Consider the following 56049-nt stretch of genomic DNA (forward strand, 5'->3'; position numbering starts at 1 on the left):
TCCCGTCGCCGCCCCCGTGGCGGAGCGCCCCGCCGCCGTCGCGCCGCCGGTCGCGATGCCGCATGCCGGCGCGGATCCGCAGGCCGAGAGGGCGGCGGAGCCGAAGCCGGCCGAGCGGGCCGCGGAGCCCAAGCCGGCAGCCGCGCCGCCGGCCCTCGACGAGGTCCCCGGCGCCGGGTGGGCGACGGTCGCGCCGGGATCCGCGGCGCCCGCGGCCTCGCCGGTGCCGCCGGCTGCGGAGCCCGGACAGCAGGCCGCGGACGCGCCGGCCCCGCAGGCCGACGCCGCGGCGCCAGGCGGGAACCAGCCGCCCGCGCCCCCGGCTCCTCCCGCGTCCGAGCCCGCGACCGAGGCGGTACCCGAGGCGCCGGGCGCCGCGGAGGCTCCCTCCGGTGGGGCGCCCGCGCCGCTCACGCTCGAGGCCATCCGCGCGGCCTGGCCGCAGGTCATGGAGCGCCTGCGCGACGCGGCGCCCGAGAGCGCCCGCCTCGTGGCCGTCTCGACCGTGGCCGAGGTGCAGCCGGGCGACGTGCTCATGATGTCGTTCCCGAGCCATGGCGCGATGAACGGCTTCCGCGGGGCGGCGAGCGACGACCTGCGCACCGCGATCCTCGGCGTGCTCGGCGTGCGCGTGAAGTACCGCGCCAGGGTCGACGCGCCGTCGGACGACGTGCCGCCGCCGCCCGACGACGACCCCGATCCGGGCCCGGACGACGAGCCCGCCGGCCCCGCCGCGCCGCCGCGGCAGTCCGCCTACGCGGCCCCGCCCGCCGCGGGGTGGGCCGTGGCGCCGATCCCGGGATCGATCGCCCCGATGGCCCCGCCGTCGCTGGCCGTCGACGACGACCCGGAGGAGGTCGCCGCGGGCGCGCGCGTCGCCACGCTCGAGCGCGATGGCGCCGTGATGCCGGACGAGCCGCCGGTCGATGCCGACGACGAGCCGCTGCCGGAGCGTCCCACGGTGCAGCGCCGCCAGGTGCTCGTGCCCGAGGGCGTCGAGCGCCGCGGCGAGGCCGTGGTGCGCCAGATCCTGGGCGCCCGGTTCCTGCACGAAGAGCCCTACGAGCCGCCCACGCGGTTCGCCTGATCCGGACGGACCCCCGCATGTACGACGGCATCGTCCAAGAGCTGATCGACGAACTCGGCCGCCTTCCCGGCATCGGGCCCAAGTCGGCCCAACGCATCGCCTTCCACATCCTGCAGACGCCCTCCTTCGACGTGTCGCGCCTGTCCGAGCTGCTGCGCGAGGTGCGCGAGCGCGTGCGGTTCTGCGAGATCTGCGGCAACGTGTCCGAGCAGGACCGCTGCGCCATCTGCCGCGACCCGCGCCGCAATCCCGAGCTGATCTGCGTGGTCGAGGACGCGAAGGACGTCTCGGCGATCGAGCGCACGCGCGAGTTCCGCGGCCTGTACCACGTGCTCGGCGGCGCGATCAGCCCGATCGCGGGCGTGGGTCCCGACGACCTGCGGATCGCGCAGCTGATGCAGCGCCTCGCCGACGGCACGGTCCAGGAGGTCATCATCGCGACCAACCCGAACCTCGAGGGCGAGGCGACGGCCGCGTACCTCAGCCGCCTGCTCGCGTCGATGCAGATCCCCGCCTCGCGCCTCGCGTCGGGCCTGCCCGTCGGCGGCGACCTCGAGTACGCCGACGAGGTCACGCTGGGCCGCGCCTTCGAGGGCCGCCGCCGCCTCTGAGCGCGCCCCGGCCGGATCGCCGGGCCGGCACCACCGAATCGCACCCCTAGGATGGACGATCAGGCGCACCCGTCCGCGCCGGATCACCGGGAGTTACACGTGGCCCTGATCGTGCAGAAGTTCGGCGGCTCGTCCGTCGCCGACGCCGAGAGCATCAAGCGCGTCGCCAAGCGCATCGTCGACACGCGCCGCGCCGGCCACGACGTGGTCGTCGCCGTCAGCGCGATGGGCGACACGACCGACGAACTGCTGGACCTCGCGAACCAGGTGGCGCCGGTGCCGGCGCCGCGCGAGCTCGACATGCTGCTCTCCAGCGGCGAGCGCATCTCCATGGCGCTGCTCGCGATGGCGATCCACTCGATGGGCTACGAGGCCCGCTCGTTCACGGGCAGCCAGGCGGGCATGATCACGACGGCCGATCACGGATCCGCCCGGATCGTCGACGTCACCCCGGTGCGCCTGCGCGAGGCGCTCGACGACGGCGCGATCGTCATCGTCGCCGGGTTCCAGGGCTTCAACCGCGACACGCGCGACATCACCACGCTGGGACGCGGCGGCTCGGACACCACCGCGGTCGCCCTCGCGGCGGCCCTGGGCGCCGACGTCTGCGAGATCTACAGCGACGTCGACGGCATCTTCACCGCCGACCCGCGCGTCGTCCCGCTCGCGCGCAAGCTCGACCGGGTCTCGGCCGAGGAGATGCTCGAGCTCGCCGCGAACGGCGCGAAGGTGCTCTACATCCGCGCCGTCGAGTACGCGCGGCGTCACGGCGTGCTCATCCACGCCCGATCCACGTTCACCTCGAACGACGGCACGTACGTGCTGGGCGAGGGGATGACCGATCCTCGCCTCACCGAAGGAGCAGACATGTCCGACGCCATCGGAATGGAAGAGCCCGTCGTCACGGGTGTGGCCACCGACCGCAGCCAGGCGAAGGTCGCCGTCGTGGGCGTGCCCGACGTGCCCGGCTCGGCCGCCGCGATCTTCACCCTCGTGGCCAAGACGGGCGCGAACATCGACATGATCGTGCAGAACGCGCAGTCCGCCCAGCCGGGCCGCACCGACATCTCCTTCACCCTGCCCAAGCAGCAGGCGGTCGACGTCGTCAAGGCGCTCGCGGCCGAGCGCGACGCGATCGGCTACGAGAACCTCGTGCACGATGACCAGGTGGGCAAGCTCTCGGTCGTCGGGGCCGGCATGCGCACCCACTCGGGCGTCTCGGTGACGCTGTTCGAGGCGCTCAGCAGGCACGGGATCAACATCGACATGATCTCGACGAGCGAGATCCGCATCTCGGTGATCCTGGGCGAGAACGAGCTGGACGAGGCGGCGCGCGCCGTGCACACCGCGTACGGGCTGGACGGCGACATCGAGGCCACCGTCTACGCGGGTACCGGCCGGTAGGGGCGGGTCCGGGGCGCGGGGCGTCCGGGTAGAATCGACCAACCCCGCGCTCGATCAGAGGAACCGCCATGACCCGCATCTCCGATTCTGGACTCTCCGTCGCCGTCGTCGGCGCCACCGGACAGGTGGGCGGGGTCATGCGCGAGATCCTGGCCGAGCGCGCGTTCCCCATCCGCGAGCTGCGCTTCTTCGCGTCGCCGCGCTCGGCGGGCACCGCGATCGAGTGGAACGGCCACACCGTCGTCGTCGAGGACATCGCCACCGACGACCTCGGCGGCATCGACATCGCCCTGTTCTCGGCGGGCGGCGCGGCGTCGAAGGAGCACGCGCCCCGCTTCGCCGCCGCCGGCGCCGTCGTGATCGACAACTCCAGCGCGTGGCGCATGGATCCCGAGGTCCCGCTCGTCGTGGCCGAGGTGAACCCGCACGCCGCGGCCGACGCGCCCAAGGGGATCATCGCCAACCCCAACTGCACGACGATGGCGGCCATGCCCGTGCTGAAGCCCCTCGACGCCGAGGCGGGGCTGGAGCGGCTGATCGTCTCCACGTACCAGGCCGTGTCCGGATCCGGCCTGGCCGGCGCCGAGGAGCTGCTCGACCAGGTGGAGGGCGTGCTCGCGCAGGGCGACACGCTGCGGCTCGTGCGCGACGGCTCGGCCGTGGACTTCCCGGCGCCGCAGAAGTACGTCGCGCCGATCGCGTTCGACGTCCTGCCCCTCGCCGGCAACCTCGTCGACGACGGGCTGAACGAGACGGACGAGGAGAAGAAGCTCCGGAACGAGAGCCGCAAGATCCTCGAGCTGCCGGGCCTCCGCGTGGCCGGCACGTGCGTGCGCGTGCCCGTGTTCACCGGCCACTCGCTGAGCATCAACGCCGAGTTCGCGCGCGAGCTCACGCCCGAGCGCGCACGCGAGATCCTCGCCGACGCCCCCGGCGTGGCGCTCGAGGAGGTGCCCACGCCGCTGCAGGCGGCCGGCAAGGACCCGAGCTTCGTCGGCCGCATCCGCGCCGACCAGTCCGCGCCCGAGGGCCGCGGCCTCGTGCTGTTCGTCTCCAACGACAACCTGCGCAAGGGCGCCGCCCTCAACGCCGTGCAGATCGCGGAGCTCGTCGCCGCGCGGATCGGCGTCGCCGCGGCCTGACGCCGATCGGCGCCGCCTCCGCGAAGGAACGGCCGTTCTTTCGCCGCGGGCGTGGTCCGGGGCCTCCTGGCGCCGCCGTAGGATTGTCTGGTGAGTGAAACTGTCGATGTCGTGCTCATCGGCGGCGGCGTCATGTCCGCCACGCTGGGCACTCTCCTGAAGGAACTGCAGCCCGACTGGAAGATCGTGGCGTTCGAGCGCCTCGGCGAGGTCGCGCAGGAGAGCTCCAACCCCTGGAACAACGCGGGCACGGGCCACGCCGCCCTGTGCGAGCTGAACTACATGCCCGACGCGGACGATCCCGCCAAGGCGATCGGCATCAACGAGCAGTTCCAGCTCAGCCGCCAGCTGTGGGCATCGCTCGTCGAGCGCGGCATCCTCGACGCGCCGTCGACCTTCATCAACGCCACGCCGCACATGACGTTCGTGCAGGGCGAGAAGGACGTCGCCTACCTGAAGCGCCGCTACGAGACGCTCAAGGAGCAGCCCCTCTTCGCCGGCATCGAGTACAGCGAGGACTCGCGGGTCATCAACCAGTGGGCGCCGCTGCTCATGCAGAAGCGCCGCAAGGGCGAGCCGTTCGCGGCCACGCGCGTGCCGTCGGGCACCGACGTGGACTTCGGCGCCGTCACGCGGCAGCTCTTCGCGCACCTCGTCGAGGGCGGGCTGGATCTGCGCCTCGACACCGAGGTGAAGAAGCTCAAGCGCGCCGAGGACGGCACATGGGAGGTGCGCTACCGCAACCGCGTGGGTCGCACCCCGGGATCGCTCAAGGCGCGCTTCGTCTTCGTGGGCGCGGGCGGCTGGGCCATCAAGGTGCTGCAGTCGGCACGCATCCCCGAGATCAAGGGATACGGCGTGTTCCCGATCGGCGGGCAGTTCCTCAAGACGACCAAGCCCGAGCTCGTCGCCAAGCACCGCGCGAAGGTCTACTCGCAGGCCGCCGTGGGCGCCCCGCCGATGTCGGTGCCCCACCTGGACGCGCGCATGGTCGACGGCGAGGGATCGCTGCTGTTCGGCCCCTTCGCCACGTTCAGCCCGAAGTTCCTCAAGACGGGCAGCATGCTCGACATCGTGCAGCAGGTGCGCCCGAGCAACATCGGCTCGATGCTCAAGGTGGCGGTCACGAACCTCGACCTCGTGAAGTACCTCGTCACCGAGCTGCTGAAGACGCGCGCGAAGAAGATCGACAGCCTGCGCGAGTTCGTGCCGGACGCCGACGGCGCCGACTGGGAGCTCATCCAGGCCGGTCAGCGCGCCCAGGTGATGAAGGGCGGCAAGCTGCAGTTCGGCACCGAGGTGGTCGCGGCGGCCGACGGATCGATCGCCGGTCTGCTCGGCGCCTCGCCGGGTGCCTCGACGGCCGCGCCGATCATGCTCGACGTGCTGCAGCGCTGCTTCCCCGACCGCTTCGACGCGTGGAAGCCGCACCTGCAGGAGCTCATCCCCACGTTCGGCACGACGCTCAACGGCGACGCGCAGGCGGCATCGGCCTCGATGTCGACCACGGCCGAGAAGCTCGGCCTCCCCGCCTGACGCGCTTCCGGCGCCCCGCCGCCGTCGGACGACGGGCGGCTGCGGTGGTCGCTTCATCTCCGTGGCCTGCGGCCGCTCCGTTCAGCAACCGATCGGATCAACCCCACGGTTGCTGAACGAAGATGAAGCGACCACCGCAACTCCCGCGCGCAGCGGCCGCCGGGGGCTACTCGCGCGGCTGATCGCGCAGCTTCGGCAGGGGCTGCGTCTCGATCTCGGCGTGCTCGGCCATCTCGCGCCGCTCGGCGAGCGGGAACGAGACCTTGAACGTGGCACCGCCACCCGGGGTGTCCTCGACCGTGACGGAGCCGTGGTGCGCCTCGACGATGGAGGCGACGATCGCGAGCCCCAGGCCGCTGCCACCGGTCTCGCGGGCCCGCGACGTGTCGGCGCGCCAGAACCGCTCGAAGATCTGCTCGCGGATGGCCTCGGGCACGCCCTCGCCGTGGTCGACGACGGCGATCCATCCCATGTCGTGGGCGGGATCCACCCCCACCTCGAGCTCGATGGGCGAGCCCGCGCGGCTGTAGCGCCGGGCATTGCCGAGCAGGTTGGTCACGACCTGGCGCACCTTGTTCTCCTCGCCGAGCACGATCGGCGGCAGGGCCACCATCCGCGCACGCGGCTCCGAGAAGTCCATGGCCGGAACGTCGTCGCCCGCCTCGGCGGCGGCCCGGCGCCGGCGCAGCCGGTCGATCGTCGCGGCCGTGACCCGCTCGATCGCCGATGTCGCGGGGTGGCGCCGCCGCTGCTCATGACCGCCCTCAGAGGGGCCCGCCTCCTCCGTCGACTCGCGCACAGTGGGGACGGGGCCGGTGAGCGCCTCGAGCGTGCGGTCGATCACCGTCACGGCGCGGGACGGATCGGCGGCGCGCGTGTCGAGCGCGAGGTCGCGCGCCACGCGGCGCAGGTCGATGGGGGCGATGTCGAGCTCGCGGCGCTCGTCGAGGCGCGCCAGGGCCAGCAGATCCTCCACGAGCACGCCCATGCGCGTGGCCTCCTTCTCGATCCGCTCCATGGCCCTGGCGGTGTCCTCGGGGGTCTGGATCGCCCCCATCCGGTACAGCTCGGCGTAGCCGCGCACGCTCACGAGCGGGGTGCGCAGCTCGTGGCTGGCGTCGCCGATGAACCGGCGCATCTGGCGCACGGTCGCGTCGCGCTGCGAGATCGACGCGTCGACGCGGTCGAGCATCGTGTTGATCGCCTGCTTCAGCCGGCCGATCTCGGTGGTCGGCTCGATGTCGGTCATGCGCTGGTGGAAGTCGCCGCCGGCGATCGCCATCGCCGTCGACTCCACCTGCCGGAAGCGACGGAACGTGAGCGTCACGAGCCAGCGCGTGCCGAAGGCGCCGGCGACGATCGTCATGAGCGCGACGAACGTGAACACGGCGAAGTAGGTGCGCACGACGCTGATGACCTCGGCGTGGGGCAGGGCGATGATCTGGCTGTAGAACGCGTTCTTCCCCGCGGGCTGGACGATCCCCACCGAGGCACGGAACTCCGAGCCGTCCGCCCCCTTCAGGCCGAATCGCTCCGAGGTGAGCGGCTGGGCCTGATCGAGCGTGAGCGTGTCGGGGAACTCGGGCGGCACGGCGTCGCTGCGCAGGCCGCCCGCCGAGGCCACGAAACGGCCGTCGGGGTCGTAGAGGGCGATGAAGTACTCGGTGCGCAGATCGTCGAGATCCCCCTCGCCCTCCGCGGCGTCGAGCACGCGCTCCGCCAGCGTGTCGCTCTGCACGCGCTGCACGACCGACTCGTCCACGTTCGACAGCAGGGCGCTGTAGAGCACGAAGGAGGTGCCGACGCCCGCGACGAACAGGCCGATCGCCAGCACGGCCACCGTGACGCCGGTGACCTTCGCCCGCAGGCTGATCCGCCGCCACCAGCGGGTGAGGGCGTCGGGTTCCTTGGACAGGATCGTGCCCTACGAGGCCTTGTCGACCTTGAGCATGTAGCCGAAGCCGCGCTTGGTCTGGATGAGCGGCTCCGCGGCGTGCGGGTCGATCTTGCGGCGGAGGTAGGAGATGTAGCTCTCGACGATGCCGGCGTCGCCGTTGAAGTCGTACTCCCACACGTGGTCGAGGATCTGCGCCTTCGACAGCACCCGGTTGGGGTTGAGCATGAGGTAGCGCAGCAGCTTGAACTCCGTCGGGCTCAGCTCGATCTGCGTGTCGCCCACGTACACGTCGTGCGTGTCCTGATCCATCGTCAGCTCGCCGGCGTGGATCACCTGCTCCTCCTCCTCGCTCTGCATGGTGCGGCGGAGGATCGCCTGGATGCGCGCCACGATCTCGTCGAGGCTGAACGGCTTGGTCACGTAGTCGTCGCCGCCGGCGTTGAGGCCCTTGATCTTGTCCTCGGTCTCGTCCTTGGCGGTGAGGAACAGGATCGGCGCGGTGTAGCCGGCGTCGCGCAGGCGCTTGGTGACGCTGAACCCGTTCATATCGGGCAGCATCACGTCGAGCACGATGAGGTCGGGCTCCTCCTCGAGGACGGCGGAGATGGTCTGCGCGCCGTTGATCACGGTCTTCACCTGGAATCCGGCGAATCGCAGGCTCTGCGACAGGAGATCCCGGATGTTCGGCTCGTCATCGACAACGAGGATGCGCGGTGCGGTCATGGCCCCATTATGTCGGCCGGATCGATGATCGGGCTGGAAATCGCGACGGATCGGCCGAAAGCGAACACGCGCGCTCTGTCGTTCAGGCAGCGGCGACGAGATCCTCGACGTCCAGGATCGTGTAGCTGTAGCCCTGCTCGGCGAGGAAGCGCTGGCGGTTCTGGGCGAAGTCCTGGTCGACCGTGTCGCGGGCGATGAGGGTGTAGAAGCTCGCCGTCTGCCCGTCGCTCTTCGGCCGCAGCAGGCGGCCGAGGCGCTGGGCCTCCTCCTGGCGCGACCCGAAGGATCCGGACACCTGGATCGCGACGGACGCGTCCGGCAGATCCACCGAGAAGTTCGCGACCTTCGACACCACGAGCACCGGGAGCGTGCCGTCGCGGAACGCCTGGAACAGCTGCTCGCGCTCGTCCACCGGCGTGGAGCCGGTGATCTTCGGCGCGTCGAGGGCCTGCGAGAGCTCGTCGAGCTGGTCGAGGTACTGGCCGATGACGAGCACCTGCTCGCCGGCGTGGCGCGCGATGATGTCGCGCACGACGTCGATCTTCGCCGGCGCGGTCGCGGCCAGGCGGTAGCGGTCCTCGTCGGCGCTCGCCGCGTACTCCATGCGCTCGTCGGCGGGCAGGTCGACGCGCACCTCGTAGCAGGCGGCCGGGGCGATGAACCCCTGGGCCTCGATCTCCTTCCACGGCGCATCGAAGCGCTTGGGGCCGATGAGGCTGAACACGTCTCCCTCGCGTCCGTCCTCGCGCACGAGGGTGGCGGTGAGGCCGAGGCGGCGGCGTGCCTGCAGGTCGGCGGTGAGCTTGAACACCGGGGCGGGCAGCAGGTGCACCTCGTCGTACACGATCAGGCCCCAGTCGAGCGCGTCGAGCACGTCGAGGTGCGCGTACTGGCCCTTCCGCTTGGACGTGAGGATCTGGTAGGTCGCGATCGTGACGGGCTTGATCTCCTTGACCTGGCCCGAGTACTCGCCGATCTCCTCGGCCGTGAGCGTGGTGCGCTTGAGCAGCTCGTCGCGCCACTGGCGTGCGGAGACGGTGTTGGTGACGAGGATGAGCGTGGTCGTCTTCGTCGCCGCCATGGCCCCCGCGCCCACGAGCGTCTTGCCCGCGCCGCACGGGAGCACGACGACGCCCGATCCGTCGGCGCGGAAGGTGTCGACGGCCTGCTGCTGGTACGGGCGCAGCGCCCAGCCGTCCTCGTCGAGCGCGATCGCATGCGGCGTGCCGGGCGTGTACCCGGCCAGGTCCTCCGCGGGCCAGCCGATCTTCAGCAGCTCCTGCTTGATGTGCCCGCGCGCCCACGCGTCGACGACGAACGTGTCGGGCGCCGGCTGCCCCACGAGCAGCGGCTGGATGCGCTTGTTGCGCGAGACCTCCGCGAGCACCGCGCGATCGGTCGACTTCAGCAGCAGCTCGCCCTCGGCGCCGCGCTCGATCGTGAGCCGGCCGTATCGGTTCACCGTCTCGCGGATGTCGGTGGAGACCGACGGCGGCACGGGGAAGCGGCTCCACCGGTCGAGCGTCTGCAGCATGTCGTCGGCCGTGTGGCCGGCCGCGCGCGCGTTCCACAGCCCGAGCCGCGTGATCCGGTAGGTGTGGATGTGCTCCGGCGCGCGCTCGAGCTCGGCGAAGACGGCGAGATCGTGGCGCGCCGATTCCGCGTCGGGGTGCGCCGCCTCGAGCAGCACCGTGCGGTCGCTCTGGACGATCAGGGGACCATCAGACATAGCGAACGAGTCTACCGCCGTGCGGTGAACGGGGCATCGGCTCGTGGGCGCACTCCGCCGATCGACGCGGGGCCGACATCCCTGCCCCGCGCGCTTACGCGCGGCGGACGGAGGCGATCGAGCGGATCGGCAGGGTGCGCTCGACGTCGGCGCCGCGGTCGAGTCCGCGCAGACGGCCGCCGCCCAGGCCGGTCGCCTCGAGCGTGAACTCGCGCGTCGAGCCGTCGGGGAGCGAGACCGCCACGATGAGGGTGGCCTTCTCGCGCACGGCGGCGTCGAGCTCGCGCTCCAGCCACGCGGCGTCGGCGTCGGCCGACTCCGACTCCCGCAGGCGGGCGATCAGCGGCGCGTAGCGGTCGGCGTCCGGCGCCTCCTCCGGCGCGAGCCGGTGCCGGCGCAGGGCGACCGCCTCGCCCTCCTCGTCGATGACGATGACGGGGTAGCGCGCATCGGCGAGCGCCCAGTAGACGGCGGCCCGGTCGGCGCGGGTGCGCAGCAGCCGGCCGTCGGGCACGAGGCCGAGCGCGCGCAGCGCCTGATCGACCGCGATGGTGTCGAGCAGCTGGTGGTCGCGGCTCGAGACGACGGTGTGGCCGGTCTCGGGATCCAGCGAGATGCGGACGAGCCCGTGCCGCTCCGCGGTGCGCTCGATCAGGTACGCGAGCGGCTGCGGCAGGCCCGTGAGAGACAGCTCCGCGAGGAAGCCGCGGATGCCCTCGGCGGTCTCTCCCGCAGAGAGCGCCTGCCCGATCGACGCCTCGGTGAACCGGTAGGTCGACGCCTGCGCGTGCGACTCGCGCACCGACATGCCGCGCAGCCTCACGTCGAGCTCGGGGGCCAGCGGCCCCGGCGAGATCGCCGTCAGGTCGTTCTGCAGGAACACCCGATCGACCTCGTGCGGCAGGAGCGCCAGCAGGGGAGCGGGGTCGGGTGCGGCGCCGCCGCGCGCGGGCGCGGCCCACTCCGGCTCGCCGCCGTCCTCCGCGACGAGGCCCACGAGGCGCCACAGCGCGATCCAGCTCGCCGCGCGCTCGGGCCACTCGGGGTCGAGGGGATACGCGTCCGGCCACAGCTCCGGATCGATCCAGCCGCCGTCGGCGCGCAGCCCCGCGGGCAGCGCGCCCCGCAGGGCCGCCACGAGCGACGACCAGCGCTCGCCGGTGGAGCGGCGGATCCACTCCGCCCCCGCGGGCGTCACGAGCCAGCGTCGCTCCTGCCCGCGCAGCAGTCCGGCGAGCTCGGCGGCGCGCACGAGCGCGTCGGCGTCGGCGCCGTCGCGCGCCAGCTCCTCCTGCACGAGGCGCTTGCGCTCGGTGGCGGCCAGGCCCGTCGCGACGCGCCCCAGGGGCACGCGGAGGGCGTCGATCAGCAGATCGGCCAGCGCGGTCGTCGCCGTGAACGCGCGCTCGGCGGCGTGGGCGGCGGCGTCGGCCGACGCCGGCTCGGGCGTGCGCAGGGGCGTCGGCGTGACGACGTCCGGCAGCGCGGCGGCGACCGGGGCGAAGGGGCGGCCGTCGGCGTCGGTCAGCCCCAGGAGCTCGGGGCCGGAACCGGAGCGCAGCGCGTGCAGGTCGTCGCGGGGCAGCGCGCGCAGGGCGACCGCGATCGAGCCGGTGTCGAGCAGGGCCTCGGCCGCGTCGAACCAGCTGCGCCACGCCGCGTGGGGTGACACCCTCCGGGCGCCCAGCAGTCGGGCGATCTCGCCGTCCTCTCTGGCGGCGAGACGCTCCGCGAGCGTGCGCGCTTCGGCTACCACGCGATCCGGGGCATCAGGACGGGCGGTCCGACGCCCGTCCCCTTCGGATCATCGACATGATCAGCAGCGCGAAGATGAGCAGGAACCCGATCGGCAAGCCGATCATCGGGATCGTCGCGATGATCGGCCACGCGCCGCGGCCGAAGTCCTCGGACTCCAGGCCAGCGGCGTCGGCGATCAGGAGCGCGAAGAACGAGGCCACCGACAGCACGATCACGCCGAGCGACATGAACGTGAGGATCCGATCGATGCGACGGACCGGGGCCCCGTCGGCGGGCTGCTTGCTGCTCATCCCGACCAGGATACGCGTCGCCGGCGGATGGGTAGGCTGGAAACGGGGAGCGGCGACGTGCCGCACCCGCATCCGTCCGCACGATCGCTCAGCAAGAGGTGTCCCATGCCCACCGGCAAGGTCAGGTTCTACGACGAGGAGAAGGGCTTCGGCTTCATCGCCTCGGACGACGGCCAGGACGTCTTCCTGCACGCCAGCGCGCTTCCGGCCGGCACCGTCCCGAAGCAGGGCGCGCGCGTCGATTTCGGCATCGCCGACGGACGCAAGGGCCCCCAGGCCCTCTCCGTCCGCGTGCTCGAGGCGCCCCCCACGCGGGTGAAGCCCAACCGCAAGAAGGCCGAGGACATGGCGGTCATCATCGAGGACCTCGTGAAGATGCTCGACGGTGTGGGCGAGGACCTGCGTCGCGGCCACTACCCCTCGAACAGCCACGCCCGCAAGGCCGCCGCCGTGCTGCGGAGGGTCGCCGATGAGCTCGACGTCTGACACGCCAGACGACGCCCCCGAGGGGGACGTCGTGCCGGAGTCCGAGGTCCCCTCGACGGGCGAGGCGATCGCGGCGGACGAGGCGACCGCGGATGCCGGGGCGGACGCGGATGCCGGGGCGGACGTGAACGAGGCGGATGCCCAGGCCGAGGAGCCGGGGCAGGTCGTCGCCGACACGCGGCTGCTCGAGGCCCACGACCTCGCGCTCGAGGCGCTGCGCGAGATCACGCCGGCCTCGTCGATCGGCGCCCCCGCGGGGCACCGGGTCGAGCCGGACGGGGTCGTCTCGCTGCTCTTCGAGAACACGCTGCCCGGCTACCCCGGCTGGTACTGGACGGTCTCGCTCGCCGTGGTCGAGGGCGCCGAGCCGACGGTGCTCGAGGCCGAGCTGCTTCCCGGTGAGGGCGCGCTGCTCGCGCCGGAGTGGGTGCCCTGGTCGGTGCGGCTGAAGGAGTACCAGGCCGCTCAGGCCGCGGCCGAGGCCGCGAGCCGGGCGGCGTCGGGCACCGCCGACGGCGCCGAGGCTGACGAGGACGACGAGGACGACTTCGATGAGGACGACCTCGATGAGGACGACCTCGATGAGGACGACCTCGATGAGGACGACGGCCTGGACGACGACCTCGACGCGGACGCATCGCCGGTGCTGCACGCGGGCGACGTGGACGGCGTCGACATCGACGAGCTCGACGAGGACGACCCGGACGAGGACTCCGGCGAGGACGACGACTCCGACGAGGACGACGAAGAGGACTGACGTCGCCGCGTTGATGAGTCGCGGCCTCGGCTCGCTGCGGAACAGGCGCGGAGTCGAGACCCGCGGCGGCCCGCCTCAGCCCTGTGCGAGCACGTAGTCGAGCGAGCGGATCAGCTGACGCACGTCATCCGGCTCCACCGACACGAAGGTCGCGATGCGCAGCTGGTTGCGGCCGAGCTTGCGGTACGGCTCGGTGTCGACGATGCCGTTGGCGCGCAGCGTCTTGGCGACGGCCGCCGCGTCGACCGTCTCGTCGAAGTCGATCGTGACGACGACGGGGGAGCGGTGCGCGGGGTCGGCGACGAACGGCGTGGCCACGGCCGAGGCCTCGGCCCACGCGTAGAGCGCCTGCGACGACTCGCGCGTGCGGGCGTCGGCCCACGCGAGGCCCCCGCGGCCGAGGATCCACTCGAGCTGGCTGTCGAGCAGGTGCAGCGTCGCGAGCGCCGGGGTGTTGTACGTCTGGTTCTTGCGGGAGTTGTCCAGCGCGGTGGCCAGGCTCAGCGACTCGGGGATGTACCGGCCGCTCGCCGCGACCCGCTCGATCCGCTCGATCGCGGCGGGCGACACCGCGGCCAGCCACAGGCCGCCGTCCGATCCGAGGTTCTTCTGCGGCGCGAAGTAGTAGACGTCCGCCTGCGCGGCGTCGAAGTCGATCCCGCCCGCCGCGCTCGTGGCGTCGATCACCGTGAGCGCCCCGTCGTCGCCGGCCACGCGGGCGATCGGGGCGGTGGCGCCCGTGGACGTCTCGTTGTGCGGCCACGCGTACACGTCGACACCCGCCACGGGCTCGGGCAGCGCGATCGATCCCGGTTCCGCCTTGCGCACATCGGGCGCCTCGAGCCACGGTGCCGCCGCGGCCGCGGCGAACTTGCCGCCGAACTCGCCGAAGGTGAGGTTCTGGCTGCGCTTCTCGATGAGCCCGAACGCCGCCGCGTCCCAGAACGCCGTGGATCCGCCGTTGCCGAGGATGATCTCGTAGCCCTCGGGCAGGCGGAACAGCGATGCGAGGCGCTCCCGCACGCTGCCGACGAGGTCCTTCACGGGTGCCTGGCGATGCGACGTGCCCAGCAGCGACCGCCCGGCGGCCGCGAGGGCGGCGACCTGCTCGTCCCTCACCTTGGACGGGCCGCAGCCGAATCGTCCGTCGGCGGGCAGGAGATCGGCGGGGATCGTGAGCGTCATGCGTCCATGGTAGGACCGGCCGCGCCGTGGCTCCGCGCGGGATGGGGTCCAGGGGAACCCACATGCCGCGCCGCATAGGATTGCCGGAGGAACCCCACGGAGGCCCGGATGACCGACCTGATCGACACCACGGAGATGTACCTTCGCACCATCCTCGAGCTCGAGGAGGAGAACATCGTGCCGCTGCGCGCGCGCATCTCCGAGCGGCTCGGCCACTCCGGTCCCACGGTGTCGCAGACGGTCGGCCGCATGGAGCGCGACGGGCTCGTGCACGTGGGCGAGGACCGTCGCCTCGAGCTGTCGGAGGCCGGCCGGCAGAAGGCCGTCGACGTGATGCGCAAGCACCGCCTCGCCGAGCGGCTGCTGTCGGACGTCATCGGCCTGGACTGGGCGTACGTCCACGAGGAGGCGTGCCGCTGGGAGCACGTCATGAGCGAGCAGGTGGAGCGCCGCCTCATCGAGTTGCTCGGCAGCCCCACCGAGTCGCCGTACGGCAACCCGATCCCGGGCCTCGATCTCATCGGGGGCGAGCCGGGCCGCGACTTCGACGAGGGCGTGATCGGCCTCGTGAAGGCGCTCGACGCGCAGGGCGGCCCGCTGCAGGGCACGGTGCGCCGCCTGGCCGAGCCGGCGCAGGTCGACCCCGAGCTGCTGCAGCAGCTGCGCGTGGCCGGCGTGGTCCCCGGCGCCTCGGGCGACTTCCGCTACAGCGAGGGGTACGTGCTCGTGCACATGGACGGCAGCGACGAGGCGCTCGAGCTGCCCGTCGAGATCGCCTCGCACGTCTTCCTCGTCGCTCCGCGCTGACCGGTCGAGGGCGCGCGGGCGCTCTCAGAATCGGAGCGTGACATTTTCGTTATCTTCCCGTAGGGTGGGGAAATCCCGAGGCCGGAAGGCCCCGAACCCGTTCTGCAAGCAATCGCCTCTCCGGCTCGTCCTTCTTGCAGGATGCACTGTCCGACGACGAGTGCTGACGAGCCGGCGCTGCCCGAGCGCGAGGCGACGGAGGAACACGTCTTGACCCAGAACCCCACGCCCGCAGGCTCACCCGAGGCCTCGGACACCCCCGAGAACGGCGCGATCGCGCCCGCGAAGATCAGTCGGCGCGACATCCGCCGCGCCGAGCGCACGCTGCGCGCGGAGAGCACCCCGAAGGTGCGCCCGCTGCGCGCGGCCGGCACGATGGCCGCGGTCCTCGCGCTCATCGCCGGCGTCGCCATCCCCGCCTACGCCGCCACCCAGGGTGGCGACGCGGAGCAGGTGACGGCCCACGACATCGCCGAGGCCGACGCGCAGTCGCTCACGGTGGAGGGCGGCGCGGCCGCCTCGCAGCTGAGCGCCTCGAGCTACTCGGCCACGACGGCGAGCGAGATCGAGAAGAAGAAGGCGGCGGCCGAGGCCGCCGAGCGCGCCAAGGAGATGGCCGCGGCGGCCGCCGCCGCGGCGTCCGCGCCCGCCTCCGTCTACTCCGGCAACGTCATGCCGTCCGCCCCGAGCGAGGGTGTCGTCTTCCCGCTCCCCGCCGGCTCGTGGACCTCCGGTCGCGGCCTCGGCGACTCGGGCTACCACATGGGCTGGGACCTGCTCGCCGCGACCGGCACGCCGATCTTCGCGGCCGCCGACGGCGTGGTCTCGCAGGCCGGCTGGAGCGGCGGCTACGGCAACGCCGTCGTGATCGAGAGCAACGTGGGCGGCAGCGCCACCAAGACCCGCTACGGCCACATGTCGTCGATCGCGGCCTCGGCGGGCCAGTCCGTCACCGCCGGCCAGGTCATCGGCTACGTCGGATCGACCGGTCGCTCCACCGCACCGCACCTCCACTTCGAGGTCTACGTCAACGGCGGCGTCGTCAACCCGCAGGGCTGGCTGCCGTACTGATCCGCGGCCTCGCAGGGCCCCGTCGGCAGCCGCCGGCGGGGCCCTCGTCGTCTCGGCGGCACCACCGGGCGAGCCGGGGCCGTCGACACGCCCGGGAATGTTCACCTCGCGGATGGCCCCGCGCGGCCCCGGCTGGGCTACTCTGATCCCGTCGCCGCGCGAAGCGGAGGGAGAAGCCGATGTCACGAACACCTCGCATCCGAACCACGGATGCGCTCGGGCGTTACGTGCTTCGGCATCGTGTGCACACGATGCGCGGGTCGTCCGCGTGCAGAAGGCGCTGTCTGTGAGACAGCGCCTTTTTTCGTCCCTGCGCGCCCTCGCATCGCTCTCCACCGCAGAGCGCGACGTCGCTGGATCGAGAGCCCGGAAGCCGTCCGGGACCCGTCGAAAGGACACGGCATGCGCACTCTGGTGTTGAACGCGGGCTATGAGCCCCTTGCGGTCGTCTCGTTCAAGCGCGCGCTGGTGCTCGTCATGAACGAGAAGGCGAGCATCGTCGAGCGGATCGAGGACGAACCGATCTGGGGCACCCACGGGTCGTACGAGCGACCGGCGGTGATCGTGCTCACCCGCTACGTGCGCGTGCCGGGCGGCCGCCGCGTGCCCGTGACGCGCCGCGGGGTGCTGCGCCGCGACGGCCACCGCTGCGGCTACTGCGGCAAGCCGGCGTCGACCATCGACCACATCCTGCCGCGCTCGCGCGGCGGTGCGGACTCGTGGGAGAACCTCGTCGCGGCCTGCCTGCGCTGCAACAACGTCAAGAGCGACCGCACGCCGCAGGAGATGGGCTGGGAGCTGCGCGTCACGCCGCGCCCGCCCCGCGGCGGCGCGTGGACCGTGCGCGGCGTGGAGCGCAGCGACCCGCGCTGGGAGCCGTACCTGGCGCTCGCGGCCTGATCCGCGTTCACCCGCGCCCGGTAGAGTCGGCACGCGCGCCGTGCGGGCGCCCCCGCGGACGAGAACGAGTGAGGCCGGATCCCTTGAGCATCGACGACCCCGGCCCCTTCGACCGCGGCGCGCTCGCGCCGGACGAGCGGACGCTGATCGACATCCTCACGGAGACCACGGCCCGCCACCCCGACGCATCGGCGCTCGAGGACGAGGTCGGCGCGCTGAGCTACCGCGAGCTGCTTGCGCTCGTCTGGCGCACGGCCGCCCGGCTGCACGAGCAGGGTGTGGGGCGCGGCGACCGGGTGGGCGTCCGGATGCCGTCGGGCGACCGCGAGCTCTACATCGCGATCCTCGGGATCCTCGCCGCCGGGGCGGCGTACGTGCCCGTCGACGCCGACGATCCGCAGGAGCGGGCCGATCTCGTCTTCGGCGAGGCGGGGGTCCGCGGCGTCGTCGCGCCGGGCGGCTACGCCGCGGTCGACGCGCGGCCGGCCCCGCTGTTCGACGGCGACGACCCGCATCCCGCGACGAACGCGCTGCCCCTCGTGCCGCCGCCAGGTCCCGGCGACGACGCGTGGATCATCTTCACCTCCGGCTCCACGGGCGTGCCGAAGGGCGTGGCGGTGACGCATCGCTCGGCCGCTGCCTTCGTCGACGCCGAGGCGCGGCTGTTCCTGCAGGACGCGCCGCTCGGACCCGGCGACCGCGTGCTCGCCGGCCTCTCGGTCGCCTTCGACGCGTCGTGCGAGGAGATGTGGCTCGCGTGGCGCCACGGCGCGTGCCTCGTGCCCGCGCCGCGAGCCCTCGTCCGCTCGGGCGAGGACCTCGGCCCGTGGCTCGTGGGGCACGGGATCACCGTGGTCTCGACGGTCCCCACGCTCGCGTCGCTGTGGCCACAGGACGCGATCGAGAACCTCCGGCTGCTGATCTTCGGGGGCGAGGCGCTGCCGGCCGAGCTGGCCGCACGCCTCGCGAGCGAGGAGCGCGAGGTCTGGAACACCTACGGGCCGACCGAGGCCACCGTCGTCGCGTGCGCGGCGCGCATGGACGGCGACGCGCTCCGGGCGGGCGAGCCCGTGCGGATCGGCCTGCCGCTGGACGGCTGGGCGCTCGCGGTCGTGGACGGCGAGGGCGCGCCGGTCGCGGAGGGCGAGGTCGGCGAGCTCATCATCGGCGGCGTGGGACTGGCCCGCTATCTCGACCCCGCGAAGGATGCGGAGAAGTACGCGCCGATGCCGCGGCTGGGCTGGGAGCGGGCGTACCGATCCGGCGACCTCGTGCGCGCGGACGCCGCGGGGCTCGTCTTCCAGGGACGGGCCGACGACCAGGTGAAGATCGGCGGGCGGCGGATCGAGCTCGGCGAGGTGGAGGCGGCGCTGCAGGCGCTCACCGCCGTCTCCGCGGCCACCGTCGCGGTGCAGCGGTCGGAGGGCGGCGTGCCCCTGCTCGTCGGCTACGTCGTTCCCGACGCCGGGTTCGACCGGCAGACGGCGCGCGCCGAGCTGGCCGAGACCCTGCCGGCGCCGCTCATCCCGCTGCTCGCCGTCATGGACGAGCTGCCGGTGCGCACCTCCGGCAAGGTCGACAAGGCCGCGCTGCCGTGGCCGCTCGACGGCGGCGATCCCGCCGACTCGCGCCTCTCCGGCACGGCCGCGTGGCTCGCCGAGCAGTGGCTGGGCGTGATCGGCATCCGGCCGGCCGACGAGAAGGCCGACTTCTTCCAGCTCGGCGGCGGATCGCTCGCCGCGGCCCAGCTCGTCTCGCGCATCCGCGCGAGGGCGCCCGAGTTCACGATGGCCGACGTGTACGACCTGCCGCGCCTGGGGCAGATGGCCGCCGCGGTCGAGGCCGACGCCACGGACGACGATCCGGACCGCCCGCCCGTGCCGGCGGCGGCGCCCACGCCGCGGCGGATGCAGTGGGTGCAGACGCTGCTCGGCGCGCCGCTGCTCGCCCTCGGCGGGGCGCGCTGGATCGTGTGGCTCCTCGCGGCGTCGTGGATCCTGCAGCTCGCGCCCGGCTTCGCGTTCCTGCCGGACGCGCCGTGGTGGACGATCCTGCTCGGCATCGTCGTGTTCGCGACGCCGTTCGGGCGCATGGCCATCGCGGCGCTCGCCGCCCGGCTGCTGCTCACGGGCCTGCGCCCCGGCGACTACCCCCGCGGCGGTGCCGTGCACCTGCGGCTGTGGCTGGCGGAGCAGATCGCGCACCAGATCGACGCGGTCGGCATGGCGGGCGCGCCGTGGGTGACGTACTACGCCCGCGCGCTCGGCGCGCGGATCGGCGAGGGCGTCGACCTGCACACCATGCCGCCCGTCACGGGCATGCTGCGCGTGGGCGCCGGGGCGGCGATCGAGCCCGAGGTCGACCTCAGCGGGTACTGGATCGACGGCGACACGGTGCGGATCGGCGAGATCCGGATCGGCGCGGACGCGACCGTCGGCTCCCGCAGCACCCTCGCCCCCGGCACCCGCATCGGCCGCGGCGCCGAGGTCGCCCCGGGCTCGGCGGTGTTCGGCCGCGTGAAGGCCGGGCAGCGGTGGGCCGGGTCGCCCGCCGTGCGCGTGGGCGGCGCCTCGGCCCCGCTCGCCGTCGGCCGCCCCGCCGCGCCGCGCCGCTGGCTGTGGGCGTACGCCGCGTCGTCGATCGTGCTCGCGCTGCTCCCCTTCGCGGCGATGGCCGCCGGCGGGCTCGTCCTCGCGGCGGGTGTGCGCGGCGCCGACTCGCTCGGCGCCGCCGTGCCCGGGCTGCTCGCCTGGCTGGTGCCCGCCGTGATCGTCGCCGGCCTCGTCTTCGCGGGGCTCGTGCTGGCGCTCGTGCGGATGCTGTCCATCGGGCTCGTGGAGGGCGTGCACCCGGTGCGGGGTCGCATCGCGTGGCAGGCGTGGACGATCGAGCGCCTGCTGGATTCGGCGCGCACGATGCTCTTCCCGATCTACTCGAGCCTGTTCACCCCGATCTGGCTGCGGCTGCTCGGCGCGAAGGTCGGCCGCGAGGTGGAGGCGTCCACCGTGCTGCTGCTGCCGTCGATGACCACGATCGACGACGGGGCGTTCCTCGCCGACGACACGATGGTCGCGACCTACGAGCTGCGCGGCGGCTGGATGCGCATCGCGGCGGCGCGGATCGGCAAGCGCGCCTTCCTGGGCAACTCCGGCCTCGCCGGCGCCGGCCACCGGGTGCCGAAGAACGCGCTCGTGGCCGTGCTGTCGGTCGCACCGCTCAAGGCGAAGGCCGGCTCGTCGTGGCTGGGCTCGCCCGCCGTGCGGCTGCGCCGCGTCGTGAACGAGGCCGACCTGGAGCGCACCTACCGCCCGCGCCCCTCGCTGCGCGTGGCGCGGGCACTGTGGGAGCTGTGCCGGTTCGTGCCCGTCGTCGTGACGTGCGCGCTGGGACTCGGCGTGCTGCTCGCTCTCGCGTGGCTCATCGAGGCGCTCGGCCTCGTGCCCGCGCTGCTGCTGTCCGGCGTGGTGCTGCTGGCGGCGGGCGCGGTGGCCGCGGCCGTCACGACCGCGGCGAAGTGGGCGCTCGTGGGCACGATCCGGGCGGGGGAGCATCCGCTGTGGTCGAGCTTCGTGTGGCGCACGGAGGTCTCCGACACGTTCACCGAGATGCTCGCGGCGCCGTGGTTCGCCAACGCGGCGGCGGGCACGCCGGCGCTCGCCGTGTGGCTGCGCTCGCTCGGCGCGCGCATCGGGCGTGGGGTGTGGACCGAGAGCTACTGGCTGCCCGAGCCCGATCTCGTGCGCCTGGGCGACGGCGCCACCGTGAACCGCGGCTGCGTCGTGCAGACGCATCTGTTCCACGATCGGGTGATGAGCACCGACACCGTCACCCTCGAGGCCGGGGCGACGCTGGGACCGCACAGCGTGATCCTGCCGGCGGCCACGATCGCGCAGGCCGCGACGGTCGGGCCCGCCTCGCTCGTGATGCGCGGCGAGTCGGTGCCGGCGGGCAGCCGCTGGAGCGGCAATCCCATCGGCCCGTGGCGCGCCGTGAGGGCGCGCCGGTACCAGCCGGCGGAGCGCGCATGAAGCCCGATGCCTACACGCCGAACAGCGGCGACCCGAACGTGCGGGTGGAGCACTACGACCTCGCGCTCGACTACAAGGTCGGCACGAACCGCCTCAGCGGCACGGCGACGATCACGGGCCGCGTGCGCGAGCGCACGAAGTCGGTCGCGCTCGATCTCGTCGGGCTGCAGGTCAAGAAGGTGCGCACGGTGCGCGGCCTCGACGTGTCGTTCCGGCAGTCGGCCACGCGCACGCGGTTCACGTTCGGACGCTTCCTCGAGGAGGGCGAGTCGTTCACCCTCACCGTGACGTACGCCGGCTCGCCGCGACCGCGCGGCACCCGGTGGGGCACGCTCGGCTGGGAGGAGCTCGAGGACGGCGTGCTCGTCGCATCGCAGCCCACGGGGGCACCGACCTGGTTCCCGTGCAACGACCTGCCGCGCGACAAGGCCACGTACCGAATCGAGATCACGACCGACGCCGACTACGCGGTCGTCTCGGGCGTGCCGGGCACCGTCGAGCCCGCGCGGGGCCGCCGCCGATGGACCTTCGACCTCGACGTGCCGACCGCGACCTACCTCGTCTCGCTGCAGATCGGGCGCTACACGCGGCGCGAGGTGGCCCTCGGCGGCGTGCCGGGCGCGCTCGCCTACCCGCGCGCGATCGAGGCGCGCGTCGAGGCCGATTTCGCCGATCTGCCGCGCATGATGGCGGTCTTCGAGGAGGCGTTCGGTCCCTATCCGCTGCCGGGCTACACGGTGGTCGTGACGGAGGACGAGCTGGAGATCCCGCTCGAGTCGCAGGGCATGGCGGTGTTCGGCGCCAACCACATCGACGGCCGCGGGGGCCTCGAGCGGCTCATCGCGCACGAGCTGGCGCACCAGTGGTTCGGCAACAGCGTGGGCGTGGCGCGCTGGCGCGACATCTGGCTGAACGAGGGCTTCGCGTGCTACGCCGAGTGGATCTGGGCGGAGCGCTCGGGCGGGCCCACGGCGCACGCGCTCGCCCTCGGGTATCGGGCCGATCTGGCGGCACGGCCGCAGGATCTCGTGCTCGCCGATCCCGGCGCGGACCGGATGTTCGACGACCGCGTGTACAAGCGCGGCGCGCTCGCCCTGCACGCGCTGCGCCTGACCGCCGGCGACGAGACGTTCTTCGGGATCCTGCGCGACTGGGCCGCCGCCCACCGCGGCGGCACGGCGAAGACCTCGCACTTCGTGGCGCTGTGCCGCGAGCGGGCGGGCGAGGCGGCGTCGCAGGTGCTCGGCCCCTGGCTCGACGACGCCGCGCTGCCCGCGCTGCCGCCGGGGCCGCGCGTGCGCCCGGCCGTGCTCAGCGACGCGCTCGAGACGGGCGCGCCGCGATCGCGAGGCTGACGACGAATCCGTCGGGCGCCGGCACGTCGTACAGCGCGATCGGCTCGTCCCGGCCGGGGATCCGCGCGCGCTCGCCGCGGATCCGCACGTCGCCCGGAGGCACGCGCAGCCCTCGGCCGTCGGCCTTCAGCGCCGCCTCGATCCGCGTCCATCCCCGCAGTGTCGGTGGGGGATCGAGGAGGTTCGCGAGGCCCGAGAGGACCGTGCCGGGCTCGCCCCGTTCGACGTCGACGCCGACGGCCTCCGCCTCGCGGGCGAGCGCGGCGGCGCCGACGGCGAGCCGCCCCGCGTAGGCCACGCTCAGCACGACCGGGGCCTCGAGCGGCACGGGCGCGCCGTGATCCGAGCCGCCGCAGCGCGGGCAGCGCCGCGCGATGCGCGTGCCGGACGCGGGGGCGAGCGCCGAGACGAGCGACGCGAGGAGGGCGTCCGCCGCGGCCGAGCGATCGGGACCGATCGCCGCGACGTCCACGAGAGCCGGCCCGATGCGGTGCATTCGCTCCTCGCTCGCCTGTGCCCCTGACTGGACTCGAACCAGCGACGCACGGTTTAGGAAACCGACGCTCTATCCACTGAGCTACAGGGGCGTCGGTGTCCAGCCTAACCCGCCGCGCGCCGCCCCCGGATGCGACAAAGGCCGGGCGGAGGGATCCGCCCGGCCTTTGCGCGTGTGCCGGTGCGATCAGTTCGCGGCCTCGTAGGCCTCGAGCACCGAGGCCGGTACCCGGCCGCGTTCGGAGACCGTATATCCGTTGGCCTTGGCCCATTCGCGAATGGGGCCGTAGTCCTTCTGCCCGCCACGGCGGCGCTGCTGCTGCTTCGGTCCGGAGGACGAGCCGCCGCCCGCGCGGCGACCGGCCGAGATGTACGGTGCGAGCGCGTCGCGCAGCGTCGCGGCATTCGCCTCGGTCAGGTCGATCTCGTAGCTCTTTCCGTCCAGAGCGAAAAGCACGGTCTCGCCCTCTCCGGGTTCGAGAACGGTTCCGTCGATATCGTCGACGAGCTGATGCACGATTTTGCGAGCCATGTGCCCGAGGATAACACCGGATGTGCTAATCGCCACCTCGCGGAATACCGGCGTGCCGGAAAAGGGAATTCCCCTGAATGGAGGAATGCGCGATCAATTCGCGGAAATCCCCATTCGTGAGGGGAGTAGTGGTGGGTCTCAGGGGAGGAGGCCCGTGCGCCTCGCCCTGGCGACGGCGGCGTGCCGCGTCGACGCGTCGAGCTTCGACATGGCGGATCCGAGGTAGGCCTTCACGGTGCCCTCGCGCAGGCCCAGTCTTTCGGCGATCTCGGCGTTCGTCGCGCCCAGCGCCACGCAGGCGAGCACATCCGTCTCCCGCCGCGACAGCCGCACGCCCGACTGCGGCGCGCTCGCCTGCGGTGCGGTCTCGCCCGACAGGCCCGCGAGTCGGCGCTCCACATCCTCCAGCCGCGCCCGCAGCTGCGGATCGGGCACATCGGCGGCGATGCGGCGCAGCTCGGCATAGCTCTCGCGCAGCTCCTCCTGCTGCGCGGCGCTGAGCGCGGGCGCCTGCGGCGGCGGCGCCGACTGCGCCAGGCGGCGGTCGACCTCGTCGCGGATGCGCAGCTCGGCCGCCAGCTCCTCGGCCACGCGCATCGCCGGGGCCGTGGCGACGCCGCCGATGTTCCACCGGCCCCAGGCGCCACCGTAGAGCACGCCGCGGGGCCGCCCGACGACGACGACGGGCACCGCCAGCAGGGTGCCGATCCCCTCGCCCAGGATCCAGCGATCGTAGTCGTGCGTGATCTGCGTGGCCGTGCCGTAGTCGCCCGTCATCCGCGGGCGCAGCTCGCGCATCGCCCGCCCGCCGAGGCCGCGCTCCACGCGCACGGCCAGCCCGTCGAGGGCGTTGGTCTGGGCGCCGACGATCGCATCGACCGCGGCCGTATCGTGCTGCAGGAGGCCGCCGAACGCGACGGGGAAGCGCGTGCGGCGCGCGAGGTCGCGCACCGCTCGCTCCAGCAGCGGGTCGCGCGGGGATGGTGCCTCGGTTCTCACGAATGACCTCCGCTTCCGCGGCGCCATCGCCGCGTCCTCGGTCCGGTGTGCGCGGGGGCTCCCGCGTACCGACTTTCGGGGGTGACGGCCGTGCCGCCGCGTTCGTAGCGTCGAAGCTACCATCGGCGATGCCTGCGGCGCGCCGGTCGGCGACGCAAAGTCGCGGCGCCGTCACCCGACCATGTGGCAAGGAGGCCTCATGACCGAACCATCGACCGGTGCGAGGAGCACCATCGATTACATCGCGGAGGAGAATTCCCCGCGATTCCGGGAGCTGAAGCGTGCCCACCGCGGCTTCGTCTTCCCGCTCGCGGCGTTCTTCCTGATCTGGTATTTCGTCTACGTGCTGCTCGCCGGTTGGGCGCCCGACTTCATGGCGATCAAGGTGTTCGGCCAGGTGAATGTGGGCCTGCTCATCGGCCTCGGGCAGTTCGTCACCACATTCGCGATCACCATGGCCTACGTGTCGTTCGCGAACCGCCGGCTCGACCCCCAGTCCGCCGCCATTCGCGCGGACCTCGAGAAGCAGGAGACGCGCGCATGAACGTCGTCCACGCGGCCGCCGGAACGGCGGCGGCCGAGAACAACCCGATCCTGAACATCACGATCTTCGGCCTGTTCGTCGTGGTGACGCTGATCATCGTCATCCGCGCCTCCCGGAACAACAAGACGGCCGCGGACTTCTATGCGGGCGGGCGCGCCTTCTCCGGCCCGCAGAACGGCTTCGCGATCGCGGGCGACTATCTCTCCGCGGCCTCGTTCCTCGGAATCGTCGGCGCCATCGCCGTGAACGGCTACGACGGATTCCTGTACTCGATCGGATTCCTCGTCGCCTGGCTCGTCGCCCTGCTGCTCGTGGCCGAGCTGATGCGCAACACGGGCAAGTTCACGATGGCCGATGTGCTGTCGTTCCGGCTCAAGCAGCGGCCGGTGCGGATGGCGGCGGCGATCTCGACGCTGACCGTGTGCTTCTTCTACCTGCTGGCGCAGATGGCCGGCGCCGGCGGGCTCGTCTCGCTGCTGCTGGGCATCGACGACGAGATCGGCACGGCGGTCGTCGTGAGCGTCGTCGGCGTGCTCATGGTCGGGTACGTGCTCATCGGCGGCATGAAGGGCACCACCTGGGTGCAGATCGTCAAGGCGTTCCTGCTCATCGGCGGCGCCATCCTCATGACCGTCTGGGTGCTCGTGATCCACGGGTTCAACTTCAACGACCTGCTGTCGGCGGCCGTCGCGGCCTCGCCGGACGGCGAGGCGACGCTGAACCCGGGCCTGCAGTACACCAACCCGGTCGACTTCCTCTCGCTCGGCCTCGCGCTCGTGCTCGGCACGGCGGGTCTGCCGCATGTGCTGATGCGCTTCTACACGGTGCCCACGGCGAAGGAGGCGCGTCGCTCGGTGGTGTGGGCCATCTGGCTCATCGGCCTGTTCTACCTGCTCACCCTCGTGCTCGGCTACGGCGCGGGTGCGCTCGTGGGCGAGGAGACGATCCTCGGCTCGCCGGGCGGCGTCAACTCGGCCGCGCCTCTGCTGGCGCAGGCGCTCGGCGGCGCGGTGCTCATGGGCATCATCTCGGCCGTCGCGTTCGCGACGATCCTCGCGGTCGTCGCCGGCCTGACGATCACCGCGGCGGCGTCGTTCTCGCACGACATCTACAACGGCGTCGTCAAGCGCGGCAAGGCCACGGAGGGCCAGGAGCGCAAGGTGGCGAACATCACGATCCTCGTGATCGGCGTGCTCGCCATCGTCGGCGGCATCGCGGTGCTCGGGCAGAACGTGGCGTTCCTCGTGGCGCTCGCGTTCGCGATCGCCGCCTCGGCGAACCTGCCGACCATCCTGTACTCGCTCTTCTGGCGCGGCTTCACGACCCGCGGCGCCGTGTGGAGCATGTACGGCGGCCTCGGCACCGCGATCATCCTGATCGTGCTCTCTCCGGTCTTCTGGGGCACGCCCACGAGCGTGTTCGGCGAGACGGGCGTGGCGATCTGGCCGCTCAGCAACCCGGGCATCGTCTCGATCCCCGTCGGGTTCCTGCTGGGATGGATCGGCTCGCTCACATCGAAGGGGTCGGAGGACCCGCGGATCGCCGCCGAGATGGAGGTGCGCTCGCTCACAGGCCACGGCGCCGAGAAGGCAGTGAAGCACTAGTCACAGCGGTCGGGGCCCCGCGGAGCGACGCTTCGCGGGGCCTCGCCGCGTGCGGGGATCACCACACGCCGCTCGTGCCGCGCCGGTGACTGCCCACCAGGTGGGTGTCGACGATGCCCACGGCCTCCATGAGCGCGAACATCGTCGTCGGGCCCACGAACCGGAAGCCGCGGCGCTTCAGCTCGCGCGACAGCGCGACGGACTCGGGCGAGGACGAGGGGATGTCTGCCGGGGTGGCGGGCGCCGGCGTCTCGGCCGGCCGGTGGCCCCAGATGAGCTCGACGAGCCCGCCGTCCTCGCGCAGCGCGACGGTGGCGGCCGCGTTCCCGATCGTCGCGAGGATCTTCGCGCGATTGCGGATGATCCGGGCGTCGGCCAGCAGCCGCTCGACGTCGTCGTCGCCGAACGCCGCCACGGCGTCGGGGTCGAACTGCCGGAAGACCTCGCGGAAGGCCTCGCGCTTGCGCAGGATCGTCGCCCACGACAGCCCCGACTGGAACGCCTCGAGGCTCAGCCGCTCGAAGAGCCCGCGCTCGTCGCGCACGGGCATGCCCCATTCCGTGTCGTAATAGGCCCGCAGGAGCGGGTCGCGCGAGGCCCAGGCGGGGCGGGCGAGACCGTCGTCGCCGATCACGAGATCCGTCACCTCGCCACCCCCTCCGGCGCGGGCGAGAGGGCCCCGCGCTCGAGGGACACGAGGAAGCGCTTGTGCTCCGGGTGGCCGCCGTATTCGCCGAGCGTGCCGTCCGCGCGGATGACGCGGTGCACGGGCACGACGAGCGAGAACGGCGTGTCGCGGCAGGCCGTGCCGACGGCGCGATGGGCGCGCGGGCGCCCCGCCATCGCCGCGACCTCGCCGTACGAGGCGGTCTCGCCGTAGGGGATCTCGCGCACCGCGCGCAGGGCCTCGCGCGCGAAGCCCGACACGAGCCGCCAGTCGAGCGTCAGCTCGAACGCCCGCAGCCGGCCGCGGAAGTATGCGTCGAGCTGCGGTGCGAGGTCGGCGACGACCGCCTGATCCGGATCGGGGGAGATGCGGTGCTCGTGCGCGAGCGCGCTGAGGGCGTGCCCGGGATCCTCGGCGACCCGCACGGCCACGAGCCCCTCGGCCGAGGCGACCGCGAGCACGACGCCCAGCGGGCAGTCGACGGTGCCGAATCGGAAGTCCATGCGTCCATCCTGTCGCGTGCCGCCGACACCGCGGACGGCCGCGGCCCGGGATGTGGACGACGCGCGCCGGCGCGCGGGCTGTGAGCGAACCGCGCCCGCGTCGTGCCCGGACACCCGCGGGAGCGGGAATACCGCGAAACTCCGCGGATCGCAACGTCGATCCGGCATCCGATGCGTAGCCTGACTGCGTGTTCCGAGCCAAGACGAGCGCCGCGACGGTCCGCACCGCCGCGGACGTCACCCCCGCGGACCTCGGCGTCGCCGAGCCCGGGGTGCACGTCGTGCACGCCGCCGACGCCGAGCGCGAGCGGCTGCGCCTCGCGGCCGCCGACCTGGGCGGGCCCTCGCCCCTGCTGCGCTACCGCGAGGCCCCCGGCTCCGGCATCGACATCACGAAGGCGCACCCCGGCAGCCTGCCGCAGTTCATCACGGGCAAATCGACGCTGCTGTCGAACCTCTTCCGCGACGAGGTCGCGCTGCGCACGGCGCGGCTCGCGGCCGAGCGCATCACGGCCAAGCACATCGAGCTGCGCACGGTCCGCGCGCTCGACGCCGTGCGGCTGGCCGTGGGGCTGGCGTCCTGGCGGCTCGGCTCCGAGACGTTCAACGCGCCCGTGCTGCTGCGGCCGCTGGCGATCCGTCGCCACCACGCCGACTTCGAGCTGAAGCTGCACGGCGCGTTCACGGTCAACCCCGAGCTCGTGCGCGCCCTGCGGGAGCAGTTCGGCATCGAGCTGGACGGCGCCGCGCTGGCGGCGCTGGCGCACTCCGAGGGCGTGTTCAAGCCGCAGCCGGTGATCGACCGGCTGCGCTCGGCCACCTCGCACATCGAGACCTTCACGGTGCGCCCCCGCCTCGTCGTCTCGACGTTCGCGGACGTCGGCGCAGCGATGGCGCGCGACCTGACGATGTTCGACCATCCCGTGCTCGACGCGCTCTCGGGCCATTCCGAGGCGCTCGCGGCGTTCCGCGGCCAGCGCGACGTGCCGCACGTGCCCCACCCGGACGAGCGGGCGCCGGCATCCGACACCCTGCTGCTCGACGCCGACGCCGAGCAGGAGCGCGTGCTCGCGCGCATCGCGGCCGGCCAGTCGCTCGTCGTGCACACGCTGCCGGGCACGGGCGGCACGCAGACCGTCATCAACGCGGTCGGCGCGCTCGTGCGGGCCGGCAAGAGGGTTCTCGTCGTCAGCCCGCGCCGCTCCACCCTCGACGGCGTGCGCCATCGCCTCGCCGCGGTCGGGCTCGACGCGCTCGCCGTGTCGCCCTCGTCGCTGCGCCGCGATCTGATCCGCGCCATCGGCCGCAACGAGAAGGCCGAGCAGCCGACGGTCGCCGACATCGACGACGCCCTCGTGCGCCTGCGCACGGTGCTGCGCGACTACCGCCGCGCCCTGGTGCGGCCCCACCAGACCCTCGGCGTCTCGGCGCTCGACGCCACGCGCACCCTCACGAGGCTCGCGTCGCTGCCGAACCCGCCGTCGACGAGCGCGCGGCTCGGGCTGCGCACCCTCGAGCGGCTCTCGGGCGACCGGACGGACGCGGCCCGCACCCTCGCGCTCGCGGCGCGGCTCGGGGAGTTCCGCGTGGGCCCGGATGACTCGCCGTGGTACGGCGTGACGTTCGCGTCCACGCAGGAGGCGAAGGACGCGCACGCGCTCGCCGGCCGGCTGCAGGGCGTCGACGTGCCCCAGCTGCTCGAGCGCGGCTACGAGCTCATCTCGCAGACCCGCATGCGCCCGTTCACGACGATCGACGAGCTGGGGGAGTACCTGCGCCTGCTGCACGGCATCCGCGACTCGCTCGACCGCTTCAGCCCCACCGTCTTCGAGCGCCCGCTCGGCGAGCTCATCAAGGCGCACGGACCCCGCCGCGACTCGGTGAACATGCCCGCCGCCACGCGTCGCCGGCTCAAGAAGCTCGCGCGGGAGTACGTGCGGCCCGGCGGCCACGTGGTCGACATGCACGCCGCCCTCGTGCGCATCCAGCACCAGCGCACGCAGTGGCAGCACCTCGTCGACGTGGGCACGGTGCCGGAGATCCCCATCGGCCTCGCCGACGTGCACGAGGCGTGGAAGCGCGTCGTCGCCGACCTCGAGGAGCTCGACCGGGCCCTCGGGCGCGGCACGCGGCTGGCCGCGATGCCGGTGCAGCGGCTCGTGCGCACCCTGGGCGGGCTCGCGGCGGAGTCGCAGGTGTTCGACAACATCGTGGAGCGCGCCGAGCTGCGCACCAAGCTCGCCTCGCTCGGCCTCGAGCCCCTGCTGACCGAGCTGTCGGTGCGGCACGTGGACGAGGCGCGCGTGGGCGAGGAGCTCGAGTTCGCGTGGTGGCAGTCGGCGCTCGAGCACATGCTGCAGGGCGACCGCGCCCTGCTCGGCGCGAACACCTCGGTCGTCGACCGGCTGGAGCGCGACTTCCGCCTGGTCGACGAGGCGCATGCCGCCGCGTCGGGCCCGCTGCTGGCGTGGCAGCTCGCGGCGCAGTGGCGGATCGGCATCGTGGACGAGCCCGAGGAGTCGGCGGCGCTGCGGCGCGCGCTGATGCGCGGCGAGGTCGACGCCCAGAGCGTGCTGCGCCAGGCGCCCACGCTCATGCGCGTGCTCGCGCCCGTGTGGCTCGCCTCGCCGTACGAGGTCCCCTCGATCCCCGACAGCGAGGCGTTCGACGCCGTCATCGTCGCCGACGCGGCCGCCGTGAGCGTGACCGAGGTGGCGCCCGCGATCCGTCGCGCCCGTCAGGTCGTCGCCTTCGGCGATCCGGTCACGCAGCGCCCGACCCCCTTCGTCGTGCAGACGGGCGGCGAGGCCGAGGACGGCGGGGTGTTCGACGGCACGAGCCTGTTCGAGAGCCTCGCCGAGATCGTGCCGCTCGAGACGCTCACGCGCAGCTACCGCGCCGGCGGCGAGGACCTGGCCGCGCTCGTGAACGACGCGTTCTACGGGGGCGAGATCGTCTCGCTGCCGTGGGCGGGATCGTACCTCGGCCGCGGCAGCCTCACGGTCGACTACGTCGAGGGCGGCAACGGCACGCCCGACCCGGTGACGGGCACGGTGGAGAGCCCGGATCCCGAGGTGAACCGCGTCGTCTCACTCGTCGTGGAGCATGCCGTCAACCGCCCGAACGAGTCGCTCATGGTCGTGAGCGTCAGCCGGCGGCACGCGGATCGGGTGCGCGCGGCCATCAACGAGGCATTCGCCGGTCGCAGCGACGTGGCCGACTTCGTCTCGCGCGACACGGCCGAGCCGCTCGCCGTGCTCACGCTCGAGGAGGCGGCGGCCGAGAGCCGCGACCGCGTCATCCTCACGCTCGGCTACGGCCTCACCAAGCACGGCCGCGTGCTCAGCGACTTCGGCGACCTGTCCACGCCCGACGGCGAGCGCCTGCTCACGATCGGGATGACCCGCGCGCGCCGGTCCATGGTGATCGTGTCGTCGATCCGCCCCTCGTCCTTCGACGACGGGCGCCTGCAGCACGGCGCGGCGACGTTCATGGGCATCCTGGGCGGGATCGCCACGCGCGGCCGCGAGGCGCGCCTCGAGGACCTCGCCGATCCGCTCACCCTCGCCCTGGCCCGCGAGCTGCGCCGCCTGGGCGTCGCGGTCGACGTGGACTACCGGGGGCTGCTGCCGCTCGTCGCCCAGCACGGCGGCAAGGCCGTGGTCGTGGAGTCCGACCCCGAGTCGCGCGGCGAGTCGCTGCGGGAGTCGCTGCGCCTGCGGCCGCACGTGCTGCGGCGCCTCGGCTGGCACTACGTGCGCGTGCACGCCTTCGACCTGTACAGCGACCCGGCGGCCGTCGCGGCGCGCATCGCGGCCGTGCTGGGAGTCTCGCAGGACACCGCGAGGGCCGAGGAAGACACCCAGCCGCTCCACCTATCCTGAGCCGGTGACCGGATCGGACGCGGCGGGGCCGCGACAGCGCGTGGAGCGCGTGCGCGGATCGCGCCGTGCCCGGCTGACGCGCGTCGAGGGGACCCTGTCGGACTCCGATGCCGAATCGACCCTGCGCGGCGCCGATCCGGCGCCCCTCTCGAGCGGTGAGCGCGGGCCCAACGACGACCGCCTGCGCCGGGACCGCCCGCCGCACTGGTGACTCCGCCCGGGCGCCCGGAGACGACGAAGGCGCCGCCCGGACGGATCCGGACGGCGCCCCTCGCGATCGTCAGGCCTGCTGCTTGGCCAGCAGGTCGCGGATCTGGATGAGCAGCTCCTCCTGCGTGGGGGCGGGCTCCTCCTCCTCCTCGACCTGGATCTTGGCGGCGCGGCGCTCGGCGAGCTTGTTCATGGGCATCACGAGCGCGAGGTACACCACGAGCGCGATCGACAGGAAGTTGATCACGGCCGAGATGATGCCGCCGATGCCGAAGTTCACGTCGTCGAACACGCCGGGGAACGTGATGACCCAGCTCTCCAGGTTGCCGCTCGGCACGAACGCGCCGATGAGCGGGTTGATCAGGTAGTCGACGAGCGCGGTGACGATGGCGCCGAACGCGCCGCCGATCACGACCGCGACGGCGAGCTCGATCACGTTGCCGCGCATGATGAAGTCTTTGAAGCCCTGCAGCATGTCTGTTTCCTCCCTCCCGGCCGTCTCGGCCGGGCCAGTGGGCGCCGGTCAGGATGCCGCCGGCGCCGGAGCGGATGCTCCGGAAGTCGATGATGGCGCGGACGAGCCGCTCGCGCCAGACGCCGCGCGGGAGTCGGTGCGGTAGAAGCCGGAGCCGTTGAAGGTGACGCCGATCGATCCGTACTGCTTGCGCAGCGGGCCGCCGCACTCGGGGCACTCGCTCAGCGACGGGTCGCTGAAGGACTGGACGGCGTCGAAGGCGTGCCCGCAGGACTTGCAGGCGTAGGCGTACGTGGGCATGCGTCCTCGCAGAGATTACCGAATCAGCGACGCCCGCGCGGGAATGCGAGCGTCCGGGTGGGGGTCACGACGCCGGAGACCGGCTGGTCGTGGACCTCGCGGGGAATTCGCTCCACCAATTCAGAATCATAGATCACCGCGTAGACGGGCGGGCGGTTCTCCATCGATCCCAGCGTCTTGTCGTAGTAGCCGCGCCCCCAGCCGAGCCGCCAGCCGTCCTCGTCGATCGCGGCGGCGGGGATGATCATGAGGTCGACGTCGTTCACCGCGATGGGCCCCAGCACCTCGCCGACCGGCTCCGGCACTCCGTAGGCGCCGATCACCTCGCCGCCCTCCGGCGACGCCACGGCCCAGTCCAGCAGCCCGTCCTCGCGCGTCACGGGCAGCAGCACGCGCACGCCGCGGTCGATCGCCGCGTTGAGGAAGGCGCGCGTGCCCGGCTCGGTGGGCGAGGAGAGATAGCACGCGATCGAGGCGGCGCCGTGCTCGGTCACGAGGGCCTCGAGCCGCGCCGCGATGTCGGCGGCCGCGGCGTCGCGCTGCGCATCGGAGAGCAGCTGACGCCGCTCGCGGAACTCGGCGCGCAGCGCGCGCTTCTCGTGCTCGACGGCATCCGTCATGCCGCGAGTCTACGGGCCCGCGTGCGCGCGACACCCGCGATCCGCCGGGCCCGGGGATCTTTCCCCGTCTCTCGGCATCGATCGCCTAGGGTAATGGCATGGAACCCGCGAAGATCAAGGCGGTCATGCCGGTCGCAGGACTCGGCACCCGCTTCCTCCCGGCGACGAAGGCCACTCCCAAGGAGATGCTGCCCGTCGTCGACAAGCCCGCGATCCAGTACGTCGTGGAGGAGGCCGTCGCCGCCGGCATCCGCGACGTGCTGATGATCATCGGCCGCAACAAGAATGCGATCGCCAATCACTTCGACTCGGTGCCCGAGCTCGAGGAGAGGCTCGAGGAGAAGGGCGACGAGGCCAAGCTCGGCCGCGTGCGCGCCTCGAGCGACCTCGCCGACGTCCACATGCTGCGCCAGGGCGAGCCCAAGGGCCTCGGCCACGCGGTCCACCGCGCCAAGGCGCACGTGGGAGACGCGGCGTTCGCGGTCATGCTGGGCGACGACCTCATCGACGAGCGCGACCCGCTGCTGCCGAAGATGATCGAGGTGCACGAGCAGCGCCAGGCGATGGTCATCGCCCTCATGGAGGTCGACCCCGATCACATCCACATGTACGGCTGCGCCTCGGTCGAGGCGACGGAAGACCCCGATGTGGTGAAGGTGACCGACCTCGTCGAGAAGCCGGCCAAGGAGGACGCGCCCTCCAACCTCGCGATCATCGGCCGCTACCTGCTCACACCCGCGATCTTCCCCGTGCTCGAGCACACGGAGCCGGGCAAGGGCGGCGAGATCCAGCTGACCGACGCGCTCAAGGAGGTCGCGCGCGATCCGGGCAGCGTCGACGTGTACGGCGTCGTGTTCCGCGGCCGTCGCTACGACACCGGCGATAAGCTCGACTACATCAAGGCCATCATGCGCCTCGCCGCCGATCGCGACGACCTCGGTCCGGAGCTCCGCCCGTGGATCAAGGAGTTCGCGGCGACGCTGTAGTCACGCCAGGACGGGAGAGCCGGATGGACGCTCAGCACGCGCGACAGCACGGGCCGATCTCCATCCGGCTCATCCGTCCCCGCGACGCCCGCACGCTGCAGCACGAGCTGCTCACGAACCGCTCCTGGCTGCGGCCCTGGGAGGCGACGAACCCGCACGGCGCCGTGTCGCTCGACATGCGCTTCGCGATCCGGCGGCTGCTGCAGCAGTACAAGGACGGCAACGGGGTCCCCCTCGTCATGGAGCACGACGGGCGCGTCGCCGGCCAGCTCAACGTCTGGGGCATCGCGCGCGGATCGCTCGAGTCGGCCACGATCGGCTACTGGGTGAGCGAACGCTACGCGGGCCTGGGGATCACCCCGACGTGCGTCGCCATGGCGACGGATCTGTGCTTCGAGGAGCTCGGGCTGCACCGGATGGAGATCTGCATCCGCCCCGAGAACGGCGCCAGCCTGCGCGTCGTGCAGAAGCTCGGCTTCCGCTACGAGGGCCTGCGTCGCCGCTATATCCACATCGACGGCGACTGGCGCGACCACTACGCCTTCGCGCTCGTGCGCGAGGACGTGCCGGAGGGCGTGCTGAACCGCTGGGTGGCGGGCCGCGCGCCCGTCGACGCGGCGGCGATCCCCCCGGCGGACCGCCAGCACAGCTGAGCCGTCCGGGCCGCGCGCCGGACGCGGCGCGCCCGGGTTCTGCGAGACACACGCCACCGCCTCACGGGCGATGCGGTCTCGGTCGCCTACCGTTGCGAACATGGATGGGGGCCAGGTGCTGGGCGGGGGCGTGATCGTCCTCGTCGCCGTCGCGCTCTGGCTCGTGTATCTTCTGCCCACGCTCATCAACCGCTCGCGCTACGACGCGGCCGAGCGCAACGCCGTGCGCCTGTCGCGGGCGCTGCGCGTGCTGGCCGAGACGACCGAGACGCCCGAGGAGGTGCGCGTCGAGCTGACCGCCCGGCAGGCGCACCTGCAGCAGAAGCTCGCCCGCCGCGCGCAGGCTGAGGTCGAGCGGCTGCGGCGGGAGCGGGAGCGGATCGCCGCCGAGGAGCAGCGGCTCGAGCGCGAGCGGGAGCGGCAGGAGCTGGAGCGCCGCCGCCGTGCGCTGGAGGCGGCGCAGCGGGCGCTGCACGCCGAGCGCCGCAGGGCTAGGGCGCGGCGCGGAGTGCGCCTCGGCGCGCTCGGCGGGGTGCTCGTCGGCGTCGCGCTCGCGGCCTGGGGAACGGTGGCGTTCGCGGCGGGACCGTGGCTGCTGCTGTCGGGCCTCGCGCTCGCCGCGCTCGGCGTGGGCGTGCTCAACCGCATGGCACGCGTCGTGCGCCGCGCGCGCCCCGTGCCTGTGGCGACGGCGCGGCCGGTGCGCCGCGCGGCCGCCGAACCGCAGCTGATGAACCCGAAGGACCGCGGCTGGACCCCGCGCACGCTGCCGGCGCCGCTCGTGGCGACCGCCGGATCGCGCGCTGCGACGACCGTCGCCGCGCAGAGCGCCCGCGACGCGCTGCTGCAGGCCGCTCGCGAGGAGGCCCTGCGGGCGCGCGCCGAGGAGCCGCTGCCCGCTCCCGTGCCGATCGCCGAGGCCCGCCCCGCCGCCGCGCCGGAGACCGCCCCGGCGGCCGCGGAGTCGCCGTATGCCCGCATGGGAATCGTGGACGATGCCGAGATCGAGGACCACGTCCGCCGCCTGCTCGAGCGCCGCGCGGCCAGCTGATCCCGCCGATCCGGGACGCGCCCGGGGTGCCCCCTGAACGGAGTGCCCGCGCGAATCTGGTAACGTATCTGAGGTTCACGGGCCCATGGCGCAGTTGGTAGCGCGTCTCGTTCGCAATGAGAAGGTCGGGGGTTCGAATCCCCCTGGGTCCACCACACGAAGAACGGGCACGTCCGCGAGGGCGTGCCCGTTCTTCGTGCGACCCGGGCGGATCGGGTCAGCGCGTCACGCGCCGAGTCGCGCGAGGAGCGCGCGGGCGACCGAGCCGGACGACTGCGGGTTCTGGCCCGTGATGAGCGCGCCGTCCTCGATCACGTGGTCGGCCCACGCGTCGGCCGTGGCGACCTCGACGCCGTTGTCGCGCAGCGTGGTCTCGAGCAGCCACGGGGCGCGGGCCGCGAGCCCGCTCTGGATCTCCTCCTCGTCCGTGAACGCGGTGACGCGGCGGCCCGCGGCGGCGAGTGCGCCGTCCGCGCCGCGCGCCGCGAGGAGGGCCGCGACGCCGTGGCACACGAGCGCGAGGGGCGTCGCGGTCTCGAGCGCGTCGGCGATGAGCGCGCCGGACACGGGGTCGACGGCCAGGTCCTCCATGGGGCCGTGCCCGCCGGGGTAGAAGACGGCGTCGTAGTCGCCCAGCGCGACGTCCTCGAGGCGCAGCGGCTCGCTCAGCCGCACGATCTCCGCGAGCGCCGCGCGCGTCTCGTCGCTGTCGAGGGAGCCCTCGTCCGCCACGGGCGGGATGCCGCCGGGCGTGGCGAACACGACGTCGTGCCCCGCGCCGGTCAGCAGGCGGAAGGGCGTGAGCAGCTCCTCGGCCCAGTAGCCGGTGGGGTGGGTGGCACCGTCGGAGAGGGTCCAGGAACGGGCTCCGGTGACGACGAACAGGACGGTGGACATGGCGCTCCTCGGTGATGACGCGGTCGGCGCCCGGTCGGGCGCCTCACAGAGGCCAACGCCCCCGCACGCAGATTCTTCCGGCCGATCGAGTTCCGCCGCGCGTCGCGATACGCTCGGCGCGAGCGCGGGTCTCGCGGAACGGAGCTGGAGGAGCCATGGCGGACGGGATCGTCTACGACAGCGTGGACTGGCACCTCGGGGGCGACTTCCCCGACGACCTGGACGACGCGGCCGCGCGCACGCACATCGGCGTGTTCCTCGCGTGGATCGTGGAGCGCGGGCTGCTGGAGGAGGACGTCGCGCGCGAGAACGCCGACGAGGTCGCCGCCGTGCGGGCGGGGGAGCTGAGCGGCTCGGCCTTCCTGCGCGACTGCTGCGACGACGTGCTGAGCGCCGACGTGCTCTCGGAGGAGGGCGACGCGTTCGCGCGGGACTACTACGAGGCGCTCTACCTCGACGACTACGTCGACCTCTCGGACGACGACCTGCCGACGATCTACCACGAGCCCGATTCGCCCGAGAAGCGCGCGGAGGTCCGCGCGGTCCTGGATGAGCGGTTCGCCGAGTGGCAGCGCGACGGCGCGGCGGCGTTCGGCTGAGCCGATGACGCGCGAGACGACCGAGACGGCGCCGGCGACCGGCCGGCCCGCGTACACCGCCGCGCGCGACGGGGCGATCCGGCGCCTGCGCGGGCGCGTGCTCGAGATCGGCGCCGGCACCGGCGCGAACTTCGCGCACCTGCACGCCGACGTGGAGTGGATCGGGCTCGAGCCGTCCGCGGGGCGCAGCGGCGCCCTGGACGAGAACGCCCGGCGCCACGGGCACCGCGCCGCGCCGCTCGTGACGGGCGCCGAGGAGATCCCGCTGGCCGACGCGAGCGTCGACGCGGTCCTGGCGACCACCGTGCTGTGCAGCGTGCGCGATCAGGCTGCGGTGCTCGACGAGGCCGCGCGCGTGCTCGTGCCCGGCGGACGGGTGCTGCTGGCGGAGCACGTGGCGGCCCCGGCCGGATCGGGCACGCGCCGGCTGCAGCGGCTCGCGCGCCCGCTCACGCGGCTGCTCGACCACGGCTGCGACCCGGCCCGCGACACCGAGAGCGCCGTGCGCGCGAGCGCCCTCCGGATCGAGAGCGTGCAGCGATTCGCCGTGCCGGTGCTCGGCCGCCTGCGCATGCCGTTCGTCGTCATCGAGGCGATCAAGCCCGTCTGAGGGGCCGGTCTCAGGCGGGGGAGCGGCTGGAGTCGCGCAGGATGAGCGTCGGCGCGGCGACGACGTGCGCGGGGGTCTCGCCCGCGGCCAGCGCGAGCGCCATCGCCATGGCGTCGGCGCCCATCCGCTGGCGCGGCTGATCCACGCTCGTGATGCGCATGAGATCCGCGAGGTCGGTGTTGTCGTAGCCGACGACCGCGAGGTCGGCGGGCACGCGGACGCCCCGCGCGGTGGCGTCGGCGATGAGCCGCGCGGCGAGGCGATCGTGCGCGGCGAAGACGGCGGTCGGTCCGCTGCCACCGGCGACGGCCTCCAGCAGCGACTCGATCCCCCCGTGGCGCGAGTCGTACTCCCGGGCCGGCGTCGCGAGGGAGCGATAGGCCGCGCGGCGGGCGGAGGCGGCGGGGCGGTCGGAGTCGTAGAGATGCGCGATCCGCTCGTGTCCCGCGTCGATCAGATGCCGCAGGGCCAGGCGCGCGCCCGTCTCATCGTCGTTGGAGATCCATCCGGCATCCGCGGGCACGGAGGGCGGCCGGCCGACGACGACGAGCGGCACGCGGGACGACGCGTCGCACAGGTCGTCCTCGGTGAGGTGCCCCGTCACCGCGATCACGGCGTCGACGCCGAGGGAGATGAGGCCGGCGAGGCGCTCGCGCAGCAGGGCGCGGTCACGGCGGCCGTGGCTGAGGATCACGCCGAAGCCGGCGTCGCGCGCGGCGTCCTCGATGCCGTTGACGACGTCGGTCTGATAGGCGTTGCGCAGGTCCGTCAGCAGCACGCCCACGAGCTCGCTGCGCCCGCTCACGAGCCGCTGCGCCCAGCCGTTGCGTCGGTAGCCCAGGCTGTCGGCGGTGGCGAGGATGAGGTCCCGGCTGGCCTGGCTGACGCCGGGATCGCCGCGCAGCGCCGCGCTCACGAGCGACTTCGAGACTCCGGCGGCGTGCGCCACGTCCACGATCGTGGGGCGACGGTGTGCCGGGGTCATGCATCGAGTCTCGCATCCGCGCATCGCGCGGGGGCGCCGGTCTGCGGCGCGCCTGGAACGTTCCGGATCCGTTCACCGTCCGGACCGCCGCCGGTCACGATGCGCCCGTAGCGTCGCGTCCGTGACCTCCGCTGATCTCCTTCCGGCACCGCTCCGGAACGTTCCAGACGCCCTGCTGCTCGACTTCGGCGGCGTGGTGTTCGAAACCGCCAAGGACCCCGCCGGCAAGCGGCGCCTCGCCCAGAAGCTGCGCGAGCGCCTCGCCAGGGGCCTCATCGACGTGGAGACCGACCGCCTGCAGAGCTCGCTCACGGCGGGCCTGACGGCGCTCAAGCACTGGAAGCACGCCCAGAGCCGGCGCCTCGCGCCGCGCGAGCTGGCTCCGCGCGAGATCGTGGGCGACTTCCTGGCCGCCGACCTGCCGCAGCCGGCGCGGCTGCTGCTCGTCGCCGAGGCGAGCGACGTGCTGCTCGAGGTCACGACGACGCTGTCGGAGCACCGCGTGCGGCCGGGGATCCGGGAGCTGCTCGATCTGGCCGACGCGAACGGGATCCCCGTGGGCATCGTCTCGAACGCGCACTCCGGCCGGAGCCACCGCGCCGTGATGGCGCAGCACGGGCTGGACGGGCGGTTCGCCGTGCAGTGCTACTCGGACGAGGTGGGTCTACGCAAGCCGCATCCTGGCATCATCGAGCTCGCGGCCGAGGCGTGCGGGACGACGGCGGATCGCTGCTGGTACGTCGGCGACACCCAGGACCGCGACGTCGTGGCGGGGCGCCGCGCGGGCGTCGCGGCCGTGATCCTCACCCGCAGCCACCACACCGACGCGCCGCCGTTCGCGGTCGACGGCGAGGCCGACGCCGTCTACGCCGATCCGCGCGGCGTCGCGGACGCGCTGCAGGCGGCCCTCGCCGGCGGCGCGCGCTCGGCGGTGGTCGCGCCTCCCGCGCCCGAGGGGCGCGCGGCGCTGCTGATCGACCACGGCGGCGTCATCTCGGCGTCCGTGCCCGATGCCGAGCGGCTGGCCGCGTTCACCGCCTGGCTCGCCGGGCTGCTGTCCGGCCCGGAGACCGCGCTCGATGCGGCGGAGGTCGAGCGGCTGCTCGCGCAGGCCAGGGCGACGCACCGGGCGTGGAAGTCCGAGGCGCGCCGCCGCTTCGACGAGGACGGCGCCGCGCTGCCGGAGGCCGATCCCGTGCTCTTCTGGAGCGAATGGTTCGGAGCCGCGCTCTCGCCCCGGCGCCGCGCCGTGCTGCGTGCAGAGGCGCACGACGTCATGGCCCGCTACGGGCGCGCGAAGTCCCGGCGCGCGCTGCGCGAGGGGGTGCGTGAGCTGCTCGAGACGTGCCGCGACGCGGGGATGCCGGTCGTGGTCGTCTCGAACACCGTGAGCGGGCGCGCCGTGCGCGAGGAGTGCCGCGAGCCCGGGCTCGACGCGCTCATCGGCGCCTACGTGTGCTCGGACGAGATCGGCGTGCGCAAGCCCGACACCCGGATCGTCGACGAGGCGCTTGCGATCGCGGGGGCCGACCCCGCGCGCACCTGGTTCCTCGGCGACAAGCCCGAGAACGACGCCCTCGCGGCCCGAGCGTGCGGCGTGGCCCGTCGCGTGCTCGTCCGCGGCGGATCCACCCCGGATCCCGAGCTCGACGCCGCCCTGGCGTCGGGACTCGCCACCGAGATCGTCGGAACGCCCGGCGATCTCGTCCCCCTCGTCCGCACCAGCCGGCTCGCGCCGGTCGCCTGATCCCGAGTACTTCCCCCTTACCCGAAGGAGACTGCAGTGACCACCACCGAAGCACGCCGCGGGCAGCTGCGCGGCGGAGGCGCCGCGGCGCCGTCCACGCCCCAGAACCTCATGGTCTTCGTCCTCTCGATGGCACTGTTCGGGCTGTCGAACATCATCCTCGAGGTCATCCCCGACATCACGATCGGTCCGGTCGACTTCTCCGTCAGCTACATGGTGTTCATCCCGATCACCCTCGCGGCACTGTTCAGCCCGTTCTGGGTGGCGCTGGGCGCCCCGCTCGGCGAGATCGTCTTCACCGACCTGCTGATGGGCGACTTCTCCGGCCTCGCCGAGGTCGAGGGCTTCATCCAGATGTTCCTCGCCATCTACATCGCCGGCTCCGTGATCCGCAATCCGCTGAAGCGCGGGCAGATCGTGCTGGGTGCGCTGCTGATCGTCGGCATCGACAAGTTCCTCTCGGCGGCCGTCGACCTGCTCAAGGTGTGGATCGGCGTCGAGGACGCGGAGTTCGTGCAGGGTCTGCCCGAGTCGGTCCTGCTGCTCGAGGCCATCGGCTTCGGCGTCGACCTCGTCATGTCGGGCATCCTGTTCGGCGCGATCCCCGCCATCTGGCTCGTGCCGGCCCTGTACCGCCGCATCGAGCCGATGCTGGGCCTCGCGCCGCGCGAGCCGGGCAAGCCCATCCCCGGCGGCGTGCCGCAGGCAGCCTGGTTCGTCGTGGTGGCCGTGCTCGCCGGCATCGCCTCGTTCTTCTTCGCCTTCCTCGAGGCGTGGGACGTGTCGGTCGGGGCGGTCGAGGGCGAGTTCCGCGACGTCTACGGCGACCAGTTCCTCTGGGTGAGCGTGGCCGCGATCGTCGTCGTGCTCGCCCTCGCGAGCATCCTGTTCGCCGTCTGGCGCAAGCGCCGCAAGGACGCCTGACCCGTGGCCGACCCGATCATCGAGGTGCGCGACCTCAGCTTCCGCTACCCGGGAGCCGAGGCCGACACGCTCCGCAACGTCACCCTCGCCATCGAGCGCGGCGACTTCGTCGCGATGGTCGGCGGCAACGGCTCCGGCAAGACCACCCTCTGCAAGACGTTCAACGGCCTCGTCCCGCACTACTGGGCGGGCGAGTTCGCCGGATCGGTGCACGTGGCCGGCATCGACACATGGGAGTCGTCGGTGGCGCGGCTCTCCTGGTCGGTCGGCTACGTGTACCAGGACTTCCAGAATCAGCTCGTGCGACCGACCGTGCGCGACGAGGTGTCGTTCGGGCCGATCAACTTCGGCTTCGAGGACCACGCCGAGCGCACCGCCGAGGCGATGGCGGCCGTCGGGATCGCGCACCTCGCGGACCGGTTCGTCTGGCAGCTGTCGGGCGGCCAGGCGCACCTCGTCGCACTGGCCTCCGTGCTGGCGCTGCGGCCTGAGGTGATCGTCGTCGACGAGCCGGTGGCCGAGCTCGATCCCGCCGCCGCCCACGACGTGTACGACCGGCTCACGGCGCTCAACCGCGAGCGCGGGATCACGGTGATCACGATCGAGCACCACGCCGAGTTCATCGCGCAGTACGCCCGCTCGGTCGTGCTGATGAGCGCCGGGGCGCCGGTGTGGCACCTGCCCGTGACGGAGGCGCTGACGCGCGCCGACGACCTGGCCGAGCACGGCATCCCCGCCCCGCAGATCGTGGACGCGATGCGGCGGGTGGGGGTGCCGGGTGTCGCCCGCTCGGTCGGCGAGGCGGCCGAGGCCATCCGCGCGCGCGTCGACGAGCTGCCCCGCGCGGTCGCACCGCCGGCGGCATCCGGCGCGCCCGACGGAGCGAGCGTGGTCGCCGAGGCGCGCGGCGTCTCGCACGGCTTCCGTTCCGTGGCGGGCGACATCCAGCCCGTCATCCGGGACCTGTCCGTCACGCTGCGCGAGGGCGAGCGGATCGCGCTCATCGGCGGCAACGGCTCGGGCAAGACCACGCTCATGCGGCTGCTCGCGGGCATCCGCGTGCCGCGCGAGGGCGACGTCTTCCTCGACGGCGAGAACACGAGGTCGAAGCGCGCGGGCCGGCTCGCCGAGCGGGCGGCCTACCTGTACCAGCAGCCGGAGCGGATGTTCCTCAAGGAGTCGGTGCGGGCCGATGTGGCGCTCTTCCCGCGCAGTAGGCGCGATCCGGATGCCGAGGCGCTCACCGATCGGATCCTCGATCGCGTGAAGCTCGTGCCCTTCGCCGACCGGGACGGCCGCACGCTCTCGGGAGGCCAGCAGCGGCGCGCGACCCTCGCGATCGGGTTGGCCATGCGCCCCAGCCTGCTGCTGCTCGACGAGCCCACCGCGAGCCTGGACGTCGCCAGCCGGGACGACGTGATCGGCATGCTCGGCGAGCTGGGGGATCGGATCGGGTGCGCGGTGATCGCGACCCACGACATGCATCTCGTCGCGGAGGTCGCGACGCGCGTCATCGCGCTCGACGACGGGCGCATCGTCGCCGACACGACCCCGCGCGAGCTGTTCGCCGACGAGGCCGTGCTCGCGAGGGCCCGCCTCGTGCCGCCGCAGGTGGCGCAGCTGGGGCGGGCGCTCGGGATGGACCCCCTCCCGGTGACGCTCGACGAGTTCGCCGCGTGGCACCCGCGGGCGCGGGCCGGTGCCCCCGCCGGCGGGAGGGTGACGGCATGAGCGCCGTGGCGCGCAAGCAGCGCGACGTGCTGAGCGTCGAGTGGATCAAGCTCGAGCTCATCCGCACCGCGTACTCCACGCGCGGCGGCCTGTTCGCGGCGATGGATCCCCGTGTCGTCCTGCTCTGGTACGTCGCGACGGCGCTCGCGCCGTGGTTCACGCACAACCTCACGACCATCGGCTGCCTGTTCCTGCTCGGCACGATCGCGGTCGTCCTGGCCCGCGTGGGTCCGCTCGTGCTCGGCCTGTTCGTGATCGGCCTCGGATTCGAGCTCGTCTACCTCGTGCTCGCCGCGACGATCTTCGGCGGCGACTTCACCACGTTCGTCGCCCTGACCGAGGTGACGGCGAAGATCGGCGTCGTGTCGCTCGTGAGTCTGGCGGCGTTCGTGTCGCTCGATCCCGAGAAGCTCTCGGACGCCCTGCTCGCCCTGCGCTGCCCGCCCGCGATCGCCTTCGCCGTGTCGTACGGGTACCGCATGATGCCGATCCTCGTCGAGGAGTTCTCGACGGTGATGGAGGGCTACCGGCTGCGGCAGGCGCCGCCCGCGAAGGCCGGCCTGCTCGGCTGGCGCCACGTGGTGCACTGGGCGACGCTCGCCGTGCGGGCGTTCTATCCGATCTTCCTCAACACGGCCAAGTCGGTGCGCACCACGGTCGAGGCGCTCGAGGCGCGGGGCTTCACGTTCGCGACGGTCGACGACCGAGGCCGGCGCATCCGGATCGAGGGACTGCGCGTGCGCTGGCTCGATGTGCTCGTGCTCGCCGCGACCGCGGCGCTCGTGGCGGCCTGCTACGCCGCGGGCGCGCAGTGGCCCGTCTACCGCTGACGCGGCGGACGGGCCGCTGTCAGCGCCGCGCGGCGTACTGCTCGCGGATGACCGGGCGCGTGTCCGGCTCCGGAGAGGCGGAGAGCGACACCGGCCATGCCGGGCGCTCGCCGGTCAGCGCCCACGCCGCCTGCACGGCGCCGCCCGCGGCGACGTACTCGCCCGGCTCGGGCACGACGACGGGCGCATCGAACACCTGGGCCGCGATCGCCGCGACCGCAGGGTTCTGCGCCGCGCCGCCGACGAGCAGGATCCGCTCCGCCGTCACGCCGTGCGAACGCACGGCGTCGAGGCCGTCCGCGAGCCCCGACAGCATGCCCTCGATGGCCGCACGCGCGAGGTTCTCGCGCGTCGTGGCGGCGAGGGTCATGCCGAACAGCGTCGCGGTGGCGTCCGGCAGGTTGGGCGTGCGCTCGCCCTCGAAGTAGGGCTGCAGCACGAGGCCGCCCGCGCCCGGCTGCGCGTCGAGCGCGAGGCGCCCGAGCTCGCCGTGGTCGACGCCGAGGAGGGCGGCGATCCGATCGAGCACGCGGGCCGCGTTGAGCGTGGCGATGAGCGGCAGGTAGCCGCCCGCCGCGTCGGCGAAGCCCGCCACGGTGCCGCTCGCGTCGCGCACCGGCGCGTCCGTCACGGCGAACACCGTGCCGCTCGTGCCGATCGACACGACGACGTCGCCGTCCGACGCGCCGAGGCCGAGCGCGGCGCCGGCGTTGTCGCCGCAGCCCGGCCCCACGACGAGGCCGTCGGCGAGCGATCCCGCGCCGCCGGCCACCGACTCGGCCGGGTCGAGCACGCGCGGCAGCACGACGCCGGACGCGTCGCGCCGCAGAGCCAGGCTCAGTAGCTCGCGGTCGTAGGCGCCGGAGGCCGCGTCGAAGTACGCCGTGCCGCTCGCATCGGATCGGTCCGTCACCAGCTCGTCCAGCACCGGCCCGAGGGGCGACTCGCCCTCGGGGCCGTAGCCGCGCAGCCGCCACGTGAGCCAGTCGTGCGGCAGCGCCACGGCGGCCACGCGCGCGGCGTTCTCGGGCTCGGCGTCGGCGAGCCAGCGCAGCTTCGTCGCCGTGAACGACGCCACCGGCACGAGGCCCGTGCGCCGGGCGAACTCCTCGGCCCCCACCTCGGCGGTGAGGTCGGCCGCGGCGCCGGCCGAGCGGGTGTCGTTCCACAGCAGCGCGGGGCGGATCACCCGCCCGTCCGCGTCGAGCGCGACCATGCCGTGCTGCTGCCCGCCGATCGAGATCGCCGCGACGTCGCCCAGGCCGCCGGCCTGGGCGAGCGCCGCCTGCAGTGCGTCCCACCAGGCCGCGGGGTCGACCTCGCTGCCGTCGGGGTGGGCGGCCCGCCCCGTGCGCACGACGGCGCCGGTGGCGAGATCCCGCACCACGACCTTGCAGTTCTGCGTCGACGAGTCGACGCCCGCGACCAGCGGCATGTCAGCGCGCGCCGAGCAGGTGCTCGGTCGCCAGCTGCTGCAGGCGCACGAAGCCGAAGCCGTGGCCGCCGAGGTAGGCGCCGGCGTCGAACTCCTCGAAGGCCGAGCGGTCGGCCAGGAGGTCGTCGTACGACTCGCCCTCGTTCAGCGTGGGGGCGCGCAGCTCGTCGACCTTCGCGGCCTTGAGTGCCTCCTGCACCTCGGGGTCGGCGCGGAAGGCGTCGGCCCGCTCCTTGAGCAGCAGGTAGGTGCGCATGTTGGCCGAGACGGAGTCCCAGATGCCCTGCTCGTCCTCGGTGCGGCTCGGCTTGTAGTCGAAGTGACGCGGGCCCTCGTAGGCGGGGCCGCCCGCCGGCGAGCCGTGCTCGAGGAGGTCGACGAGCGCGAACGCGTTGTGCAGGTCGCCGTGACCGAACACGAGGTCCTGGTCGTACTTGATGCCGCGCTGGCCGTTGAGGTCGATGTGGAAGAGCTTGCCGTGGTACAGCGCCTGCGCGATGCCCGCGGCGAAGTTCAGGCCCGCCATCTGCTCGTGGCCGACCTCGGGGTTCAGGCCCACCAGCTCGGGGCGCTCGAGCGAGTTGATGAACGCGAGCGCGTGCCCGAGCGTGGGCAGCAGGATGTCGCCGCGCGGCTCGTTCGGCTTGGGCTCGATGGCGAAGCGCAGGTCGTAGCCCTTGTCGACCACGTACTGGCCGAGCAGATCCACGGCCTCCTTGTAGCGCGCCAGCGCCGCCTGGATGTCCTTCGCCGAGTCGTACTCTGCGCCCTCGCGGCCGCCCCACATCACGAACGTCTTCGCGCCGAGCTCGGCGGCGAGGTCGATGTTGCGCAGCACCTTGCGCAGCGCGAAGCGGCGCACCTGGCGGTCGTTCGAGGTGAAGCCGCCGTCCTTGAAGACGGGGGCGCTGAACAGGTTGGTCGTGACCATCGGGACGATCAGCCCGGTGTCGGCGAGGGCCTGCTTGAGGCGGTCGATCTGCGTCTGGCGCTCGGCGTCGGTCGAGCCGAAGGCGAACAGGTCGTCGTCGTGGAAGGTGAGACCGTAGGCGCCGAGCTCGGCCAGCTTCTCGACGGCGTGGACCACGTCGAGCGCGGGCCGCGTGGGTCCGCCGAACGGGTCGGTGCCGTTGTATCCGATGGTCCAGAGTCCGAACGAGAACCGGTCGTCCTTGGTGGGGGTGAGGGACATGGGGGACCCGCTTTCAGCGTCGTCGGTGAATTGTTGTGAAACAGAACATATCAAGGCCGAGGTGCCGCCGCAATGGGTTCACGGCGCGCCGCCGCGCTGCTCGCGCAGCGGCGTGCGGCGCGGGATGACGCGGCTCAGAGCTGCACGGGCACCGGCCCGTCGGCGCTCCCGCTGAGCTCGAACTCCGCGCTCGCCGCACCGGTGGCGACGCGATAGCGGCCGCGCCAGCCCTCCACGCGCACGCGGCCGTCGCCGTCCGTGCGGAGCGGGGTGGGCGCGAGCCACCACTCGCCGCGGATGAGGGCGTGCAGCCGGTCGTACGACGGCTTGCGGCTGCCGTCGGCGCGGAGCAGGCCGATCGGGGCGCCCAGCCATGCGCCGGCGTCCGAGATGCCCCAGTACGTGATCGCCGCGACGGCGGGATGCGCGACGAGGGCGCGGTACATCCGCTCCAGCTCGTCGGCCTGCCGCTGTTCGCCCTCGGGCGTCGACGGCCACTCGTCGACGACGTAGTCGTTGAGGTCGTCGATCTCCGGCGGCATCAGCCGGCCGGAGACGAGGCTCACCTCGGTGAAGTGCAGCGGCAGCCCGAAGCGCGCGAAGCGATCGGCCTTCGCGAGCAGCCACTCCTCGCCGCGGTACCCCTGGTGCATGTGCGTCTGGAGGCCGATGGCGTCGATCCGCACGCCCGTCTCGAGCGCGTCCTCGATGACGCGCTCGTACCGCTCCGAGAGGTCGAAGTCGTTGATGAGCAGCGTCGCCGAGGGGTTCGCCGCGCGCGCCGTCTCGAACGCGAGCCGGACGATGCCGGTGCGGCCGAGCTGGCGCGCCAGGCGCGAGACGGCGTTGGGCACGCCGTCGGGCTCGTTCTCGAAGACCGGCATGATCGCCACCTCGTTGATGGCGTCCCACGCGTCGATCACGCCCGCGAAGTCCGCGACCTCCCGCGCCACGCGCTCGCGCAGCAGCCGCTCGGCCTCGTCGGAGGGGAGCGGATCGAGCCACGGCGCCTTCACTGTGTGCCAGACAAGCGGGTGGCCCTTCAGTCGCACGCCGCGCTCGGCGAACCAGCGCGCGGCGGTGAGCAGGCGCGCCGTGTCGGGCCGCCCGCGCTCGGGTTCGAAGCGCCCCCAGTAGAACGGCAGCGTGGCCGTGTCGAACAGGCCCAGCCAGGCCTCGGCGAGCGGCGTCGCGTCCTCCTCGCCGCAGGCGTGGGGAATGAGGTCGAACCCGATGTTGCCGAAGCCGAACGCGTGTCGCGTCTGCTCGACGGTCACCTCGTGGTGGGCGAGCGGCGCGCCGCCGCCGGTGGTGAGCACGATCTCGGCGGTGCCGGTGCGGTGGGGGATGACGTCCATGTCAGCTCCTCGGTGTCGGTGTCGGTGGGGGCTACCGCGGTGGGCGGGAGGTCGATCCGCGCACGACGAGCTCGGCGGGCATGCGGATGTGCTCGCCGTCGCGGCCGTCGAAGATCCCCAGCAGCATGCGCACGGCGGCCGCGCCCATCGCGTGCAGCGACTGGCGCACGGTGGTGAGGGCCGGCGTGGACGCGACGGCCTCCGGGATGTCGTCGAAGCCGACGATCGAGAGGTCCTCGGGGATGCGCAGCCCGCGCTCGGCGGCGACGCGCATGGCCTCGATCGCGGAGAGGTCGTTCGCGGCGAAGATCGCCGTGGGCGGCTCGGGCAGGTCGAGCAGCGCGGCCGCGGCGGCGGTCGAGTCGGCGGCGCGGTAGCCGCCGTCGGCGACGAGGGCCGGGTCGAACGGCAGCCCCGCGCCCTCGAGCGCCTCGCGGTAGCCGCGCTCGCGCAGCTGCGCGGACTCGAGGTCTGCGCGGCCTCGCAGGTGCGCGATGCGGCGGTGTCCCAGCGAGACGAGGTGCTCGGTCGCGGCGCGGGCACCGCCCAGGTTGTCGGTGTCGACGGTCGCCGGGCCCATGGGGCCCGTGTGCGGATCGATTGCGACGACGGGCATGTCCGTCTCCGGCAGCGCCACGGTGGGGGTGACGATGATCGCGCCGTCGATGAGGGTGCCGCCCAGGCGCGACAGCGACCGCCGCTCCCAGCCGGTGTGCTCGCCCGCCGACACGCTTCCGGCGTACGCGAGGATGTCGTACTCGGTGCCCTGCAGCGCCGTCGAGACGCCGCGCAGCAGCTGTACGGCGAAGGGCTCGAACTCGGCGACGAGCACGCCGACGACCTGCGTGCGGCGGCGCCGCATCGAGGTGGCGACGAGCGAGCTCTCGTACCCGAGCTCGCGCACGATGCCGAGCACGCGCTTGCTCGTGGCGTCGGCGATGCCGTCGCGGCCGTTGATGACCTTCGAGACCGTGGCGACCGAGACCCCCGCCGCGCGCGCGACATCCGTGATCGTGATCCGCCGGCCGGGCCGCGGGTCGAGTGCGTTCGCCGTCATGATCCCTCACGGTAGCCCCATCGGAGGGCGGCGCGGCGCCGCCCCGCGGCATATTCACGCCGCGTCGTGGATCGATCCTACGGAGAGTGAAAACGTTATCGACAACGATTGACACGTCGCGCGACCGATGTCACAGTGGACGCGACACGCCTGGAGGACTCGACAACAGCGTCGAGCGGGTGCGTCGATCACTCAACGAAGAGGAGACCTGCGCATGAACGTTCGGAAGGCATGGACCGCCGCGGCGGCGGTCGTGGCCGTGGGGGCGCTCGGGCTGTCCGGCTGTGCCGGTGGCGACACCGGCGGCGGCGACGACGGCAGCGTCGAGATGACGATGTGGCACAACTCGACCACGGGCCCCGGCAAGGAGTTCTGGGAGGAGGCGGCCGCGGCGTTCGCCGAGGAGAACCCCGGCGTCACGATCAACGTGACCTCGGTGCAGAACGAGGACCTGGACGGCAAGCTGCAGACGGCGGTCAACTCGGGCGACATGCCCGACATCTTCCTGCAGCGCGGCGGCGGCAAGCTCGCCGACATCGTGGCGGCGGGGCAGGTCAAGGACCTCACCGGTGCGATCGACGACGACGTGAGGGAGGCGCTCGGCGAGGGGTCCTTCAACGCCTTCACGCTGGAGGACAAGATCTACGCGGTGCCGACCGCGGTGCTGCCCGGCGGCATCTTCTACAGCAAGGACCTGTTCGCGCAGGCCGGCATCACCGAGACGCCGACGACCATCGACGAGCTCGGCGAGGCCGTCGACAAGCTCAAGGCCGCGGGCATCCAGCCGATCGCGCTGGGCGGCAAGGCCGCCTGGCCCGCCGCGCACTGGTACTACTTCTTCGCGCTGCGCGCGTGCAGCGAGGACGTCATCTCGAACCTCACGACCAACCCCGACTTCACGGACGGCTGCTGGCTCGAGGCCGCGCAGAACCTCGAGGAGTTCGCCGGGACCGAGCCGTTCCACGAGGGCTTCCTCACCACCGACCCGCAGGAGGGCGCGAACTCGTCGGCCGGCCTCATCGCCAACCACCAGGCCGGCATGGAGCTCATGGGCGCCTGGAACGTGGGCGTCATCGCCAGCCTGACCCCGGACGAGCAGCCGCTGCCCGACCTCGGCTGGTTCCCGTTCCCCGCCGTGGACGGCGGAGACGGCGACCCGACCGCCATGATGGGCGGCGTCGACGGCTACTCGTGCTCGGTCGACTCGCCGTCGGCGTGCGAGGAGTTCCTGAACTTCATCTCGGGCAAGGAGTGGCAGGAGAAGTACGCCGAGGCGTACCAGACGATCCCCGCGTCGTCCGAGGCGCTCGGCGCCGTGACCGACCCGTCGCTGCAGCCGCTCATGGAGGCGTACGGCGAGGCCGCGTACGTCACCCTGTGGCTCGACACGGCGCTGGGCCAGAACGTGGGCAACGCGCTGAACACGGGCGTCGTCGACATGCTGGCCGGTCAGGGCGACGCGCAGTCGCTCGTCGACGGCGTCGTCACGGCGTCCGAGCGAGGCTGATCGCCGACCATGACCGACACCCAGGCACTGCGCTCCGCGCCCGTGCCTGAGAGGATCGCCGACACCGGGGCGGGCACCGCGCCCGCCCCGGTGACCGGCAGGCGGAAGCCGCGGGCCGACTGGCGCAAGCGCGGCGAGATCGCGCTCCTCTCGGGACCGGCGCTCATCGTCTTCGTCGCCTTCGTCATCTTCCCGGTGGTGATGGCCGCGTTCTACGGCTTCTTCAAGTGGAACGGCTTCGGCTGGCCCACCGAGTTCGTGGGGCTGCGCAACTACGTCCTCATCTGGGAGGACGAGACCTTCCGCGCCGCGGTCGGCCACAACTTCGCGATCGTGTTCCTGTCGCTGCTGCTGCAGGGCCCGCTCGCGATCCTGTTCGCCCTTCTGATGAACCAGAAGATGAAGGGCCGCTCGCTCATCCGCGTGCTCATCTTCGTGCCCTACGTCATCTCCGAGGTCGTCGTCGGCACGGGCTGGAGCCTGATGATGCAGGACAACGGCGCCGTCAACTCGCTGCTCGGCAAGCTCGGCCTCGAGTGGCTCCGGCAGTCGTGGATCGCGGATCCCGATGTGGCCATCTGGACCCTGATGCTCATCATCTCGTGGAAGTACATCGGCTTCGCGGTGATCCTCATGCTCGCGGGCATGCAGTCGATCCCGGAGGAGCTGTACGAGGCGGCCGCGATCGACGGAGCCGGGTTCTGGAAGACGCAGTGGAGCATCACGCTGCCGCTGCTGGGCCCCACCATCCGCATCTGGGCGTTCCTGTCGATCATCGGCTCGCTGCAGCTGTTCGACCTCGTCAACATCATCTGGGGCCAGTACGTGGCGGCCACCGCCGGCACGTCCACCATGGCCACGTACATGTACCAGAACGGCCACCTCGCCGGGAACTACGGCTTCGGAAACGCCGTCGCGGTGATGCTGTTCCTCATCTCGCTCACCGTCGCTCTCGTGTACCAGCGCTTCGTGCTGCGGCGCGACACGGCGGGAGCCATCACGGACGGGAGGGCCGAGCGATGACCGCGACCTCTGTGGCGATCCAGGCGATCGGCCGCAACAGGCGCCCCCGCGCGCCGAAGGAGAAGTGGGGCAGCCCCTGGGTGTACCTGCTGGCGGTCATCCTCATCAGCATCTGCATCACGCCGGTGCTGTACATCATCATCGGCGGCTTCCGCACGAACGCCCAGATCACCCAGGATCCGTCGGGCTGGCCGGCGCCGTGGCAGCTCGCGAACTACGGCGACGTGCTCGCGGGCAGCGAGTTCTGGTCGGCCACGTGGAACTCCACCCTCGTCGCGCTCGGCACGACCGCCGGCGCCGTGGCGCTCGGCGTGATGGCCAGCTACGTCATCGCCCGCTACGACTTCGGCGGCAAGGGCGTCATGTACTCCCTGTTCGCCGCGGGGCTGATGTTCCCCATCACCGTGGCGATCACGCCGCTGTACCTGCTCGTGCGGAACCTCGGGCTGGTGAACAGCCTGGGCGGCGTCATCCTGCCGCAGATCGCGTTCGCGCTGCCGACGACCATCATCATCCTCGTGCCGTTCCTGAGGGCGATCCCGAAGGAGCTCGAGGAGGCGGCCTCGATCGACGGCACCGGACGCCTCGGCTTCTTCTGGCGCATGGTGATCCCGCTGAGCCTGCCCGGCGTGATCACCGTGGGGATCCTCGCGTTCGTGGGCTCGTGGAACGGCTACATGCTGCCGCTGTTCATCCTCACCGACAGCTCGCTGTACACGCTGCCGCTGGGCGTGCAGAACTTCTCGTCGCAGTACTCCGTCGACACGGCCCGCGTGCTCGCCTACACCTCGCTGTCGATGCTGCCGGCGCTCATCTTCTTCAGCCTGTTCGAGCGCCGCATCGTGGGCGGCCTCACCGGGGCGGTGAAGGGATGACGCCGGTCACGCCCGCGCAGACGACCGAGGCGCCCGCGCTCGCGGCGCAGAAGAAGGAGAACGACGTGACCGACGCCACGCTCACCGCCACCGCCGCGCACCGGGGCGACGCCTCCGAGCGCGTGCGCGACCTGCTCTCGCGCATGACGCTGGAGGAGAAGGCCGCGCAGCTCGTCGGGTACTGGATCGACCAGGGCGGCGAGGTCGTCGCGCCGATGGCCGACGAGATGAGCACGGCGAAGGACGGCCGCTCGCTGGCCGACATCACGCGCGACGGCATCGGGCACTACACGCGCGTCTACGGCACCCGGCCCGTCGAGCCGGAGGAGCGGGCGGCGTGGCTGTGGCGCGAGCAGCGGCGGCTCAAGCGCGAGACGCGCCTGGGCATCCCCGCGATCGTGCACGAGGAGTGCCTCACGGGGCTCGCGGCGTGGAAGGCCGCCACCTTCCCCACGCCGCTGGCCTGGGGGGCGTCGTTCGACCCGGAGCTCGTGGCCGAGATGGGCGAGGCCGTCGGCGCCTCGATGCGCGAGCTGGGCATCCATCAGGGCCTGGCTCCCGTGCTCGACGTCATCCGCGACCCCCGCTGGGGGCGGGTCGACGAGTGCATCGCGGAGGATCCGTACGTCGTCGGGACGATCGGCACGGCGTACGTGCGAGGCCTGCAGGGCGCCGGCGTGCACGCCACGCTGAAGCACTTCCTCGGCTACTCGGGCTCGCAGGCGGGGCGCAATCACGCGCCCGTGCACGCCGGCCCCCGCGAGGTGGCCGACGTCTTCCTCCCGCCGTTCGAGATGGCCATCCGCGACGGCGGGGTGCGGTCGGTCATGAACAGCTACGCCGAGATCGACGGCGTGCCCGCCGCCTCCGATCCCGCCCTGCTCACCACGCTGCTGCGCGACGAGCTCGGCTTCGACGGCGTGGTCGTGGCCGACTACTTCTCCGTCGGCTTCCTCGAGGTGATGCACGGCGTGGCCGTCGACCGCGGCGAGGCGGGCGAGCTCGCCCTGCGCGCCGGCATCGACGTGGAGCTGCCCACGGGCGACGCCTACCTGGCGCCGCTGCTGGAGCGCGTGCGCTCCGGGCTGCTGGACGAGTCGTACCTCGACCGCGCGGTGCTGCGCGTGCTGTCGCAGAAGGAGGAGCTGGGACTGCTCGACGCCGACGCGTTCGAGGACGAGCCGCCCGCGTCGGTCGCGCTCGACGGGCCCCGTCACCGCGACATCGCGCGCCGGCTGGCGGCCGAGTCGGTCGTGCTTCTCGCCAACGACGGCGTGCTGCCGCTGGCCGCCGACGCGCGGCGCGTGGCGGTGCTCGGGCCGAACGCCGACCGCGCCGACGCCCTGCAGGGCTGCTACTCCTTCGCCAACCACGTGCTCGCGCACCACCCCGAGTACGAGATCGGCATCGAGATCCCCACCGTGCGCGAGGCGCTCGAGGAGGCGCTCCCCGACGCGGAGGTCGTCTACGCGCGCGGCTGCGAGGTCGAGGGCGACGGTCGGGAAGGCTTCGAGGAGGCCGTGGCCGCGGCGTCGGCCGCCGATGTCGCGGTCGTCGTCGTGGGCGACCAGGCCGGCCTGTTCGGCCGGGGCACCGTGGGCGAGGGCAACGACGTGGAATCGCTCGATCTGCCCGGCGTGCAGCGCGAGCTCGTCGAGCGCGTGGCCGCCACGGGCACACCCGTCGTCGTGGTGCTGCTGACGGGGCGCCCGTACGACCTGGCGTGGGCGCTCGACGCGCCCGCGGGCGCCCGGCCCGCCGCGGTGCTGCAGTCGTTCTTCCCCGGCGAGGAGGGCGGGCGGGCGATCGCGTCGATCCTGACCGGCGAGCAGAGCCCCTCCGGGCGGCTGCCGCTGAGCCTGCCGCGCTCCGCGGGTGCCCAGCCCTACGGCTACCTGCGCCCGGTGCTCGGCGGTCCCTCGGACGTCACCTCCACCGACTCGACGCCCGTGCGGCCGTTCGGATTCGGCCTGGGGTACACGACCTTCTCGTACACCGACCTCGACGTCGACGCGTCGGCGGCGACGGACGGGCGCTTCGCGGCGGCCGTGACGGTGTCGAACACGGGCGAGCGCGCCGGGGTCGACGTCGTGCAGCTGTACGGGCGCGACGTCGCCGCCTCCGTCACCCGCCCCGTCGCGCAGCTGCTCGGCTACGCCCGCGTGGCCCTGGAGCCGGGCCAGTCGCGCCGCGTGGCCTTCGACGTGCCGGCCCAGCGCTTCGCCCTCACGGGTCGCGACCTGCGACGCGTCGTGGAGCCCGGCGAGGTGGAGGTGTGGGTCGGCTCGCATGCCGAGGCGTCGCCCCGCGCGGCGCAGGCGCAGGAGTCCACCGGCGGCGTCATCGCGAACGCGCGGGCGCAGGCGGCCAGGGATGTGCCGGGCGAGGCGACGACGCGAGCGACCGTCGTGCTCACGGGCGACGTGCACGCCGTGGGCCCCGATGACCCGCGCACGGTGGCGGTGACCGTGCGCTGAACCGCCCGCGGCCCGACCCCCGCTTGCCCGAGGCGGGGGTCGGGCCGCGCTGTCGCCGCCCCGGCCGTGCCGTCGCGGGGCCCGTCCCGCCTGCCGATATCGTGGCGAGGACAACAAACCCGGCGGGACGAGGTGGCGGATGGTCGAGCGCGCGATGAGCCTGGAGGGCGTGCGCCGCGCCAATCTCGGCGAGGTGCTGCGGCTCGTGCACCACGAGGGTGCCCGCTCCCGCGCGATGCTCACCGCCGAGACGGGGCTGAACCGCTCCACGGTCTCCGACCTCGTCACGGCGCTCGCCGGCGCCGGCCTCGTCGAGGAGCGCGATCCGGACCCGACCCGGCGGGTGGGTCGGCCCTCGCCCATCGTGGCCCCGAGCGACGACGTCGTCGCGATCGCCGTCAACCCCGAGGTCGACGCGCTCGAGGTCGGCGCGGTCGCACTCGGCGGTCGGGTGCGCGAGCGCGTGCGCGAGGAGGCCGGCGGACCCGCGGGCGTCGACGAGGTGGCGGCGGC

49 protein-coding genes, 2 tRNA genes and 1 pseudogene (1 of these 52 only partly in view) are annotated in these 56049 nt (G+C 73.0%); 31 read left to right on the forward strand and 21 right to left on the reverse strand.

What is annotated here, in order from left to right:
• The 5 genes and pseudogenes from ACODR5_RS06210 to mqo all read left to right on the forward strand — a co-directional run.
• A pseudogene (locus tag ACODR5_RS06210) lies at positions 1-1087 on the forward strand (hypothetical protein); the annotation flags it as partial.
• A 17-nt stretch (positions 1088-1104) separates the two neighbouring features.
• Positions 1105-1698: a recombination mediator RecR gene (recR, locus tag ACODR5_RS06215; protein WP_449854772.1), complete on the forward strand. Its 594-nt coding sequence runs from the start codon at positions 1105-1107 to the stop codon at positions 1696-1698.
• A 99-nt stretch (positions 1699-1797) separates the two neighbouring features.
• Positions 1798-3102: an aspartate kinase gene (locus ACODR5_RS06220; protein ID WP_460817896.1), complete on the forward strand. Its 1305-nt coding sequence runs from the start codon at positions 1798-1800 to the stop codon at positions 3100-3102.
• A 68-nt stretch (positions 3103-3170) separates the two neighbouring features.
• Positions 3171-4244, forward strand: coding sequence for an aspartate-semialdehyde dehydrogenase (locus ACODR5_RS06225; RefSeq protein ID WP_488983052.1), 1074 nt, complete (start codon positions 3171-3173; stop codon positions 4242-4244).
• A gap of 90 nt (positions 4245-4334) precedes the next feature.
• Positions 4335-5780: a malate dehydrogenase (quinone) gene (gene mqo / locus ACODR5_RS06230; protein WP_488983053.1), complete on the forward strand. Its 1446-nt coding sequence runs from the start codon at positions 4335-4337 to the stop codon at positions 5778-5780.
• Positions 5781-5946: 166 nt separating this feature from the next.
• Here mqo and ACODR5_RS06235 read toward each other — a convergent pair whose 3' ends face one another.
• The 5 genes from ACODR5_RS06235 to ACODR5_RS06255 form a co-directional block, all read right to left on the reverse strand.
• Positions 5947-7620, reverse strand: coding sequence for a sensor histidine kinase (locus ACODR5_RS06235; protein WP_488983054.1), 1674 nt, complete (start codon positions 7618-7620; stop codon positions 5947-5949).
• An 84-nt stretch (positions 7621-7704) separates the two neighbouring features.
• The gene (locus tag ACODR5_RS06240; protein WP_261165162.1) at positions 7705-8400 is read right to left on the reverse strand and encodes a response regulator transcription factor; all 696 of its coding nucleotides are present in this window, start codon (positions 8398-8400) and stop codon (positions 7705-7707) included.
• A gap of 82 nt (positions 8401-8482) precedes the next feature.
• Positions 8483-10129 (reverse strand): DNA repair helicase XPB, encoded by a 1647-nt coding sequence (locus tag ACODR5_RS06245; RefSeq protein WP_449854777.1) that lies wholly within the window; start codon positions 10127-10129, stop codon positions 8483-8485.
• Between the two features lie 94 nt (positions 10130-10223).
• Positions 10224-11885, reverse strand: a complete 1662-nt coding sequence (locus ACODR5_RS06250) for a helicase-associated domain-containing protein (protein WP_460817888.1) — start codon at positions 11883-11885, stop codon at positions 10224-10226.
• Positions 11886-11898: 13 nt separating this feature from the next.
• The gene (locus ACODR5_RS06255) at positions 11899-12177 is read right to left on the reverse strand and encodes a multidrug ABC transporter ATPase (protein ID WP_460817887.1); all 279 of its coding nucleotides are present in this window, start codon (positions 12175-12177) and stop codon (positions 11899-11901) included.
• 105 nt (positions 12178-12282) lie between these two features.
• Between ACODR5_RS06255 and ACODR5_RS06260 the strand changes: the two genes are divergently transcribed.
• Both ACODR5_RS06260 and ACODR5_RS06265 read left to right on the forward strand, forming a co-directional pair.
• Positions 12283-12663 (forward strand): cold-shock protein, encoded by a 381-nt coding sequence (locus tag ACODR5_RS06260; RefSeq protein WP_460817885.1) that lies wholly within the window; start codon positions 12283-12285, stop codon positions 12661-12663.
• Entirely contained in the window at positions 12647-13420 is a 774-nt protein-coding gene (locus ACODR5_RS06265; protein ID WP_488983055.1) for a DUF3027 domain-containing protein, read from the forward strand. The genes ACODR5_RS06260 and ACODR5_RS06265 overlap by 17 nt, the downstream gene beginning before the upstream one ends.
• Positions 13421-13495: 75 nt before the next feature.
• On the opposite strand, the gene serC is transcribed toward ACODR5_RS06265, so the two are convergent.
• Positions 13496-14605, reverse strand: a complete 1110-nt coding sequence (serC, locus tag ACODR5_RS06270; protein WP_488983056.1) for a phosphoserine transaminase — start codon at positions 14603-14605, stop codon at positions 13496-13498.
• 108 nt (positions 14606-14713) lie between these two features.
• Here serC and ACODR5_RS06275 point away from each other — a divergent pair, with 108 nt between their 5' ends.
• The 5 genes from ACODR5_RS06275 to ACODR5_RS06295 all read left to right on the forward strand — a co-directional run bounded on the left by ACODR5_RS06275 (position 14714) and on the right by ACODR5_RS06295 (position 22766).
• On the forward strand, positions 14714-15412 hold the full coding sequence (locus ACODR5_RS06275; RefSeq protein WP_449854783.1) for an iron-dependent transcriptional repressor DtxR: 699 nt from the start codon (positions 14714-14716) through the stop codon (positions 15410-15412).
• 210 nt (positions 15413-15622) lie between these two features.
• On the forward strand, positions 15623-16483 hold the full coding sequence (locus ACODR5_RS06280; RefSeq protein WP_449854784.1) for a M23 family metallopeptidase: 861 nt from the start codon (positions 15623-15625) through the stop codon (positions 16481-16483).
• A gap of 402 nt (positions 16484-16885) precedes the next feature.
• Positions 16886-17383, forward strand: coding sequence for an HNH endonuclease (locus tag ACODR5_RS06285; RefSeq protein WP_449854785.1), 498 nt, complete (start codon positions 16886-16888; stop codon positions 17381-17383).
• An 83-nt stretch (positions 17384-17466) separates the two neighbouring features.
• Positions 17467-21411: a Pls/PosA family non-ribosomal peptide synthetase gene (locus ACODR5_RS06290; protein ID WP_460817877.1), complete on the forward strand. Its 3945-nt coding sequence runs from the start codon at positions 17467-17469 to the stop codon at positions 21409-21411.
• The gene (locus ACODR5_RS06295) at positions 21408-22766 is read left to right on the forward strand and encodes a M1 family metallopeptidase (RefSeq protein ID WP_488983057.1); all 1359 of its coding nucleotides are present in this window, start codon (positions 21408-21410) and stop codon (positions 22764-22766) included. The genes ACODR5_RS06290 and ACODR5_RS06295 overlap by 4 nt, the downstream gene beginning before the upstream one ends.
• Here the strand turns inward: ACODR5_RS06295 and ACODR5_RS06300 are convergent.
• The 4 genes from ACODR5_RS06300 to ACODR5_RS06315 all read right to left on the reverse strand — a co-directional run bounded on the left by ACODR5_RS06300 (position 22723) and on the right by ACODR5_RS06315 (position 24792).
• The gene (locus ACODR5_RS06300; RefSeq protein ID WP_488983058.1) at positions 22723-23262 is read right to left on the reverse strand and encodes a 4'-phosphopantetheinyl transferase family protein; all 540 of its coding nucleotides are present in this window, start codon (positions 23260-23262) and stop codon (positions 22723-22725) included. The genes ACODR5_RS06295 and ACODR5_RS06300 overlap by 44 nt on opposite strands.
• Before the next feature lie 18 nt (positions 23263-23280).
• Positions 23281-23353 (reverse strand) — tRNA-Arg (locus ACODR5_RS06305).
• Positions 23354-23448: 95 nt separating this feature from the next.
• On the reverse strand, positions 23449-23793 hold the full coding sequence (locus tag ACODR5_RS06310) for a histone-like nucleoid-structuring protein Lsr2 (RefSeq protein ID WP_449854789.1): 345 nt from the start codon (positions 23791-23793) through the stop codon (positions 23449-23451).
• 138 nt (positions 23794-23931) lie between these two features.
• On the reverse strand, positions 23932-24792 hold the full coding sequence (locus ACODR5_RS06315) for a helix-turn-helix transcriptional regulator (protein ID WP_449854790.1): 861 nt from the start codon (positions 24790-24792) through the stop codon (positions 23932-23934).
• 199 nt (positions 24793-24991) lie between these two features.
• Here ACODR5_RS06315 and ACODR5_RS06320 point away from each other — a divergent pair, with 199 nt between their 5' ends.
• Together ACODR5_RS06320 and ACODR5_RS06325 are read left to right on the forward strand one after the other, a co-directional pair.
• A complete protein-coding gene (locus tag ACODR5_RS06320; RefSeq protein ID WP_449854791.1) occupies positions 24992-25336 on the forward strand; it encodes a DUF485 domain-containing protein in 345 nt (114 codons plus the stop codon).
• Positions 25333-26940, forward strand: coding sequence for a solute symporter family protein (locus ACODR5_RS06325; protein WP_449854792.1), 1608 nt, complete (start codon positions 25333-25335; stop codon positions 26938-26940). Before ACODR5_RS06320 ends, ACODR5_RS06325 begins: the two co-directional genes overlap by 4 nt.
• A 58-nt stretch (positions 26941-26998) precedes the next feature.
• Here the strand turns inward: ACODR5_RS06325 and ACODR5_RS06330 are convergent, their stop codons facing one another.
• Together ACODR5_RS06330 and ACODR5_RS06335 are read right to left on the reverse strand one after the other, a co-directional pair.
• Complete coding sequence (locus ACODR5_RS06330; RefSeq protein ID WP_488983059.1) at positions 26999-27586, reverse strand: DNA-3-methyladenine glycosylase I; 588 nt, start codon at positions 27584-27586, stop codon at positions 26999-27001.
• Entirely contained in the window at positions 27583-28110 is a 528-nt protein-coding gene (locus ACODR5_RS06335) for a methylated-DNA--[protein]-cysteine S-methyltransferase (RefSeq protein WP_488983060.1), read from the reverse strand. The genes ACODR5_RS06330 and ACODR5_RS06335 overlap by 4 nt, the downstream gene beginning before the upstream one ends.
• A gap of 188 nt (positions 28111-28298) precedes the next feature.
• Between ACODR5_RS06335 and ACODR5_RS06340 the strand changes: the two genes are divergently transcribed.
• Entirely contained in the window at positions 28299-31994 is a 3696-nt protein-coding gene (locus ACODR5_RS06340; RefSeq protein WP_488983061.1) for an AAA family ATPase, read from the forward strand.
• 4 nt (positions 31995-31998) lie between these two features.
• Complete coding sequence (locus ACODR5_RS06345) at positions 31999-32205, forward strand: hypothetical protein (RefSeq protein ID WP_488983062.1); 207 nt, start codon at positions 31999-32001, stop codon at positions 32203-32205.
• 69 nt (positions 32206-32274) lie between these two features.
• On the opposite strand, the gene mscL is transcribed toward ACODR5_RS06345, so the two are convergent.
• Genes mscL through ACODR5_RS06360 form a run of 3 tightly spaced genes read right to left on the reverse strand, consistent with a single transcriptional unit; the run spans position 32275 to position 33599 of the window.
• Positions 32275-32679: a large conductance mechanosensitive channel protein MscL gene (gene mscL / locus ACODR5_RS06350; protein ID WP_488983063.1), complete on the reverse strand. Its 405-nt coding sequence runs from the start codon at positions 32677-32679 to the stop codon at positions 32275-32277.
• 48 nt (positions 32680-32727) lie between these two features.
• Positions 32728-32979 carry an FmdB family zinc ribbon protein gene (locus tag ACODR5_RS06355; protein ID WP_449854798.1) on the reverse strand — a complete coding sequence of 84 codons (252 nt, stop codon included), beginning with the start codon at positions 32977-32979 and terminating at the stop codon, positions 32728-32730.
• A gap of 23 nt (positions 32980-33002) precedes the next feature.
• Positions 33003-33599, reverse strand: a complete 597-nt coding sequence (locus ACODR5_RS06360) for a 5-formyltetrahydrofolate cyclo-ligase (protein WP_460817860.1) — start codon at positions 33597-33599, stop codon at positions 33003-33005.
• 98 nt (positions 33600-33697) lie between these two features.
• Between ACODR5_RS06360 and galU the strand changes: the two genes are divergently transcribed.
• The 4 genes from galU to ACODR5_RS06380 all read left to right on the forward strand — a co-directional run bounded on the left by galU (position 33698) and on the right by ACODR5_RS06380 (position 36444).
• Positions 33698-34585 carry a UTP--glucose-1-phosphate uridylyltransferase GalU gene (galU, locus tag ACODR5_RS06365; protein ID WP_488983064.1) on the forward strand — a complete coding sequence of 296 codons (888 nt, stop codon included), beginning with the start codon at positions 33698-33700 and terminating at the stop codon, positions 34583-34585.
• 23 nt (positions 34586-34608) lie between these two features.
• Positions 34609-35238, forward strand: coding sequence for a GNAT family N-acetyltransferase (locus ACODR5_RS06370; protein ID WP_449854801.1), 630 nt, complete (start codon positions 34609-34611; stop codon positions 35236-35238).
• A gap of 100 nt (positions 35239-35338) precedes the next feature.
• On the forward strand, positions 35339-36289 hold the full coding sequence (locus ACODR5_RS06375) for a large exoprotein (RefSeq protein WP_488983065.1): 951 nt from the start codon (positions 35339-35341) through the stop codon (positions 36287-36289).
• A gap of 79 nt (positions 36290-36368) precedes the next feature.
• A tRNA-Ala gene (locus ACODR5_RS06380) sits at positions 36369-36444 on the forward strand.
• Positions 36445-36514: 70 nt separating this feature from the next.
• On the opposite strand, the gene ACODR5_RS06385 is transcribed toward ACODR5_RS06380, so the two are convergent.
• Positions 36515-37186 carry a type 1 glutamine amidotransferase domain-containing protein gene (locus ACODR5_RS06385; protein ID WP_488983066.1) on the reverse strand — a complete coding sequence of 224 codons (672 nt, stop codon included), beginning with the start codon at positions 37184-37186 and terminating at the stop codon, positions 36515-36517.
• A gap of 155 nt (positions 37187-37341) precedes the next feature.
• Here ACODR5_RS06385 and ACODR5_RS06390 point away from each other — a divergent pair, with 155 nt between their 5' ends.
• Both ACODR5_RS06390 and ACODR5_RS06395 read left to right on the forward strand, forming a co-directional pair.
• Positions 37342-37785 carry a DUF7832 domain-containing protein gene (locus ACODR5_RS06390; protein WP_449854767.1) on the forward strand — a complete coding sequence of 148 codons (444 nt, stop codon included), beginning with the start codon at positions 37342-37344 and terminating at the stop codon, positions 37783-37785.
• A 4-nt stretch (positions 37786-37789) separates the two neighbouring features.
• Complete coding sequence (locus tag ACODR5_RS06395) at positions 37790-38395, forward strand: class I SAM-dependent methyltransferase (RefSeq protein WP_488983067.1); 606 nt, start codon at positions 37790-37792, stop codon at positions 38393-38395.
• A 10-nt stretch (positions 38396-38405) separates the two neighbouring features.
• On the opposite strand, the gene ACODR5_RS06400 is transcribed toward ACODR5_RS06395, so the two are convergent.
• Positions 38406-39380 carry a LacI family DNA-binding transcriptional regulator gene (locus ACODR5_RS06400; RefSeq protein ID WP_488983068.1) on the reverse strand — a complete coding sequence of 325 codons (975 nt, stop codon included), beginning with the start codon at positions 39378-39380 and terminating at the stop codon, positions 38406-38408.
• A 121-nt stretch (positions 39381-39501) separates the two neighbouring features.
• Between ACODR5_RS06400 and ACODR5_RS06405 the strand changes: the two genes are divergently transcribed.
• The 4 genes from ACODR5_RS06405 to ACODR5_RS06420 are packed head-to-tail and all read left to right on the forward strand — an operon-like array spanning position 39502 to position 44612.
• Positions 39502-41127, forward strand: a complete 1626-nt coding sequence (locus ACODR5_RS06405) for an HAD-IA family hydrolase (protein WP_488983069.1) — start codon at positions 39502-39504, stop codon at positions 41125-41127.
• Between the two features lie 36 nt (positions 41128-41163).
• Positions 41164-42051 (forward strand): DUF8171 family membrane protein, encoded by an 888-nt coding sequence (locus tag ACODR5_RS06410; protein WP_449854763.1) that lies wholly within the window; start codon positions 41164-41166, stop codon positions 42049-42051.
• A 3-nt stretch (positions 42052-42054) separates the two neighbouring features.
• Complete coding sequence (locus tag ACODR5_RS06415; protein ID WP_488983070.1) at positions 42055-43782, forward strand: ABC transporter ATP-binding protein; 1728 nt, start codon at positions 42055-42057, stop codon at positions 43780-43782.
• Entirely contained in the window at positions 43779-44612 is an 834-nt protein-coding gene (locus ACODR5_RS06420; RefSeq protein ID WP_488983071.1) for an energy-coupling factor transporter transmembrane component T family protein, read from the forward strand. Before ACODR5_RS06415 ends, ACODR5_RS06420 begins: the two co-directional genes overlap by 4 nt.
• Positions 44613-44631: 19 nt before the next feature.
• Here the strand turns inward: ACODR5_RS06420 and xylB are convergent, their stop codons facing one another.
• The 4 genes from xylB to ACODR5_RS06440 form a co-directional block, all read right to left on the reverse strand.
• Entirely contained in the window at positions 44632-46047 is a 1416-nt protein-coding gene (gene xylB / locus ACODR5_RS06425; protein ID WP_488983072.1) for a xylulokinase, read from the reverse strand.
• Between the two features lies 1 nt (position 46048).
• Entirely contained in the window at positions 46049-47239 is a 1191-nt protein-coding gene (gene xylA, locus ACODR5_RS06430; protein ID WP_449854759.1) for a xylose isomerase, read from the reverse strand.
• Positions 47240-47373: 134 nt separating this feature from the next.
• Positions 47374-48597, reverse strand: coding sequence for an endo-1,4-beta-xylanase (locus ACODR5_RS06435; RefSeq protein ID WP_488983073.1), 1224 nt, complete (start codon positions 48595-48597; stop codon positions 47374-47376).
• Between the two features lie 31 nt (positions 48598-48628).
• A complete protein-coding gene (locus tag ACODR5_RS06440; protein ID WP_488983074.1) occupies positions 48629-49654 on the reverse strand; it encodes a LacI family DNA-binding transcriptional regulator in 1026 nt (341 codons plus the stop codon).
• A gap of 214 nt (positions 49655-49868) precedes the next feature.
• Here ACODR5_RS06440 and ACODR5_RS06445 point away from each other — a divergent pair, with 214 nt between their 5' ends.
• The 5 genes from ACODR5_RS06445 to ACODR5_RS06465 form a co-directional block, all read left to right on the forward strand.
• Positions 49869-51161 carry an extracellular solute-binding protein gene (locus ACODR5_RS06445; RefSeq protein ID WP_449854756.1) on the forward strand — a complete coding sequence of 431 codons (1293 nt, stop codon included), beginning with the start codon at positions 49869-49871 and terminating at the stop codon, positions 51159-51161.
• Between the two features lie 9 nt (positions 51162-51170).
• The gene (locus ACODR5_RS06450; protein WP_449854755.1) at positions 51171-52184 is read left to right on the forward strand and encodes a carbohydrate ABC transporter permease; all 1014 of its coding nucleotides are present in this window, start codon (positions 51171-51173) and stop codon (positions 52182-52184) included.
• Positions 52181-53059 (forward strand): carbohydrate ABC transporter permease, encoded by an 879-nt coding sequence (locus ACODR5_RS06455; protein ID WP_449854754.1) that lies wholly within the window; start codon positions 52181-52183, stop codon positions 53057-53059. The genes ACODR5_RS06450 and ACODR5_RS06455 overlap by 4 nt, the downstream gene beginning before the upstream one ends.
• Positions 53056-55536 carry a beta-xylosidase/alpha-l-arabinosidase gene (locus ACODR5_RS06460; protein ID WP_488983075.1) on the forward strand — a complete coding sequence of 827 codons (2481 nt, stop codon included), beginning with the start codon at positions 53056-53058 and terminating at the stop codon, positions 55534-55536. Before ACODR5_RS06455 ends, ACODR5_RS06460 begins: the two co-directional genes overlap by 4 nt.
• Before the next feature lie 139 nt (positions 55537-55675).
• Positions 55676-56049 carry the start of an ROK family transcriptional regulator gene (locus ACODR5_RS06465; RefSeq protein ID WP_488983076.1) on the forward strand. Its footprint extends 790 nt past the window's final position, so 374 of the gene's 1164 nt are visible here — the first part of the coding sequence; its start codon is at positions 55676-55678; the stop codon falls past the right edge of the window.

The organism is Microbacterium sp. FG3, from assembly GCF_057809335.1.

Excerpts from the sequence above, each read along its gene's own strand:
- ACODR5_RS06240 (WP_261165162.1), bottom strand. The coding sequence starts at position 8,400 with ATGACCGCACCGCGCATCCTCGTTGTCGATGACGAGCCGAACATCCGG.
- ACODR5_RS06355 (WP_449854798.1), bottom strand. The coding sequence starts at position 32,979 with ATGCCCACGTACGCCTACGCCTGCAAGTCCTGCGGGCACGCCTTCGAC.
- ACODR5_RS06335 (WP_488983060.1), bottom strand. The coding sequence starts at position 28,110 with ATGGACTTCCGATTCGGCACCGTCGACTGCCCGCTGGGCGTCGTGCTC.
- ACODR5_RS06360 (WP_460817860.1), bottom strand. The coding sequence starts at position 33,599 with ATGACGGATGCCGTCGAGCACGAGAAGCGCGCGCTGCGCGCCGAGTTC.
- ACODR5_RS06325 (WP_449854792.1), top strand. The coding sequence starts at position 25,333 with ATGAACGTCGTCCACGCGGCCGCCGGAACGGCGGCGGCCGAGAACAAC.
- ACODR5_RS06375 (WP_488983065.1), top strand. The coding sequence starts at position 35,339 with ATGGATGGGGGCCAGGTGCTGGGCGGGGGCGTGATCGTCCTCGTCGCC.
- ACODR5_RS06275 (WP_449854783.1), top strand. The coding sequence starts at position 14,714 with ATGACCGACCTGATCGACACCACGGAGATGTACCTTCGCACCATCCTC.
- xylA (WP_449854759.1), bottom strand. The coding sequence starts at position 47,239 with ATGTCCCTCACCCCCACCAAGGACGACCGGTTCTCGTTCGGACTCTGG.
- ACODR5_RS06400 (WP_488983068.1), bottom strand. The coding sequence starts at position 39,380 with ATGACCCCGGCACACCGTCGCCCCACGATCGTGGACGTGGCGCACGCC.
- ACODR5_RS06265 (WP_488983055.1), top strand. The coding sequence starts at position 12,647 with ATGAGCTCGACGTCTGACACGCCAGACGACGCCCCCGAGGGGGACGTC.
- galU (WP_488983064.1), top strand. The coding sequence starts at position 33,698 with ATGGAACCCGCGAAGATCAAGGCGGTCATGCCGGTCGCAGGACTCGGC.
- recR (WP_449854772.1), top strand. The coding sequence starts at position 1,105 with ATGTACGACGGCATCGTCCAAGAGCTGATCGACGAACTCGGCCGCCTT.
- ACODR5_RS06445 (WP_449854756.1), top strand. The coding sequence starts at position 49,869 with ATGAACGTTCGGAAGGCATGGACCGCCGCGGCGGCGGTCGTGGCCGTG.
- ACODR5_RS06245 (WP_449854777.1), bottom strand. The coding sequence starts at position 10,129 with ATGTCTGATGGTCCCCTGATCGTCCAGAGCGACCGCACGGTGCTGCTC.
- ACODR5_RS06320 (WP_449854791.1), top strand. The coding sequence starts at position 24,992 with ATGACCGAACCATCGACCGGTGCGAGGAGCACCATCGATTACATCGCG.
- ACODR5_RS06255 (WP_460817887.1), bottom strand. The coding sequence starts at position 12,177 with ATGAGCAGCAAGCAGCCCGCCGACGGGGCCCCGGTCCGTCGCATCGAT.
- ACODR5_RS06310 (WP_449854789.1), bottom strand. The coding sequence starts at position 23,793 with ATGGCTCGCAAAATCGTGCATCAGCTCGTCGACGATATCGACGGAACC.
- ACODR5_RS06260 (WP_460817885.1), top strand. The coding sequence starts at position 12,283 with ATGCCCACCGGCAAGGTCAGGTTCTACGACGAGGAGAAGGGCTTCGGC.
- ACODR5_RS06460 (WP_488983075.1), top strand. The coding sequence starts at position 53,056 with ATGACGCCGGTCACGCCCGCGCAGACGACCGAGGCGCCCGCGCTCGCG.
- ACODR5_RS06395 (WP_488983067.1), top strand. The coding sequence starts at position 37,790 with ATGACGCGCGAGACGACCGAGACGGCGCCGGCGACCGGCCGGCCCGCG.
- ACODR5_RS06225 (WP_488983052.1), top strand. The coding sequence starts at position 3,171 with ATGACCCGCATCTCCGATTCTGGACTCTCCGTCGCCGTCGTCGGCGCC.
- ACODR5_RS06450 (WP_449854755.1), top strand. The coding sequence starts at position 51,171 with ATGACCGACACCCAGGCACTGCGCTCCGCGCCCGTGCCTGAGAGGATC.
- ACODR5_RS06370 (WP_449854801.1), top strand. The coding sequence starts at position 34,609 with ATGGACGCTCAGCACGCGCGACAGCACGGGCCGATCTCCATCCGGCTC.
- ACODR5_RS06455 (WP_449854754.1), top strand. The coding sequence starts at position 52,181 with ATGACCGCGACCTCTGTGGCGATCCAGGCGATCGGCCGCAACAGGCGC.
- ACODR5_RS06300 (WP_488983058.1), bottom strand. The coding sequence starts at position 23,262 with ATGCACCGCATCGGGCCGGCTCTCGTGGACGTCGCGGCGATCGGTCCC.
- ACODR5_RS06285 (WP_449854785.1), top strand. The coding sequence starts at position 16,886 with ATGCGCACTCTGGTGTTGAACGCGGGCTATGAGCCCCTTGCGGTCGTC.
- mscL (WP_488983063.1), bottom strand. The coding sequence starts at position 32,679 with ATGCTGCAGGGCTTCAAAGACTTCATCATGCGCGGCAACGTGATCGAG.
- ACODR5_RS06440 (WP_488983074.1), bottom strand. The coding sequence starts at position 49,654 with ATGACGGCGAACGCACTCGACCCGCGGCCCGGCCGGCGGATCACGATC.
- ACODR5_RS06295 (WP_488983057.1), top strand. The coding sequence starts at position 21,408 with ATGAAGCCCGATGCCTACACGCCGAACAGCGGCGACCCGAACGTGCGG.
- ACODR5_RS06390 (WP_449854767.1), top strand. The coding sequence starts at position 37,342 with ATGGCGGACGGGATCGTCTACGACAGCGTGGACTGGCACCTCGGGGGC.
- ACODR5_RS06385 (WP_488983066.1), bottom strand. The coding sequence starts at position 37,186 with ATGTCCACCGTCCTGTTCGTCGTCACCGGAGCCCGTTCCTGGACCCTC.
- xylB (WP_488983072.1), bottom strand. The coding sequence starts at position 46,047 with ATGCCGCTGGTCGCGGGCGTCGACTCGTCGACGCAGAACTGCAAGGTC.
- serC (WP_488983056.1), bottom strand. The coding sequence starts at position 14,605 with ATGACGCTCACGATCCCCGCCGATCTCCTGCCCGCCGACGGACGATTC.
- ACODR5_RS06420 (WP_488983071.1), top strand. The coding sequence starts at position 43,779 with ATGAGCGCCGTGGCGCGCAAGCAGCGCGACGTGCTGAGCGTCGAGTGG.
- ACODR5_RS06435 (WP_488983073.1), bottom strand. The coding sequence starts at position 48,597 with ATGGACGTCATCCCCCACCGCACCGGCACCGCCGAGATCGTGCTCACC.